Consider the following 57671-nt stretch of genomic DNA (forward strand, 5'->3'; position numbering starts at 1 on the left):
CAGGCTTCGCCAGCGGCTACAGGTCCCGTAACGACAGGGGTAGCGGAGTTTTTATTTCGGACATAATATTGGTCTGGATTACAGCCATAATATCCACTCCAGCCCGAGGACATGCCCATGCAAAGCCCGAACCGCGAAGCCACGCTCGCCCAATGGATCGCCCAGGAACAAGCCATGCGCGATCGCCTCGCCGGCCCGGGCAGTCTGTCCATGGCAGAGGTCAGCGCCCTGTCACCCGCCGAGTTTTTCGAAGGCATCGGCAACGGTGAACTGCCCTCGCCACCCATCGGCACGCTAATGGACTTCATCCCGATCGAATGGTCCGCCGGAATGTTCATCTTTCAGGGCACGCCGGATTCGCGGCATTACAACCCGCTGGGCAGCGTGCATGGCGGCTATGCCGCGACGTTGCTGGATTCGTGCATGGGCTGTGCGATTCATACGCAGCTGAAAAAGGGCCAGGGTTACACGACGCTGGATTTGCGAATCAGCTATGTTCGTGCGCTGAACGGTGCCAGCGGACCGGTGCGGGCCGAGGGCAAGATTGTTCATCTGGGGCGCTCGACGGCGTTGGCCGAGGGGCGGATTTATGACGTGGATGGGCGGTTGTATGCGACGGGGTCGACCACCTGCATGATTCTTGAGAATCGGGGATAAAGTCTGAAACCGAGTCGCGGCCTTCGCGAGCAGGCTCGCTCCTACAGGGGATCTGTGGTGTATGCAAATCCAATGTGGGAGCGAGCCTGCTCGCGAAGGCGCCAGATCAAACACCACAGAGACTTCTGCCGACCCGATTCATGACTTGCGGTAAACATTGCTTTGCCGATCCAGCGGTTTTTCTCATGGGTACAGCCGGGGATACTCCTGCCCATTCCCACTGCAACCCCTGGAGTCATTGATGTCTATTCCCGCATTCGGCCTTGGTACGTTTCGCTTGCAAGGCCAGGTGGTCATCGATTCGGTGAGCACTGGCCTGGAACTGGGCTATCGAGTCATCGATACCGCGCAAATCTACGAGAACGAAGCCGAGGTCGGCGAAGCCATTGCCGCCAGCGGCATTGCACGTGACGAGTTGTTCATCACCAGCAAGATCTGGGTCGCCAACTTCGCCGGGGATCGCCTGATCGACAGCCTCAAGGAAAGCCTGCAAAAGCTGCAAACCGACTACCTGGACCTGACCCTTATCCATTGGCCGTCCCCGGAAGATCAGGTGCCGGTCGAGGAATTCATGGGCGCCCTGCTCCAAGCCAAACAACTGGGCCTGACCCGGCAGATCGGTGTGTCCAACTTCACCGTCGACCTGATGAAACAGGCGATCGACGCGGTCGGTGCCGAGCACATCTCGACCAACCAGATTGAACTGCATCCCTACCTGCAAAACCGCAAGGTCGTCGAATTCGCGCAGAGCCAGGGCATCCAGATCACCTCGTACATGACCCTCGCGTATGGCGAAGTGATGAAAGACCCGGTGATCCAGCAGATCGCCGATCGCCTTCAAGCGACACCGGCACACGTCACCCTGGCCTGGGCCATGCAACTGGGTTATGCCGTGATCCCTTCATCGACCAAACGCGCCAACCTCGCCAGCAACCTGAAAGCTTGCGCCATGACCTTGAGCAACGCCGACATGGCGCTGATCGCGGGTCTGGATCGTGGCCATCGACTGACCAGCCCCAAAGGCATCGCGCCCCACTGGGATTAAGCGTCAGCCTCCTTGAGGCTCCGGTCCAGGCGAGCCATGGCGTGCTGCAATTGATCGACGGCCTCGTCGATCAACGTCGCGCGCCCTTCGGCGCAGGCACGTTCGAGATGTTCGCAGCACTCGATCAAACGTTTTGCACGAACCATCCGCGCACCACCTTTGATGCGGTGCGCCAGGTCTTGCAGCCGGTGACGATTGCCACTGACGTGCGCTGCAAGCAGATCATCGCGATCGTAGAGGTTGGTTACGGCCAGTTCGCGCAACAACTGATTGATCAGCGTCCGGTCTTCACCGACGTAGAGCTCCAGGCCGGTCAAGTCGATCTCGGACGTTGCTTGCTCTTCAACCGGCGCTGGCGGCTCATTCACAAATCGGGACGCCAGCCAGGCACTCAAATCTGCCAGCCGGATCGGTTTGAACAGACAGTCGTCCATGCCCGCTTCAAGGCAACGGATCTTTTCCTCCGGCTGCGCATTGGCGCTAAACCCAAGAATCAGCGTGGGTGGCAAGCCATTAGCGCGCTCTTCATCGCGTATCGCACCCGCCAATTCATAACCATTGACCACCGGCATGTTGCAATCGGTGATGACCAAATCGAGCTCATGCTCGCGCCACTTCACAAGACCACGCTCGCCATCCTCAGCCTCCAGCACCTGATGCCCCAGGTAGCTCAGCTGCCGTGAAAGCAACAATCGATTGGCCGGGTAATCGTCGACCACCAGAATCGTCAGCAATCGAGTGGCCACCTGCAATCCGCTATCGGCCCGCTCGCTGCTGGCCAACGGTTGCAACGCAATCAGATCAAAGCTGATGTCGACCTGCGTACCCACTCCGAGGACGCTGTCGAGCTGCAATCGGCCGCCCATCATTTCACACAGAGTACGGCTGATCACCAGTCCCAGACCGGAGCCATTTTGGCCTGACTGCCGGCTGTTACCGGCCTGCACGAACGGGCTGAACAGTCGTTGCTGATCGGCCACACTGACACCGATGCCGCTGTCCTCGATACGCACACTGACGGCCAGATGCCCCGACACACCGGGCTCTACTCGCAGCGTCAGACTCACTTCACCTTCACGGGTGAACTTGATCGCATTGCTCAGCAGATTGGACAGCACCTGCTTGAAGCGCGTGGGGTCGACTAACACGTCACGATCGCTGTATTCGGCCAATTCGACCCGCCACTGCAAGTTCTTCTGCCGGGCCAGGCCTTCGAAAACCCGGCACACCGACTCCACCAGCGTACGTAGATTGGCCCGCTCAGGGGTCAGCGACAAATGTCCGGACTCGATGCGGGCGATGTCCAGGATGTCGCCGATCAACGCCAGCAATTGCTGCGCGGCATTGGAGGCCACTTCGATGGCGGAGCGATCAGTGAAGCCCTCTTCCGCTCGCTTCTGCGCCAGTTCGAGCATGCCGATCAGGGCATTCATCGGTGTGCGGATTTCATGACTCATGGTCGCCAGAAAGGTGGTTTTGGCACGGTTGGAATCGTCAGCGGCGTTCTTGGCATCCTGCAATTGCCCGAGCAGTTGTTGGCGTTGAGTTATCTGCCGACGCTGCCAGGCGATCCAGGCCAGTGCGAGCAACAGCAAGGCACCCGCAGCGGCAAACGCCTGGAGAATGCCTTGACGATGACGCAGCCAGTAGCTGTCATCGACCACCACATCATTGCTCCAGCGGGCTAACAGCTCATCCATCTCCCGGGGCGAAATGCTCAGCAGTGCCTTGTTCAGAATCGAGTGCAACTCCAGCGCACCACGGCTGGTGGCCAGAGCGATACGCGCCGGCTCATCACCCACGGTGCTGCTGATCCGCAGACGCTCGCGGTATTGCCGAGTGATCAGATACCGAGCCACGATCAATGAACTGACGGCCCCGTCGGCCTGGCCCTTGATCACCCATTCCATACCCTGCGCCGGACTCTGCACTTCGACCAGACGTACAGTTGGCGCCCGTGCGCGGATGAACCCGAGCAACGGATGACCACGATAAATCGCCAGGCGTTTACCGGCCATGTCATCCAGGGTCCTGGGACTTCCCGGGGTAGTCGCACTGACCAGTACAAACGGATTGTTCAAATAGGCCCGAGTGAAACGCAGATCGACTTCGCGTTCGATACCGGGCGTGACCACAGGTAACAGGTCGATCTTGCCGTCCTTGAGTTGTTGGATCTGCTGATCGAGGGAGTTACCCCGCTGCACCTTGAAGGTCAAGCCGCTGCGCTGGCTGATCAGCGTCAGCAATTGCGCGGTCAACCCGCTGAGTTGTCCCTGTGCATCGTAAAAAGTCAGCGGTGCAAAGCTCTCGACGGCCCCCACTTCCACCGTCGGATGTTGATCCAGCCAACGTTGTTCGCTGGCGCTCAAACGTACTCGCTCTTGACCCGCCATGTTGGCCCTTCCGGCACTCCAGCGCTGCTCGATGGCCGTGCGCTGATCCATGGAAATCGCCGCCAGAGTCTTATCGACAATGCTCTTCAGGCGAGGGTTGTCCCGGCTGAAGGCAAAGCCGAACGGATTGGCGTCCAGACCGGAAGGCCCCACCAGGCGTACGTTACTGAGGTAGTTGTTATTGATGAGGTAATTGGCGCTGATGAAGTCCCCGAGGTACACATCATCCTGCCCGAACGCCACCGCCCCGATCGCGTCGAGTGCCGAGGGGTAGCGTTGCAGGTTCGCATCGGGATAGAAGGCTTCGACAGTCTGCGCCTGCAGGTAGTCATCGACCATGGCGATGCGTTTGCCCGCGAGATCGACGGGCATCCAGTCGTCCAGGCGGGTCACCAGCATCGGCTGATCTTCGGCATAGGCACTGGATCGGATCAGCTCGGGGTCAGCCGCCTCGAAGTTGTTGGATGTGCCGAGCAGGTCCAGTTCATCGCGCTTGAGCGCATCCATGGCCGCCTCGCGCGTGCGATAACGAAGCACGTCGATTTTCACGTGCAGCAGTTGCCCCAACAGTGCGGCATAGTCTGCGGTGATGCCTTCTAGCTCATCAACGTTGCGCGTGATCTCGAACGGCGGGTAATCCGGCCCCGACACCCCGAGGCGCAGGACTCGTTTGTCACGCAACCACTGCCAGTCTTTTTCATCCAGCTGGACCTGATAACCCTCCACCGCGGAATGCCCCAGCATATGCAAAAGCTTTGGCTCATCGGCCGCCGTCGCCGGTGCTCCCAGTCCACAGAACAGCAACAGAGCCCACAAACAATCGCGCATGACCGGGCTCACTCAGATCAGATGATTACGCTTGGCAAAATCCCTCAGGTACACCGCCGACTCCACGTTGAGTTTTCCAACCAGACGGGTCTTGTAGGTGCTGACGGTCTTGTGACTCAAGTGCATGATTTCAGCGATCGCCTTGTTACTGATGCCCCGGGCCAGATGCTGAAAGATCGTCAGTTCCCGGTCGGAGAGTTTATCGATCATCTGTTTTTCACTCAGTTGAATCGAGTTCAGCGACACCGACGCCGAGGGTAGCTGGGCGAAATAGGTGTAGCCGGCCATCACGGCGTGAACGGCTCTGTGCAAGTGCTGCAAGTCATTGGTCTTGGCGATATAGCCTGCGGCCCCGGCGTGCATGCAACGATCCTGATAAAACATGGGTTCCTGGGACGTGAAGACCAGCACTCGGCAGGGCACCCCACTGGTCTTGATCCGCGCCAGTACATCCAACCCGTCGAGCGAGGGCATCACCAGATCCAGTACCACCAGATCAGGCTTGTGTTCGCGGATCTTCGGCAAGACCTCATTACCACACGCCGCTTCGTGTATCTGCTTGAAACCCTCCTGCACCAGTACGATTTTGACTGCGGCGCGAACCACCGGATGATCGTCCACAATCAGCACTGACTTCATGGCAACTCCCTGTGCAACAACAACGACGATTGAGCAATCAATGCCCACGAGCCCGGCCCGGTTGAACGCATCGGCTGCGCAAAGACTTTTGCATGGAAAACCGGGCGCAACTACCTGACAGAAATGACAGTGCCGACGAACGGTAGACGAGGGTCGATGATTGCCATCAGCCGCTGAATGGACGCCAGATCAGGCAGCATGGCGTGGCTCACCTCAACCCTCTGTTGAACGCAGGCAGGAATGGGCGGCAGTTGCGCTTGCTGACCGTCATAGATCAAGGCGTGATGAACCTGTCGGTTATCAAGGAAAAAATCGAACAGGTTCAACGCCCCGCTCGCCAGCGAGGCATTGACGACCACCAGATCAAATGGCTCGCAACCGTATTCGATCAGGGTCAACAACTCTTCAAGGCTGTGCACCGGCGCTATCCGGTAGTAGTCGAGTTGATTGAACAGTCGCTCGACCTTCATACGGTGAAAATGCAACTCGTCGGCGATCAGGATACGTAAGGCTTTGTTCGACAACGTGGGCCCCCAGGAGAGTGTCAGATTCGTGAGGGCGCAAGGCTACGGAAGACCCGTCGAGCTTTCTGTAGGACTTTTCCTAAAAACCGCGCCCAACTTCCGGTGACCTGGGAAGTTAAAGTCAAAACAACGTCCGAACACGGTACTTCTGTAGGAGCTGCCGCAGGCTGCGATCTTTTGATCTGGCTTCTCGACAATGTGCGCTAGAAGATCAAAATCGAAATCAAAAGATCGCAGCCTGCGGCAGCTCCTACGTTTGGCAGCATTACTGCCAGCCAAACCGGCGGATATAGAACCCTTTCACCGCCTGAGTCAGCGCCATGTATGCCAGCAAAATCACCGGCAGGAACACGAAGTACAGCGACGGCAGCGCCTGTAATTTGAAGTAGTGCGCCAGCGGTCCCATTGGCAGGAAGATTCCGACGGCCATGATGATTCCAGTCATCACCAACAGCGGCATCGCTGCGCGGCTTTGCAGGAACGGGATTTTCGGTGTGCGGATCATGTGCACGATCAGCGTCTGGGTCAGCAGCCCGACGACGAACCAGCCGGACTGGAACAGGGTTTGATGGTCCGGGGTATTGGCGTCGAAGACGTACCACATCAAGGCAAACGTGGTGATGTCGAAGATCGAGCTGATCGGTCCGAAAAACAGCATGAAACGCCCGACGTCCGCTGGCTGCCAGCGTTGTGGTGTTTTCAGCATGTCCTCGTCGACGTTATCGAACGGGATGGCGATCTGCGAAATGTCATAGAGCAGGTTCTGCACCAGCAGGTGCATCGGCAGCATCGGCAGGAACGGGATGAACGCACTGGCCACCAGCACCGAGAACACGTTGCCGAAGTTCGAGCTGGCGGTCATTTTGATGTACTTGAGCATGTTGGCGAAGGTCCGACGTCCTTCCAGCACGCCCTCCTCCAGCACCATCAGGCTTTTCTCCAGCAGGATGATGTCCGCCGCTTCCTTGGCGATGTCGACGGCGCTGTCCACCGAAATGCCGATATCGGCGGTGCGCAGCGCGGGCGCGTCGTTGATGCCGTCGCCCATGAAGCCGACCACATGACCGTTGCCCTTGAGCAAACGCACGATGCGTTCCTTGTGCGACGGGGTGAGTTTGGCAAAGACGTTGGCGGTCTCCACCGCTACCGCCAGTTCGGCGTCGCTCATGCGCTCGATGTCGTTGCCCATTAGCAGGCCTTGTTGCTCCAGGCCGACTTCACGGCAAATCTTCGCGGTCACCAGTTCGTTGTCGCCGGTCAGCACTTTTACGGCCACGCCGTGAGCGGCCAATGCCTTGAGGGCCGGTGCGGTGCTTTCCTTGGGTGGATCGAGAAACGCCACGTAACCGATCAGCGTCAGCGCCTGTTCATCCGCCAGGCTGTAGGTATCGCGTCCCTCAATCATTGGCCGTGCGGCGACGGCGACGACGCGAAGTCCTTCGGCGTTGAACGTGGCAGTGACCTGACGAATCCGCGCCAGCAACTCATCGCTCAGCGCTTCATCGACCTCGCCATGACGCACCCGCGTGCACACCGCCAGCACTTCTTCCACCGCGCCTTTGCAGATCAGCAGGTGCGAATGATCGCGCTCGGCGACCACCACCGACATCCGCCGGCGAGTGAAGTCGAACGGGATCTCGTCGACCTTGCGAAACGCGGTGCCGACTTTCAGTTCACGGTGGATTTCCACGTGTTCGAGCACCGCCACGTCCAGCAGGTTCTTCAGACCGGTCTGGTAGTAGCTGTTGAGGTAGGCCATTTCCAATACGTCATCGGAATCGTTGCCCCAGACATCGACATTGCGCGCCAGGAAGATCTTGTCCTGAGTCAGGGTGCCGGTCTTGTCGGTGCACAGCACGTCCATGGCGCCGAAGTTCTGGATCGCGTCGAGGCGTTTGACGATGACTTTTTTACGCGACAGGAACACCGCGCCCTTGGCCAGGGTCGAGGTGACAATCATCGGCAACATTTCCGGGGTCAGGCCTACGGCAATCGACAGCGCGAACAGCAGCGCCTGGGTCCAGTCGCCCTTGGTGAAGCCGTTGATGAACAGCACCAACGGCGCCATGACGAACATGAACCGGATAAGCAGCCAGCTGACTTTGTTGACCCCGGTCTGGAACGAAGTCGGTGCGCGATCCGTAGCGCCAACCCGCTGCGCGAGGGCGCCGAAATAGGTGTTATTGCCGGTGGTGAGTATCACCGCCATGGCCGTGCCGGACACCACGTTGGTGCCCATGAACAGAATGTTGTCGAGGTCCAGTGGGTTGCAGGTGTCGCTGTCCTGCTGACGGGGGAATTTTTCCACCGGCATCGATTCGCCGGTCATCGCGGCCTGGCTGACGAACAAATCCTTGGCGCCGATCACCCGGCAATCGGCCGGAATCATGTCGCCGGCCGAGAGCACGATCAGGTCGCCTGGCACCAGTTGCTTGATCGGCAGTTCGGTACGTTGCGCATCCCGACGCAACACCGTGGCGGTGTTGCTGACCATCGCCTTTAGGGCATCGGCGGCCTGGTTGGATTTGGTTTCCTGCCAGAAGCGCAGCAAGGTCGAGAGCACCACCATGGAGAAAATCACGATGGCGGCTTTCATGTCTTCGGTCAGCCAGGAGATGACCGCGAGCAAGGTCAGCAGCAGGTTGAACGGGTTTTTGTAGCAGTGCCACAAGTGGGTCCACCACGGCAGCGGCTGTTCGTGCTCGACTTCGTTGAGGCCGTATTGCACGCGCAGTGCATCGGCTTCGAGTTCGCTCAAGCCATCGGTGTGGCTGCCGAGGTTGTTCAGCAGTGGGCCGGTGTCGCTGTTGGCAGCGCTCACCAGGGTTTGCGCCAGGGTGGGCGGCGCCTCGCGGCTGACCGTGGTGTCGGTGAAGTTTTCCAGCAGCGCCAGGCGCCGGAAGTGACGGGCGATGTGGCGGGTGCGCAGGAATCCGGCGAAGAATTCTTTGAGCAGGGTCAGGTTCATGGCAGTTCCCCCAGGGTCAGCCGGGAAACCGTCGAGCAGGCGTGTCGATACGCCGCGATGACGACACAAAGTCGAACATCACGCACGGTTCAGCGTCGATGAGAGGGACGTCGGGACACGGACCAGGACTGGCCGCGATCGGGATGCCGCTGCTCGCTTTTCGGCGAGACAACGGCACAAAAAGTGGCGCGTTATCTTGCCGGGAAGGTGCCGGTTATCGAAACCGGCCGACTACTGTCACTCGAACAAGTACCCACTGTGGGTCTCCACTATTGATTGAAAACGCGCGAAGCTTACGCCCCGATTTCTGGAGAGTAAACGAAGCGAAGGCGCGTGACGGGGGAATCGCGGGGTTCTTCAGGAAGGGTTCAGGATTCAAGATTTGTGGCGCTAATAAGGGCCCCATCGCGAGCAAGCTCGCTCCCACATTGGTCTCTGTCTTACACAAAATCTGTGTTCACTGAAGATCCACTGTGGGAGCGAGCTTGCTCGCGATGACGGCTTTGCAGGCGCCGAAAATCTCAGCTGGCAGTCGCCAACAGTAAATCCATCACCGACCGACCCTGCCCACGTGCCTTGCCATGGTCATACAGCGAACCGGCAATCTCATCAGCGCGAATCGGCAGGATCGACAGCAAGGTGTCGCTCAAGCCATGGCTGGCCTGGCAGAAGCCCTGCATATAGATGCCAGCCTTGCAGCGCTCGTCAGAGATCAGTTTGTAATTACGGTCTACCTCGAAGTCACCCAGGTACTGCTCCAGCGGCGCCAGCAGTTTGCGGTGCATCTGGCGCTCGTAACCGGTGGCCAACACCACGGCGTCGTAATGACGGACCGTGACTTCGCCGGTGGCGTTGTTGCGCACGGCCAACTCGATGCCGCGCTCGGTGGCGGTGGCTTTTTCAATAGTGGTCAGGGTGCGGAACGCATGGCGCGCGATGCCCGAGACTTTCTGGCGATAGAAGATGCCGTAGATGCGTTCGATCAGGTCGATGTCCACCACCGAATAGTTGGTGTTGTGGTACTCGTTGACCAGACGCTCGCGCTCGCTGCTCGCCTGCTGGAACACCAGATCAGTGAACTCCGGCGAGAACACTTCGTTGACGAACGGGCTGTCGTCCGCCGGCTTCAGGGCCGAGCCACGCAGGATCATGTCCACCTGCACCGACGGGAAGCTGTCGTTCAAATCGATGAACGCTTCCGCCGCGCTCTGCCCGCCGCCGATGATCGCGATGCTCATTGGCTGGTTGTTCACGCACGGCTGCTTGGCCATCTGCGCCAGGTACTGGGAGTGGTGGAACACCCGGCTGTCACCCTTGAGCGCCTTGAACGCTTCGGGAATGCGCGGTGTTCCGCCGGCACTGACCACCACCGAACGGGCGGTGCGAACGTGCTGCTGACCGTGGGTATCGCGCGAGATCACCCGCAGCGCTTCGACCTGCTGGTTGTGCAGCACCGGCTCGATGGTCAGCACTTCTTCGCCGTAGCGGCTCTGCGCTTCGAATTGCCCGGCGACCCAGCGCAGGTAATCGTTGTACTCCATGCGGCACGGATAAAAGGTGCCCAGGTTGATGAAGTCCACCAGACGGCCGTGGTGCTTGAGGTAGTTGACGAAGGAGTACGGGCTGGTCGGGTTGCGCAGGGTCACCAGGTCCTTGAGGAAGGAAATCTGCAACTCGCTCTGGGTCACCAGGGTGTTGCCGTGCCAGCGGTAATCGGCCTGCTTGTCGAGAAACAGAACATCCAGTTCGCCCTGACTCGACCCGCGCTCTTGCAGAGCGATGGCCAGCGCCAGGTTCGAAGGGCCGAAACCGACGCCGATCAGGTCGTGAACGATGGGCGATGCAATTGCCTGTGTCATTTCCAGTGTCCTCTGGATGAACCCCTCAACCGCGGGGAGTAAGCCTAAGTGACCTGACCGGCCTTTTGCAGGACAGCAGATCGTCTGTTGAGTAGGAACGAGGACAATGAAAAAAAATTTAAAGCGAAGAGATCAATGGGCGTCCCACTGCCGCATTCGCACGCGGCAATGTTTCATGGCGTTGACGATGTGCTTCTCCACCAGCGCGCGGGAAATACCGAGGTGTTCGGCAATCTCCGGGTGCGACAGGCCTTCGATCTTGCGCAGCAGGAAACTCTCGCGGCACAGCCGTGGCAATTCCGCCAATGCGCGCTGGAGCATCTCCAGGCGTTGACCATGATCGAGGCTGTGATGGGGGGATGGGGTGAAGTAGCGCTCTTCGTTGTCGAGCACTTCCAGCGATTCGACCTGACGCAGGGCATTGCGCCGATGGTCGTCGATCACCAGGTTGAGCGCGGTGCGATACAGGAACGCCCGAGGCTGTTCGATCGGCGTGTCGCTGGAGCGCTCCAATACCCGCAGATAAGCGTCATGCACCACATCTTCGGCCACCTGACGGTTGCCCAGCCTGGCGTTCAAAAAACACACCAGCTCGCGATAGTAGTTTTCCAACATGACTCCCGGCCGCAGGGGTGCGGTTTCTGTCCTTGAGCCAGACCGGTGACCGCCGAAATAGGCAGTGGCACGATAGTGGCAGTTTGAGGTGCGTAATTTATAGTAATTCTCATATAGATTTAAAGTATTGCTTCACCTTGCCCGAAAAATAGTCCTGCTCTAGCACCTGTACACCCCTCCACCCGTAGGAGCTGTGTAGGAGCTGTCGAGTGAAACGAGGCTGCGATCTTTTGATCTTGCTGTAAAAAACAAAGTCAAAAGATCGCAGCCTCGTTTCACTCGACAGCTCCTACAGGCCTACAGGTGTTACGCCTTGTGTACGCACCTAAATTCCCCGGTCCTTTCATCGTTTACAGGACAGCTCCCCGTCTCTGTCGGCCCTCCGACAGCGCTCTGCTGTTGCCCGATGTTGTGCGCAGGCTGAGCGACGGGCCGATACCCATTGCCGGAACCCTGCATGAAACGTCCCCGACAGACCCGACGCGCCCTGCTTGTAGCACTTTGTCTGATCCCCGTTATCGCCGTCGCCGCCTGGCAGATCATCCCGCCCGGCCGCGACCAGTTCGCCACCGTTCCGGTCACCCGTGCCGACATCGAAAGCAGCGTCACGGCCTTGGGCACCCTGCAACCTCGACGTTATGTCGACGTCGGTGCCCAGGCGTCCGGGCAGATCCACAAGATCCACGTGGAAGTCGGCGATGTGGTGAAGGAAGGCCAGTTGCTGGTGGAGATCGATCCGTCCACGCAACAGGCCAAACTCGACGCCGGGCGTTTCTCCATCGAAAACCTCAAAGCGCAGCTGCAAGAACAACGGGCGCAGCACGACCTCGCCCGGCAGAAATTCCAGCGCCAGCAGAACCTCAAGGCCGGTGGCGCCACCCGCGAAGAAGACGTGCAGACCGCCGAGGCCGAACTGCGCGCCACCCAGGCCCGCATCGACATGTTCCAGGCGCAGATCCGCCAGGCCCAGGCCAGCCTGCGCAGCGATCAGGCGGAATTGGGTTACACCCGCATCTATGCGCCCATGAGCGGAACCGTCGTCGCGCTCGACGCTCGTGAAGGCCAGACCCTCAACGCCCAGCAACAAACACCGCTGATTCTGCGCATCGCCAAGTTGTCGCCGATGACCGTCTGGGCCGAGGTATCGGAAGCCGACATCGGTCACGTCAAACCCGGCATGACGGCCTGGTTCACCACCCTCAGCGGCGGCAACCGTCGCTGGAACAGCACCGTACGGCAGATTCTGCCGGTGCCGCCCAAGCCGCTGGACCAGACCAGCCAGGGCGGTGGCAGCCCCGCCAGTTCGAGCAAAAGCGGCAGCGCTCGCGTGGTGCTGTACACCGTATTGCTCGACGTCGATAACGCCGACAACGCGCTGATGGCGGAAATGACCACGCAAGTCTTCTTCGTCGCCGAGCAGGCGAAAAATGTCCTCACCGCACCCATCGCAGCCCTGCAAGCCGGCACTGGAACGGACAATCAGACCGCGCAGGTCGTCGCCAAAAACGGCCGCATCGAGCAGCGCGACGTGCGCACCGGCATCAGCGATCGCCTGCGGGTGCAGATCCTCGACGGCTTGCAGGAAGGCGATCACCTGCTGATCGGCCCGGCCGACGGGAGTGGCGGCTGAATGCTGACGCCCCTGATCGACCTGCAGGACATCCGCAAAGCCTACGGCGGCGGCGATTCACCGGAAGTTCACGTGCTGCGCGGCATCGACCTGTCGATCCATGCCGGGGAATTCGTGGCGATCGTCGGTGCCTCCGGCTCCGGCAAGTCGACGCTGATGAACATCCTCGGCTGCCTCGACCGTCCGACCTCGGGCGAATACCGTTTCGCCGGGGAAAACGTCGCCGCACTCGACAGCGACGAACTGGCCTGGCTGCGCCGCGAAGCCTTTGGCTTTGTGTTCCAGGGTTATCACCTGATCCCGTCCGGCTCGGCCCAGGAAAACGTCGAGATGCCGGCCATCTACGCAGGCTTACCGGCCGCCGAACGCCACGCCCGCGCAGCCGCCCTGCTCGACCGTCTCGGCCTGGCTTCGCGCACCGGCAACCGTCCGCACCAGCTCTCCGGCGGCCAGCAACAACGAGTGTCCATCGCCCGCGCCTTGATGAACGGCGGCCACATCATCCTCGCCGACGAACCCACCGGCGCCCTCGACAGCCACAGCGGCGCCGAGGTCATGACCCTGCTCGACGAACTGGCGAGCCAGGGCCACGTGGTGATCCTCATCACCCACGACCGCGAAGTCGCGGCCCGGGCCAAACGCATCATCGAAATTCGCGACGGGCTGATCATCAGCGACAGCGCCCGGGACAATCCCGAAGCACAGACCTCGGCCAACCCTGGCGCGCTGCAAGCGGTGGACTTACGCAAGCGCCTGACCGAAGGCGCCGAAGCCACCGGGGCCTGGAAAGGCGAACTGGTCGATGCCGTGCAAGCCGCGTGGCGGGTGATGTGGATCAACCGCTTTCGCACCGCACTAACGTTGCTCGGGATCATCATCGGCGTCGCATCGGTGGTGGTCATGCTGGCCGTCGGTGAAGGCAGCAAACGTCAGGTGATGGCGCAAATGGGCGCGTTCGGCTCCAACATCATTTACCTCAGTGGTTCGTCGCCGAACCCGCGAACGCCGCTGGGCATCGTCACCCTGGATGACGTCGCGGCGGTGGGAAGCCTGCCGCAAGTAACACGGATCATGCCGGTCAACGGCCAGGAGGCCGGGGTGCGTTTCGGCAACCTCGACCATTTGAGTTACGTCGGCGGCAACGACACTAACTTCCCGGCGATCTTCAACTGGCCGGTGGTGGAAGGCAGCTACTTTACCCAGGACGATGAACGCAACGCGGCGGCGGTCGCGGTGATTGGCCACAAGGTGCGGACCAAGTTGCTCAAGGACGTCGCCAACCCGATCGGCCAGTACATCCTGATCGAAAACGTGCCATTCCAGGTGGTCGGCGTACTGGCGGAAAAAGGCGCCAGCTCCGGCGACTCCGACAGCGACGACCGCATCGCCATCCCCTACTCCGCTGCAAGTGTGCGGCTATTTGGCACACACAACCCCGAATACGTGGCCATCGCCGCCGCCGATGCACGCAAGGTCAAAGAGACCGAAAAAGCCATCGAACAGTTGATGCTGCGCCTGCACAACGGCAAGAAGGATTTCGAACTGACCAACAACGCGGCGATGATCCAGGCCGAGGCACGCACGCAAAATACGCTGTCGCTGATGCTCGGCTCGATTGCCGCGATTTCGTTGCTGGTGGGCGGCATCGGCGTGATGAACATCATGCTCATGACCGTGCGCGAACGCACCCGCGAGATCGGTATCCGCATGGCCACCGGTGCCCGTCAACGCGACATCCTGCGCCAGTTCCTCACCGAAGCGGTGATGCTTTCGGTGGTCGGCGGGCTTGCCGGGATCGCCCTGGCACTGATCGTCGGCGGCGTGCTGATCCTCAGCGAAGTCGCTGTCGCGTTCTCCTTGATAGCGGTGCTCGGCGCCTTCGGCTGCGCCTTGGTCACCGGTGTTGTCTTCGGCTTCATGCCGGCCCGCAAAGCTGCCCGACTCGACCCGGTCACGGCCCTTACCAGTGAATGATCTATCCATGAAGCCGCCACTCAGCCTGCTGACCCTCTGCCTGTTGCTCGGCGCCTGCGGCAGTCCCGCCCAGCGCCCGGACAGCGGTCTCCAGCCGCCCGCCGCCTGGCAATCGCCACACACTCAAAGCGCTACTCGCAGCCACCTGCAATGGTGGACGCAGTTCGGCAGCCCGGAGCTTGATCGCCTGATCGAACAGGCGCGGGTCGGCAGTTACGATCTGGCCGCCGCCATCGCCCGGGTGCGCCAGGCTCAGGCCGACACCGTGATTGCCGGCGGCTCGCTGCTGCCGGAGGTCAAGGCCGGCCTGAACGCCAATCGGCAGAAACTATTGCGCGGCAACGGCTATAGCCAGCTTGATGCCGACGGCGATAACAAGGCCGTCGATTACTTTAACGCCAACCTCACCGCCACTTACGAAGTCGACTTCTGGGGCGGCCAACGCGCTTCCCGCGATAGCGCACAATTCGGTTTGCAGGCCAGCGAATTCGATCAGGCGACTGTGGAGTTGACGCTGCTAAGCGGCGTGGCCAATAGCTACGCGCAAAGCTTGTCGTTGCGTGAGCAAAGTCGCATTGCAGAGCTGAATCTGGCGAACGCGCAGAATGTTTTGAAACTGGTGCAGACGCGTTTTGACTCAGGCTCGGCGACGGCTTTGGAACTGGCGCAGCAGAAGAGTCTGGTCGCCGCGCAACAGCGACAATTGCCGCTGGTGCAGCAACAGGCTCAGGACGCACAGATCAGCCTGGCCGCCCTGCTCGGCCGGCCGGTGCAGGAATTGTCTTTGGGTCAGGAACGCTTTGATCAACTGTCATGGCCAACCATTGGCGCTGGCCTGCCCAGCGAGCTGATCAGCCGTCGCCCGGACATCGCCCGCGCCGAAGCGCAATTGGCCGCCGCACAAGCCGACGTCACCGTCGCCCGTGCCGCCATGTTGCCGACTGTGACCCTCAGCGCAGAAATCGGCTCCGGTGCCGACCGCGCCGCCGACGTCCTGCGCAACCCCTTCTACAACCTCACCGCCGGACTGCTCGCGCCGGTCTTCAACAATGGTCGCCTGAGCGCCGAGCGCGACAAGGCCACGGCCCGTCAGGAAGAACTGCTGGAGACGTATCGCGGGGCGATCATCAATGGCTTCGCCGATGTGGAAAAAGCGTTGAACAGTATTCGCGGACTGGACGAACAGCGGCAGTGGCAAGGTGAAGAGCTGGACCAGGCGCAGACCGCGTTCAACATCGCGCAAAGCCGTTATCAGGCCGGGGCCGAGGATTTGCTGACGGTGCTGGAGACACAGCGCACGCTGTATGCGGCGCAGGATCTGAATGTGCAACTGCGGTTGTCGCGGTTGCAGGCGAGTATTGCGCTGTACAAAGCGTTGGGTGGGGGGTGGCAAGCGTTGTAATTTGCGCCGCCAATGAGTACGCCATCGCGAGCAGGCTCACTCCTACAAGGTTATGCGTCATGCCCAAAATATGCGGCACACATAAAACCCTGTGGGAGCGAGCTTGCTCGCGATTGAACGATAACGCGGTGTTCCTGATTAACTGATTACCGGCTTGGCCTTCAAATGCCGCGCATACCAAGGCCGCTGCGGCACCTTGCGGAACAGATCCGCCAGTTTCTTCTCGTCATCACCAAAGGTAATCCGCAACGCCAGCTTCATGGTTTCCGGGTCCATCTCCACCGACTTGCCGGTCCGCAACCCCGGCGTGGTGCTGCAACCGTGGGTACTCGGGCCGAGCCATGGGTCGTCGATCTCGACCCAACGCCCAGGCGCAAACCACGCCACGCCATTGACCTCAAGCCGACTGACCTCCCCCGGATGAAAGCGCTCGTGCGCACGGAACCAGTCTTCCAGGCGATCGTCGATCCAGCCATGGAAATGCCAGAACACCGGATTTACATGAGACGAAAACGGGTCGCCGAGGAAGTCGTTTTCCGGCGCATACCAGCGCGCGGAAAAGTCCGCCGGATCCCGGGCAAACGGCACGGGATGACCGTTGGATGGGTCACGCGGCACCGAGGCCCAACGCATGTGCAGCCAGTCGTGCAGCCCCAATTCCACCTCTGAACCGAACTGCCCCAGAGTCAATTTCGACAGGTAACGCGGATCGCGGTACTGCGATTCCCAGACCTGGAAATTGCTGTGGTAGGTCTCGGCGGTCTTGATGTCGCTGACCCATTGCGAGTACTCGGCATCGTCGTCGGCCAGCCAGGTCGGCGGCAGCGCGGTGCCGTCATGGTTGTCGAAATAATGGGCGAACCCAACGCGATCCCGCGCCAGTTCCGGCTGCGGCAGCGGGAAGTGCTTCCAGGACGGCAAGTCTTGCAGGGAGCGCGCCTTGCCGAGCATGTGCCGGTGCATGAAGAAAAAGTCCACGCCCGAGCCGTTACGATCCTTGCGCGCGCCACGGGCATCACGCTCCTTGTCTCGCGGACCAGGCTGCCAGCCAATGCCACGCAGGGCGCCACGTTTGTCTTCGGACAGGGTGTGCCACTTGTCCCGGGAGGCATGCCAGAGCTGGTGAAACAACCGATGCTCAGGCGAAACCAGCCAGGCCAGCAACGACGGATTGAGACCGGTGCGCTCGCGAGCTTCGGGGAACACGCGCTTGACGGCGATGAAGCGGTTGTCCTGCACCGTCAACATCAGCGGACGGTCCAGATTCACCACCCGACCACTGAGGGTGCCGCTGCCGGCGTTGCCGAAACCGGCCCAGACTTCGTCCAGCGCCATGCTGAATTCATAATCCGCTGTGCCGCTGGCGCTGAGCAGTCTCCAGCTCAATTGCGCCGGTCTGGCGCCGGCCAGATCGCCGAGTAACCGATAGCGCGGCGTTTCGCTCGAACGCAAACGCTCGGCGGTGTCGAGGAACCCGCTCAAGCCGCGCCCTTTGTGGCCGATGTCGAGAAACACCTCCAGTCCATCCCGTGGCAGGCCTTCGATGCCGGCGTCATGACCTTCGAAACGGATCTGCCAGACACCGCGCAAGGTGTTCGCCAAGTGCTGGCCGGCGACATCCGCGACATCGAATGAAGCTTCGCCGGGGGTGATCGTCGGATCCGGTTTCGTCCATTCACGATGCCCATAAAAAGCCGCAGGCACGGCGGCGCCGGTCAGCGCCAGGCCTGCCATGAACCATCGTCGAGAAATCGTCATTGCCCTACCTGTGTCAGCCATGAAGCAGGCTTTATCCAAGCTAGAACGTTTGTTGCCCTCCGAAATTTATGGTGACCCGAAAAGATCGCAGCCTTCGGCAGCTCCTACAGGGTGTACGCCATACCAATGTAGGAGCTGCCGAAGGCTGCGATCTTTTCGAGGCAACCTAAATTCCTTGGCCAGCCACTCGTTCTTCCCAGATAGCAAAGGCCCCTGCGCCTGCCCCCAACGGCGAACCTGACTGAGACGGCAATGACAAAACCACGTTCGAAAAAGGCTCTTTACATCGGCCTGCCGCTGGCCCTGGCGATCAGCGCCGGTGCAGGCTTTGCAGCCTGGGATTACGGGTTCAAGGACAATCCCGGCTACCCGGTCAAGGTGATGAAACAGGCCGATGAGCTGCACGAGCGCATCCTCTCCTTCGACAGCCACGTCACCGTCCCGCTGGACTTCGGCACCGCCGGCAATGAAGCCGACAAGGACGGTACCGGGCAGTTCGACCTGGTCAAGACCGGGCGTGGACGTTTGTCCGGCGCGGCGCTGACCATCTTTGGCTGGCCGGAAATCTGGAACGGCGCCAACGCCCCGCACCGCCCCACCGCCGGCTTCGTCGACGAAGCACGGTTCGAGCAGGAAACCCGCTACAAAATCATCAGCACCCTGGTTCGCGACTTCCCCAATCAGGTTGCCATCGCCTACACCCCCGACGACTTCCGACGCCTGCACGGCGAAGGCAAGTTCGCGATCTTCATGAGCATGCTCAACGCCTATCCGCTTGGCACCGACCTGAACGCCCTGGACAAGTGGGCGGCGCGCGGCATGCGCATGTTCGGCTTCAGCTACGTGGGCAACAACGCCTGGGCTGATTCGTCCCGGCCGTTGCCGTTTTTCAACGATTCCCGCGACGCCCTCGGCGGCCTCTCGGAGATCGGCAAGCAGGCCGTGCACCGCCTCAACGATCTCGGCGTGATCATCGACGTTTCGCAGATGTCGACCAAGGCGCTGGAGCAAGTTGCCCAGTTGAGCCGTGCGCCAATGGTCGCGTCCCACTCGGCGCCGCGAGGGCTGGTGGACATTCCTCGCAACCTCAGCGACCAGGAAATGCAGTTGATCAAGAACAGCGGCGGCGTGGTGCAGATTGTCGGCTTCCCGACCTACATCCGCCCGCTGAGCCAGGCCACCCAGGACAAACTCAACGCCCTGCGCGCACGCTTCGACCTGCAACCGTTGCAAGGTCTGGAGATGGCGTTGATGCCGGGCGATCCGGTGATCACCGTCTGGTCCGAGCAACGTTTCGGCGAGTACGCCAGTCAGCTCTATGCCATCGTCGACGAGGAGCCCAAGGCCACCCTCAAGGATTACGGCGACGCGATCGACTACGCGGTGAAGAAAATCGGCATCGACCACGTCGGCATCAGTTCCGACTTCAACGACGGCGGCGGGCTGGACGGCTGGAAAGACGTCAGCGAGGCACGCAACGTAACGGCCGAGCTGATCAGTCGCGGCTACGACGAAGCCGATATCGCCAAACTCTGGGGCGGCAACTTCCTGCGGGTCTGGGACCAGGTGCAGAAGTCTTCCAAGCCTGTGGCGAAAAACTGATTCTCTCTTTTGCAGAAGCGAACCGAGCTCATGACCAACCGTCGTTCATTCCTCAAGCAGGCCGGTATTCTCGCGGCCGGCCTGCCCTTGGGCGCAGCCGTGAACCTGCCGGCGCTGGCCGCCAATCCGGCGCCGCTGCCGAAGGATAAGTGGGCGCAACTACGCCAGATGTTCAATCAGGACCCGGACTACCTGCACTTCGCCAACTTTCTGGTGACCTCACACCCAAGACCGGTGCGTGAAGCGATCGACATGCACCGCGCCAACCTCGACCGCAACCCCGGTCGGGCCATGGACTGGGACCTGGGGGAAACCGAAAAACGCGAGCAGGAAGTGCGCGTCTGGGCCGGTCGCTACCTCAAGGCCAAGCCTGAGCAGATCGCCCTCACCGGCAGCACCACCGAAGGCCTTTCACTGATCTACGGCGGCATTCATGTGCGCCCCGATCAGGAAATCCTCACCAGCGAACACGAACACTACGCCACTAACTATGCCCTGGCTTACCGCCAACAAAAGGACGGGGTCAAAGTTCGCAAGCTCAAGCTGTTCGAGCACAGTCACAGCATTTCCGTGGACGAAGTGCTGGGCTCGATTGCCAAAGGCATTCGCCCTGAAACCCGAGTGCTCGGCATGACGTGGGTGCAATCGGGCAGCGGCGTCAAACTGCCAATCGGCGAGATCGGCAAACTGGTGGGCGAACAGAACCGTAACCGCGCAGAAAAGGACCGCATCCTGTATGTGGTCGACGGCGTCCATGGCTTCGGCGTCGAGGACCTCGACTTCCCCGACATGCACTGCGATTTCTTCATTGCCGGTACGCACAAATGGATGTTCGGCCCGCGCGGTACCGGGATCATCTGCGCGCGTTCGGCCGAGCTCAAGGACGTGACGCCGACCATCCCGACATTCTCCGAAGCCACCACCTTCTCGACCATCATGACCCCCGGCGGCTATCACAGCTTCGAGCATCGCTGGGCCCTGGACGAAGCCTTCAAGCTGCACCTGGACCTGGGCAAGGCCGAGGTGCAGGCGCGCATCCATGCGCTCAATACCTATGCGAAAAACCGCTTGCTGGAGCACCCGCAGATCGAACTGGTGACGCCAAAGAGCCCGGACCTGTCGGCCGGTTTCACCTTCTTCCGGATCAAGGATCGCGACTGCGAAAAAATCGCCGTCCAGTTGATGGAGAACCGCGTGGTCTGCGACTCGGTGGACCGCGACGTCGGCCCGGTGATCCGCATCGCCCCCGGCCTGCTCAACACCGAAAACGATATCGACCGCTTCATGGTCTTGCTGAGCAAGATCGCCTAATGCAGAACCCTGTAGGAGCGAGCCTGCTCGCGATAGCGGTGTATCAGTCGACATCGACTTCGCCTGATACACCGCTATCGCGAGCAGGCTCACTCCTACATTGGACCTTACAAGACTCCAGTTTTTTCTGAACGAGACACCTCATGAACCGTGATCTGCTGACCCTGCCGCTCAAGGCACTCACACTGACAGCCCTCATGGCCGGCCTGTTGCCGGCTACCGCGCTAGCTGCGGCAACGGCGCAACCGGGCAAAGTGTTCAAGGACTGCCGGGACTGCCCGGAAATGGTCGTGCTGCCCGCCGGCACCTTCACCATGGGCACCCCCGATGATGAAGTCGGTCGCGAACCCGATGAAGGTCCGATGCATGACGTGACTTTCGCCAAACCGTTCGCCATGAGCCGCTTCCAGGTCACCGCCGGTGAATGGGACAGCTACGTGCGCGAGAGTGGCGTGACCATCGCCAACGGCGACACCCGGCCGGGTCGCGAGTGCGTCGCCAGCAAGCCGCGCTATCCGCAGAGCCCGCGCCAGCCGGCGGTGTGCATGAACTTCGACGACGTGAAAAACTACGTCGCCTGGCTGTCGAAAAAAACCGGGCAGACGTACCGCATGGTCAGCGAGGCTCAACGCGAATATGCCTCGCGTGGCGGCAGCAAAGGGCCGTTCCCCTTCCCGTTCGATGAGGGCAAGGAATACAGCATCAGCAAACACGCCAACACCTATGGTCCGGCGGACGGTTACAGCTTCAGCTCGCCAGTGGGCAGCTACCCGCCGAACGCCTTCGGCCTGTACGACATGCACGGCAACGTTTACGAATGGGTCGAAGACTGCGAACACCCTGATTACGTCGGTGCCCCCACCGATGGCAGCGCCTGGGTCGAGCCAAAATGCGAAGCCGTGCGGATTCGTGGCAACGACTGGGGCGAAGCGCCGGTGTTCTCGCGCTCCGGCAACCGCAACAGCCAGTACCCGCAAGAACGCGGCGACTGGATGGGATTCCGCATCGTGCGCGACCTCTAACCCGCAACCCCCAAAGTTTCTGGATGACGGTGTTCTTTGTAGAAGCTGTATAGGAGCTGCGTAGGAGCTGTGTAGGAGCTGTCGAGTGAAACGAGGCTGCGATCTTTTGACTTTGATTTTTTAAGACAAGATCAAAAGATCGCAGCCTCGTTTAACTCGGCAGCTCCTACAGGGTTTTGTGTGGCACGCCCCGCCGCCAGTCGGCACCCCGCTAAATTAAGCCTTCCACCAGACGTTCTACTGGGTATCTGCCTTTACGACCCAAGGAACTGTCTTCCATGACCCAGCCTACCCGTGGTGCCATCGGCGAATTGTTCGCCCTGTTGAAACCCTTTCGGCTCATCGTTGCCGCGTCCATTTTCCTGGGCATGGTTGGCGGCCTGAGCGTCACGGTATTGCTGGCGACCATCAACAACGCCCTGCATTCGGACACCGGCCTGACCCAAGGCGTCGTCGCCCTGTTCGCCGGCCTGTGCCTGCTGGCGCTGGCCAGTTCGATCTGCTCGGACATCGGCACCAACTATGTCGGCCAGCACATCATCGCCAAGCTGCGCAAACAGCTCGGTGAAAAGGTCCTGTCGGCACCGATCGAACAGATCGAGCGCTATCGCAGCCACCGTTTGATCCCGGTACTGACCCACGACGTCGACACCATCAGCGACTTCGCTTTCGCCTTTGCGCCGCTGGCCATTTCCGTCACCGTGACCCTGGGTTGCATGGGTTACCTGGCCATTCTGTCGTGGCCGATGTTCCTGATCATGGTCGCCGCCATTCTGATCGGCACGGCGATTCAGGCCTACGCCCAGAGCAAAGGGGTGCAGGGATTCATGGCCGCCCGAGAGGCCGAAGATGAACTGCAAAAGCACTACAACGCGATTGCCGAAGGTGCCAAGGAACTGCGCATTCATCGCCCACGCCGCCAGCGCATGTTCGTCTCGGGCATCAAGGCCACGGCCGAGTTCATCTGCAACACCCAGGTGCGTTCGATCAACACTTTCGTGATCGCCAAGACGTTCGGCTCGATGCTGTTCTTCGTGGTCATCGGCCTGGCCCTGGCCCTGCAAACCTTCTGGCCGAGCGCCGACAAAACCGTGATGAGCGGCTTCGTGCTGGTGCTGCTGTATATGAAAGGCCCGCTGGAGCATTTGATCAGCACATTGCCGATTGTCAGCCGCGCGCAAATCGCCTTCCGCCGCATCGCCGAACTGTCGGAACAGTTTTCCACCCCGGAACCGCATCTGCTACTGAGCGATAAAGGCAACGTCAAGCAAGCGGTGCACGAACTGAAACTGGCCGATGTACGTTTCAGCTTCCCGGCTGCCGAAGGTGCTGCACCTTTCCAGCTCGGGCCGGTGAACCTGACGATCAAGCAAGGCGACATCACCTTTATTGTCGGCGAGAACGGGTGCGGCAAGACCACGCTGATCAAACTGCTGCTGGGCCTGTACACGCCGCAGCAGGGTGCAATCCACGTTAACGGCGAAGTGATCGACGCCGCCAACCGCGATGACTATCGCCAGTTGTTCACCACGATTTTTGCTGACTATTACCTGTTCGACGACGTGGTTCAGGGCGATACGCACATCCCCGAAGACGCCAACAAATACCTGCAACGGCTGGAGATCGCGCACAAAGTCAGCGTCAAGGACGGCAACTTCACCACCACCGACCTCTCCACCGGCCAGCGCAAACGCCTGGCCCTGGTCAATGCGTGGCTGGAGGAACGTCCGGTGCTGGTGTTCGATGAATGGGCGGCCGACCAGGACCCGACCTTCCGCCGGATTTTCTATACCGAGCTGCTGCCGGACCTTAAGCGTCTGGGCAAAACCATCATTGTGATCTCCCACGATGACCGTTACTTCGACGTGGCGGACCAACTGGTGCGCATGGAAAGCGGACGGGTCGTCACTGAGCTGGCTCCCGCCTGATTACTGATTACCTGTGGGAGCGAGCTTGCTCGCGATGGGGCCATCACATTCAACATTGATGGCGACTGATCCAACGCCATCGCGAGCAAGCTCGCTCCCACAGGTTTCTCGAACTTTCTGCTTCCTCAGAAAAATATTTGACGGGTTTCTTTCCGGTTTCTCGCTCGTGCTGCGTCTAATAATCATTCTTATTAACAAAAACTCTGCACAACATTTTTTCAGGAGCTCAGGTAAGTAATGCGACCTCACACACGCCGCACACCTCTCGCGCTGGCCGTACAGCGCCCGACTTTGCATCGCACCCTGTTCACTAGCGTACTGCTGACCGCCACCTTGCTGGGGAGCTCGATGGCCAATGCTGCACCTGTAAAAGTGAATATTGCAGGTCAATCGCTTTCCAACGCGCTGACCGAACTGGGCATGCAGACCAATCTGCAAATCCTCTATAGCCCGGATCAGGTTGCAGGGATCAAGTCTCGTGCGGTGTCCGGTTCGCTGGAACCGTCCGACGCCCTCGCCGCCCTGCTGAAAGGCACTGGCATTTCGTTCCAGATCAGCGGCAATACCGTCACCTTGGTGTCCGGCGGCGGCTCGAGCCTGCAACTGGGCGCGACCACCATTTCCGGCCAGGCTCTGGGCCTGACCACTGAAGATACCCATTCCTACACCACCGGCGCGACGACCACCGCGACCAAGCTGCCGTTGACCCTGCGTGAAACGCCGCAATCGGTGACCGTGGTGACGCGTCAGCAAATGGATGATCGCGGTGTCACCAGCGTCGCCGACGCGTTGCGCAACACCCCTGGCGTTACGACACAGAAGTACGACAGTGACCGTACCGAGTTTTCCGCCCGTGGATTTGCCATCACCAACTTTCAGTACGACGGCGTCAACATTCCCTACGACGGCGTTTACGGTGAAAACCCTAACAACAGCGACGACGCGGCCAGCCTCGACCGCATCGAAGTCATCAAAGGCGCGACCGGCCTGATGACCGGCGCGGGCGACCCGTCCGCCACCGTCAACCTGGTGCGCAAGAAGCCGACCAAGGAATTCAAGGCGTCGGTCAGTGCCACCGCCGGCTACTGGGACAACTACCGCACCGAAGGCGACATCTCCGGTTCGCTGAACGATTCCGGCAGCGTGCGCGGCCGCTTCGTCGGTGCCCTCCAGGATAAAGATTCGTACATCGATCATTACAGCCAGAAGAAAGACCTGTTCTACGGCATCCTCGAAGCCGACCTGACGGACGATACCCTGCTGACCCTGGGCGTCGACAAGTCCAGTGCTACCCCGCGCGGCAGTTCCTGGACCGGTAACGCGCCGTACTACACCGACGGCGGCCGCACCGACTTCTCTCGCAGTTTCAACCCGGGTGCCGACTGGAGCCGTCGTGATTTCGACAGCACCACTTACTTCGCGTCGCTGGAACAAGCACTCACCAATGACTGGAAATTCAAGGCCAGCTTCGACCAGAAAACCACCGATCACGACACCCAACTGGCCTCGGCCAGCGGCGGCAGCCCGGACCGCGCCACCGGCGAAGGCATGTTCTTTTACTGGGGTCGTTGGGAAGGCCATCGCGTGCAGAACACCGCTGACGTGAACGTCTCGGGCCCGTTCAGCCTGGGCGGTCGCGAGCATGAACTGGTGGCAGGTTTCATGGCCTCCCACTCCCGTCAGACCGGTTCAACTTTCGACAGCAGCGCCTTCGGACAGGTGACGGGCAACATTTTTGACTGGGAAGGCCATCTGGCGAAACAGGACTTCCCGAAAAACGGCAAGTACGAGCGCACCCAGAGCCAGAACGGCGCTTACCTGGCCACGCGCCTGCGTCCGACGGACGACCTGTCGTTCATCCTTGGCGGCCGTGTGAGCACCTACAAGTACAACGAGGATTACTCCTACTATCCAGGCACCGGCCAGACCGACACCCACGCCAGCTACAAGGAACATGGCGTCGTCACGCCCTACGCCGGTGTGGTCTATGACCTGGACGATACCTACTCGGTGTACGGCAGCTACACCAGCATCTACCAGCCACAAATCTACCAGGACGCCAGCGGCAAAACCCTGGAGCCGGTTGAAGGCAAGAGCTACGAGACCGGCCTGAAGGCGGCCTACTTCGAAGGCAGGCTGAACGCCAGCCTGGCCTTGTTCCGCATCGAACAGGACAACGTCGCCCAATACGTCACCACCGACACGAACACCGGCCGGGACGTCTACAAAGCAATCGCCGGCGCCACCACCAACGGTGTGGAACTGGAACTGGCCGGCGAACTGGCTCAGGACTGGAACGTGTCTGCCGGCTACACCTACGCCCGTACCCGTGACAAGGACGAACAACGCATCTTCGGTTTCCCGCTGGCCACCAGCAAACCGGAACACGTGATTCGTACGTTCACCACCTACCGTCTGCCCGGCGCGCTGGACCAGTTCACCGTCGGTGGCGGCATCAGCTGGCAGAGCGCTTTTTACGGCCAGAGCTACAGCCCCAACGTGGGCGGTGGCGTGGGCGGCAGCACCATGCTCAAGCAAGGTGGCTACACCCTCGTGGACCTGATGACCCGTTTTCAATACGACGAGCACCTGAGCTTCACCGCCAATGCCAACAACGTCTTCGACAAGAAGTACCTGACGGGCCTGGGCAACTTCGGCACCACGTTCTACGGCGAGCCACGTAACCTGCAGATCACTGCGAAGTATGATTTCTGAGTGGCTGAACTGAAATGAAAAATGCCCGTATTGCGAGATACGGGCTTTTTTTATGGGCGATGATTTGTGGTGAGTCTCATGCCGCCATCGCGAGCAAGCTCGCTCCCACAGTGGATTTTCGGCGCTCACAAAACCCTTGTGGGAGCGAGCTTGCTCGCGATGGCGGCATGAGCCTCACCCAAACCTCCTGAGCCAGACACAAAAAAACCGCCACCCCTGACCCAGGCATGGCGGTATTTTCATTTCATCTCAAACCCGCGAACGAACCCACTCCGCCACTTCAGCATGAATCCCCTCAACCTCCCCCAACAACCCCGCCATACGCAAAAAGTCATGGGTCATCCCAGGCTGTTCCAGCAACGTCACCTCATTCCCCGCAGCACGCAGCCGCTCGGCATACGCCAACCCTTCGTCATGCAATGGATCATGCCCGGCCAGGTACACCAGCGCCGGCGCCACACCCGAGAGATCCTCTGCCAGCAACGGCGAGCACCGCCAATCCGCCAGATCTTGCGGCGTGCGCCCGTAATGCGCATAGAACCAATCCAGCGTCGGCGTCTCCAGCAAATAACCCTCGGCAAAATCCCGATGCGACGCGCGCTGGGTCGTGGCATCCGTCACCGGGTACACCAACAATTGCGCGTTGGGTTTCAACGCCAGTTCATCAGGTTCACGCACCGCCATGATCGACAACACCGTCGCCAGTGTCGCGCCCACGCTGTCACCGGCCACGGCCACTCGCGTTGCGTCCAAGCCACGCGTCGCGCCCTCACGAACCAGCCAGTTCCCCGCATCGCAGGCATCCTGCACCGGCGTCGGGAACCGCCATTCCGGCGCCAGGCGATAATCCACCGTCAACAAGGCAAAACCCCCTTGGGAGGCCAGCCGCCGGCACAGTGCGTCATGGGAATCGAGACTGCCGACCACATACCCGCCGCCATGGAAATACAACACCACCGGTTGCAGCCCATCGACCGTTTGCCCGTCGCGATACACCCTTGCCGACAAGCTGTGGCCATCTCGCGCGGCGATGGTGAAGTCCTCGCAGGCAACGCTGTCCAGCGGCACATCGAGAAACCCCGACGACGCTTCAAAATCGAGCCGCGCCTGTTGCGGCGACTGTTCGTGCATCGCGCGACTTTTGCCGGTCATCCGGCCGAACTCGGCGAGTTCTAGAAATGCTTCAAGTTCTGGCAAAACAGCCATGGGACGAATCCTTCTACACAAAAAGGTCAATAATCGAGCAATACAAAAACTGGAAACGAGCGGCGCTTGTGTAGGAGCTGCCGAGTGAAACGAGGCTGCGATCTTTTGATCTTGATCTTGAAAACAAGATCAAAAGATCGCAGCCTCGTTTCACTCGACAGCTCCTACAGGGGACCGTGGCACTCCCGTTTAAGCGATTGCCATGCGGTGTTCGAGCAAGTCTTCAAGCTCATCGAGCAACTCATCACCGCGCAGCAGCTCGTAATGCCCGCCCGCCAACAAGCGATCAACGCCATGGCTGCCGACCTGGGCCTCAAACACCCGACGTTCATCGTCGCGCTCGGCCACCCACCAGCGATGCGCCTTAATCTGAATCGCCGGCAGTTGCCGCTGCGCCAGCGCCAGTTGCTTGAGGCGTGAGCCGGTGGCGAAGATCTGCGTGAGTTCCCCTGCACCCAACGCGGCTTGCTCATTGGAACCGTGCATCGCCGCCTCGATCACCGCCGTGGAACCCTCGCGTTCATTCAAATCAGCGGCTTTCAGCGCAATCAGCGCCTGAGCCTCATCGGCCGGCAGACCGAGCACAAACGTCAGGAAGTCGCCCAGGTCCTCGCGCCAGTCCCCCGCCTCTGCAGTGCCCGCCACGTAACTGTCGACCAGCCCGGCAAACGCGACCGTCTCACCCTGGGTTTCCAGTTCGTGGGCGACCAATTGCGTCAACGCCCCACCCAACGACCAGCCCAGCAAGTAATACGGCCCGTTGGCCTGCTGACTGCGAATCCGTTGCGCATAGGCTTGAGCCATGGCCAACAGCGACTCGTCCTGCCAGTGCGGGTCAAGCAGCATCCGGCATTGCAGGCCGTACACCGTGCGCCGGCCTTCCAGTCGGCGAGCCAGCGGTTCGTAGTCGAACACCGTGCCGAAACCGGCGTGCAGGCAGAACAGCGCCGGCACGTTGGGGATCCGCGCATTCAGCGCCAGCAACGGGTCCGGCGCAGACGCCGGTTCGGCAGCCTGATAGCCACTGAGTTCGGCGATGCACGGTTTCTGCATCAGGTCGCGCAGTTTCAATTCGAAGCCCAGTTGTGGCTGGCTGCGTACCCGCGAGATGACTTTAAGCACCTGCAACGAGTCGCCGCCGAGTTCGAAGAAGTTGTCATCGATGCCCACATGCGGCACGCCGAGCACCTCTTGCCAGATCGCGGCCAGCGCCGTTTCCAGTGCGTTGCGCGGTGCGCGATAGCCGCCGAGCGCCCATTCCGGTGTCGGCAGTGCGCGACGGTCGAGCTTGCCGTTGGCCGACAGCGGGAAACGCTCCAGCACCAGGATTCGCGCCGGCACCATGTAATCCGGCAGTTGCGCTTGCAGTTCAGACTTCAAGCGACGGTCCAGCCCGACTGCACCAGCGGCCACCACATAACCGACCAATTGCTTGCCGGTCGGCGTGTCGTGCACCACCACGGCGGCATCCTGCACCCCGGCGCAGTCGCGCAGGCGGGCTTCGATTTCGCCGAGTTCGATGCGGAAACCACGGATCTTCACTTGCTGGTCGAGACGCCCCAGGTAGTCGATCAACCCGCACTCGCGCTGGCGCACCAGGTCGCCGGTGCGGTACATGCGGCCACCGGCCTCGAACGGGTCTGGAATGAAACGCTCGGCGCTCATGCCAGGACGCTGGTGATAACCGCGCGCCAGGCATTCGCCGCCCAGGTACAACTCGCCGCTGACACCGACCGGCAACGGATTGAGGTCGGCATCGAGCACGTACAAGCCACGCCCGGCCACACCACGACCAATCGGCGCATACGCCGCGTCGCAGGTTTCGCTGACCTCGGCACGCCACAACAAAGGCGTGACCACGGTTTCGGTCGGGCCGTAACCGTTGACCAGACGCTGCGGACGCAGCGCCCGTTTGACCTGCTCGAAACTGGCCTCCGGCACCGCATCACCGCCAAAGCAATACACCTCGACCGCCGGCGGATTACCCAGACGCTCGGCCACCTCGGCCATCTGTTGCAGGTACGCCGGCGGGAAGCAGGCCACGGTGACGGCGTGACGCTGCAACACTTCCAGGGTTTGTTCCGGGGTCCACAAACTGTCATCGCGGATCACCAGACTGCCACCGGCCAGCAACACACTCAGCCAACGCTCCTGAGCACCGTCGAAAGCGAACGACATGAAGTGCAACTCGCGGCTGCGCGGTGCCAGTTCGTAGAGCTCGATGATGCCGCGGCAATGCCGGGCAATCGGTCCGCGCGCCACGGCCACGCCTTTCGGTTGGCCAGTGGAGCCGGAGGTGTAGATCAGATACGCGAGATGTCCCGGCAGCGGTCGGGAAACCGGGCACTCAATGTTGTCGGCAACGCTCAACTGATCGAGCAACAGCCGTGGCGGGCTGTCGGCCAGGGTCAGTCGTTCGCCCAGATCACTGTTGCAAAGCAACAGACTGGCCGCTGAATCGCTCAACATGTAAGCCAGTCGCTCGGCCGGGTACGCCAAGTCCAAAGGCAGGTAAGCCGCCCCTGCTTTCAGCACCGCAAGGAACGCAACGATGGTGCGCTCGGAACGCGGCAGCGCCACTGCCACCAGACTTTCCGGCCCGATGCCGCGACCGATCAGTTGCTGTGCCAACCCATTGGCCTGCGCCTCAAGCTGTGCATAACTGACTTCCCGATCCTCGCAGATCAAGGCGACATTCTGCGGTTGTGCTTTTACGTGTTGATTGAATGCGTGCAGCAAATCGGCATTGTCGTCGGACACCTGCGGCAGACTTAAACGTGCCTCAGGCAAGCCAATGTTGCCGAGCAGACAAGCAGCATCCTCAGGCAGCGCACGCAGCAACCCTTCGAGCTGAGCACGAATCCGCTCAACTTCCACTTCACTAAAGCGATCACGCAGGAACAGGTACTCAACTTCCAGGCCTTCTTCGTTGGCGCTGACCATCAAGTCCATCGGGAAGTTGGTGACGCCGCCACTGCCGACTTCGGCAAAGCGCAGCTCACCTTCCTCACCTCCTTTCAAGGCGCGGTCCACCGGATGGTTTTCGAACACGATGATGCTGTCGAACAAGCCCTGGCCACCCTGCCCGGCCCAGCGCTGAATGTCCGACAACGGCGTGTGTTCGTAGTCGCGAACCATCAGGTTGTAATCCTGCAAGTTGCGCAGCCACTCGCCCAACGGTTGTTGCGGGTCGAGGGACTGGATCACCGGCAAGGTGTTGATGAACAGGCCGAGCATGTCCTGCGCACCGACCAACCCGGTCGGACGCCCCGCTACCGTGGCGCCGAACGCGACACTGCGTTGGCCGCTGTGGCGTTGCAACAGCAACAACCACGCGCCTTGCACCAGCGTGTTCAATGTCACGCGCTGACGCTTGGCGAAGCTGTGCAGTTTGCGCGTCGCCTCAGCGTCGAGGTGGCTGTACATCACGCCGTGACCGGAACCCGCCGCACCCGAAGCCTTGGCCAGAATGGTCGGCTCTTCGAGCAACGCCAGGCGCTCGCGCCAGAACCCTTCCGCCTGCGCACCGTCCTGGCGTTGCAGCCAGGCGATGTAATCGGCGTAGCGACCGGTCAGGGTCGGCAGAGTGTCGTTGTGGTACAGGCGCAACATGTCGCCCAACAGGCGCGAGGCGCTCCAGCCGTCCAGCAACAAGTGATGGTAAATCCAGATCATCTGGTAACGGTCATCACCCAGGCGCACCAGGATGAAACGCATCAGCGGCGGACAGTTCAGGTCGAAGCCTTTGGCCTGTTCCGCCGCCGCCAGTTCGTTCAGCGCCTGTTCGGTGTCGGTGCGGTCACGCCAGTCGAGTTCTTCGATCGGCAGCTCGACATCGGCGAACACCGCTTGCAGCGGATCGGCCAGACCATCACGCCAGCGGAACGCCGCGCGCAGCACTTCATGACGTTCAACCAAGGTTTGCCAAGCGGCACGGAAACGCGGCACCTGCAAACCGTCCACCGCCACGCTCAACTGGTTGACGTATGGGTTCAGCTCTGGCGAATCGAGGCAATGGAAGAGCATGCCTTGCTGCATCGGCGACAGCGGATACAGGTCTTGCAGCCCCTCACGGGCCGCGATGTCGATGTGCGGCACCAGCGCAAAAGCAGGGACTTTCGGCGCTTCAACCAACGCTGATTCACGACTGGTCGCCACCGCAGCGAGGGCCCGAATGGTTTGCTGCTCGAACAGTTGCTTCGGACTGAACACCAGCCCGCGCTGCCCGGCACGACTCACCGCTTGCAGCGAGATGATCGAGTCGCCGCCCAGTTCGAAGAAGTTCTCGGTGACGCCCACCGACTCCAGCCCCAGCAGTTCTTGCCAGATGTCCACCAGCAACGCTTCGGCCGGCGACGCGGCGGCCACTTGATCGTGGTTCTGCCGAGTGGCTTCAGGCGCTGGCAAGCCTTGGCGATCAAGCTTGCCGTTCGGCGTCAGCGGCAACGCGGCCAGGCACATCAAATGCGCTGGCAGCATGTGCGCCGGCAATCGACTGCGCAGGTGCAAGGTCAGCGTTTCACGCAACTCGTGCTCGTCGGCGAGCGGATCGCGCGGCACCACATAACCCACCAACTGACGACTCACCGGGCCTTCGCGATCGATCACGAAGGCTTCACGCACGCCTTCGTGTTCCAGCAGGCAGGCTTCGATTTCACCGAGCTCGATACGGAAACCGCGAATCTTCACTTGCTGGTCGATACGGCCGAGGTATTCAACAACGCCGTCGGCGCGGAACCGCGCGAGGTCGCCACTGCGATACAAACGCGCACCCGGCACGAAGGGATCCGGCACGAAGCGTTCAGCGGTCAGGTCGGGACGTTGATGGTAACCACGGGCGACGCCCTCGCCGCCCAGGTACAACTCGCCCGACACGCCAACCGGCAACGGCTGCAAACCGCCGTCCAGAATATAGGCGCTGCGGTTGCCGACTGGCCGGCCAATCGGCATGAACGCCGAGTCGAACTCAGTGTCCGGATACGCCAGCCAGATCAGTGGCGTGATCACCGTTTCGGTCGGGCCATAGCCGTTGATCAGGCGCTTGGGTTGCAGCACTTGCTGCACTTCATCGAACGCATGTTTGGCCATGCCTTCACCGCACGGGGTGTAGGAGCGGATCGGTAGATCACGCCCCGCTTCGCCCATGAAATCGGCGATCTGCGACAGATAGGTCGGGGTGAAGCAGGCGATGGTGATGCCGTGCTTTTCGATCTCGGCGCAAGTGCGCTCCACGCTCCACAACTCGTCGTCACGGGGCATCACCGCCGAACCGAACACCAGCGGCGTCAGCCAGCGCTCGTGAGCACCGTCGAAGCTGATCGAAGCGAATTGCAATTCGCGATCGTCCGGCGTCATGCCGTACAGCTCGCCAATCGACAGACAATGCATGGCCAGCGGACCGTGGGCCACGCTGACGCCTTTCGGCCGCCCGGTGGAGCCCGAGGTGTAAATCAGGTACGCGAGGTTTTCGCCGCAGGTCAGGTTGACCGGGTTGGTGTCGGCCATGAACTCCAGCGGCTCGCGGTCGATTTCAAGCACCGACAGGCCTTCCGGCAAGGGCAGTTTTTCCCGCAGCCATGATTGGCTGATCAGCAGCGAAATGCCGCTGTCTTCCATCAGATAACGCAGGCGTTCGGCCGGGTACGCCGGGTCCAGCGGCACGTAAGCACCGCCGGCCTTGAGGATCGCCAGCAGGCCAATGATCATCTCCGGCGAACGCTGCATCGCCAGGCCGACCCGCACTTCCGGGCCGATACCCAGTGCGCGCAGGCGGTGGGCCAATGGGTTGGCGCGGCGGTTGAGTTGGTCGAAGCTCAATTCCAGATCGTTGAAGATCAGCGCGGTGGCATCCGGTCGGATGACGGCCTGAGCCTCGATCAACTGATGCACGCAGAGCGGGTTTTCTGTCGCGGTAAATGCCGGGTTCCACTCCACTAACTGTTGCGCACGTTCCGGCGCGGTCAGCAGGTCGAGTTCACTCAATGCAGCGTGTGGCGCGGCGACCATCGCTGCCAGCAGCGCGGCCAGGTGCTCGCTCATGCGGGCAATCGCCTCGGCGCTGAACTGGGCGCACTGGTAGCTCCAGTTCAGGCTGAGCCGGCTTTCGGCAGTGGCCGCCAGGGTCAGCGGGAAGTTGGTGCGTTCATGGTTCTGCGGGATCGAGAAGCTCAAACCGGCGGGCGCGCCCTGTTGCAGCGCTTCGGCCACCGGGAAGTTTTCGAATACCAGCAGGCTGTCGAACAGTGGTTCGCCGGCACGCCCGGCCCAGCGCTGAATGTCACTCAATGCGGTGAATTCATGCTCACGCAATTCCAGGTTCTGCGCCTGCAAGCGGGTCAGCCACTGGCCGACGCTTTCAACCGCGTCCGGGCTGCTGATTACCGGCAAGGTGTTGATGAACAGACCGAGCTGACTTTCAGCACCCGGCAAGTCCACCGGACGCCCCGCCACGGTCGCGCCGAACGCGACGCTGCGTTGACCGCTGTAGCGTTGCAGCAACAGTGCCCAGGCACCTTGGACCAAGGTGTTGAGCGTCACCTTTTGCTGACGGGCAAAGTCGCTGAAGCGTTGGCTGGTGGCGACATCGAAGGTCTGTCGGTGGTCGGCAAACTCCGTCGTCGACAGATTTTTACTGTCGCCATGGGCCAGGCTCTGCGCCAACAGGGTCGGGTTGTCGAGGGTCGCCAGTTGCTCGCACCAGAACAGTTCATCAGCCTGCGCATCCTGACGTTGCAGCCAGCCGATGTAGTCAGCGAAACGCCCGGTTGGCGCCTGCACGTCTTGCCCGGCATAACGCTGCAGGACTTCGCTCAACAGCAGTGAGTTACTCCAGCCATCGAGCAACAGGTGATGGTGGGTGTAGATCAGTTGCTGACGCTCATCGTCGAGTCGCACCAGGGTCAAACGCATCAACGGCGCGCGAGTCGAATCGAGTTGCAGACGCTCGCTGTCGATCAGTTGAACCACTGCTTCGGCCTGATCGCTGCGGCCGCGCCAGTCGAGGCAGGTCATCGGCAATTGCAGATGGCGATGCACCAACTGCACCGGCGCTTCGAAGCCGTCGGGGAAATGGAAACTGCTGCGCAGGATCGGATGAGTGTCGAGCACCGCTTGCCACGCGCGGCCGAGCCGTTCGGCATCGAGGCCACGGGCTTCGACGCTGAGCTGATTCACGTAGGCGCCGGAATCGGATTCGTACAAGCTGTGGAACAACAAACCGGCCTGCATCGGCGACAGCGGATACAGGTCCTCGATTTGCGCCGGTGGCACCGGCAGGCCATCGAGTTGCGCCTGGGTCAGGCGTGCCAACGGGAAGTCCGCCGGGGTCACGCCGCCCGCGCCATCGCTCAGGCAATGGGCGATCAACGCCAACAGTTCACTGCGGAAATCCGCTGCCAGCGTTTCGATCTCGCGCAGGTCAAAGCATTCGCGGCTGAAGGTCCAGTCGAGCTTCAGTTCACCGCCATAGACCTGACCGTCCACCGACAACCAGTTCGGCAACGGTGCGTCGGCCGATTGCGCGGCACCGCTGGATTCGCGAGCCGGCGTGAACAGTGCGTCTTCGGCAAAGCTCTGGTCGAACTGGCCGAGGTAGTTGAACGTCACGCGTGCTTGCGGCAATGCGGCCAACGCCGTTTGGGTCGACGCATCGCCCATGTAGCGCAACAGGCCGTAGCCCATGCCTTTGCCGGGGATTTCGCGCAGTTGCTGCTTGATTGCCTTGATCGAACCCGGGAGGTCGACGGTCGGCGTCAGGCTCACCGGGAACAGGCTGGAGAACCAGCCGACGGTGCGGGTCAGGTCGATATCGTCGAACAGCTCTTCGCGGCCATGGCCTTCAAGCTGAATCAGCGCTGAGGCGTGGCCGGTCCAGCGGCTGAGGGTGCGGGCCAGTGAGGTCAGCAGCAGGTCGTTGACCTGAGTGCGATAGATCGCTGGCGCCTGTTGCAGCAACTGACGGGTCTGTTCGCGGTCGAGGCCAATGCTGACGCCTTGGCGCAGATGCCCGGCCTGACTGGCCTGAGCATTGGCCACTGGCAGCGAATCATTCGCCTCGCTCAGTTGCGCCTGCCACCAGTTCAGTTCGCTGGCGACAGTTTCGGAGCGTGCATAGTTGTCGAGTTTGTCTGCCCAGGCCTGAAAGGCGCTGGTCTTCGGCGGCAGGTCTTGCCCAAGGTAGGCGGCCTGCAAATCTTCCAGCAACACCCGCCAGGACACACCGTCCACCGCCAAGTGGTGGATCACCAACAGCAACCGCTGCGAGCCATCGGCCTGAGCGATCAACGCCACGCGCAGCAGCGGTCCGTCTTGCAGACTGAGGCTGCGCTGGGCTTCATCGCACACCGATTCCAGTGAGGCATCGCTGGCCACACGAGCGGTCCATAGCATGTCGATCACATCGCAGCTGTCGGCCCCGACGTAACGCGCCGACCACCCTGTGGGAGCGAGCTTGCTCGCGATGAGGCCAGCACAGGCACCATCGATGTTGCCTGCCCCAACGCCATCGCGAGCAAGCTCGCTCCCACAGGGATCCTGCAGGGATTGCGGCTGACTGAAGCGCAAACGCAGGGCATCGTGTTGCTTGAGCAGGCGTTGCAGCGCGGCTTGCAGACGCGGCAATTCGAGGGTTTCGCGCGGCACCAGCAGCACCGCCTGGTTCCAGTGCGCGCGTTGCGGGATCGGCTCATCGAAGAACCAGCGCTGGATTGGCGTGAGTTTCTGTACACCGTCCACCGGCCCTTGTTGCGCCAGCGGTGCGGCCTGTTCTTTGACCACGGCGGCCAGCGCTTGCAAGGTTTGTTGCTGGAACAGGTCGCGCGGTTGCAGGCTCAGACCGGCACGGCGTGCACGGCTGACCACTTGAATCGAAATAATCGAGTCGCCGCCCAGTTCAAAGAAGTTGTCCTGACGCCCGACCTGCTCCACGCCCAACACGTCCTGCCAGATCTGCGCCAGCACCTGTTCGTGTTCGCTGCGTGGCGCTTCGAAGGCGCGTTGGCTGACGTGTGCGGTCGGTGCCGGCAGGTGTTTACGGTCGAGTTTGCCGTTCGGGCTCAGCGGCATTTGTTCGATCAGCACGGTCTGCGCCGGCACCATGTAGTCCGGCAGGCTCGCCAGCAGATGGCTTTTCAGGGTTTCGCGCCATGCGCCTTGCTGCTCGGCATCGGCGCCGACCAAGGCTCGATCTTGCGGCACGATGTACGCAACCAGTTGCTTGCCGCTCGGGCCATCGAGGGCCAGCACCACGGCTTCCTGTACATCGGCATGTTCTTGCAGACGCGCTTCGATTTCACCGAGTTCGATGCGCAAACCGCGAATCTTCACTTGATGGTCAATACGCCCGCAGTAGTCGATGGCGCCGTCAGCGCGATAGCGCGCCAGGTCGCCGGTGCGGTACAGGCGCTCGCCGCTGCCCAACGGATCGACCACGAAACGCTCGGCGGTCAGCGCACCACGGCGGTGATACCCACGCGCCAGACCGACACCGCCCAGGTACAACTCGCCCACCGCGCCCAACGGCAACAGTTGCAGTTCGCTGTCGAGAATGCAGGTGCGCAGGTTGGCGATCGGCCGACCGATCGGCACGCTGTCGCGCCCTTCTTCCACGCAGGTCCAATGGGTCACGTCGATGGCCGCTTCGGTCGGGCCGTAGAGGTTGTAGAGATTGGCTTGCGGCAGGCTACGCAGGGTCTGACGTTGCAGTTCCATCGGCAGCGCTTCACCGCTGCAAATGATCCGTTGCAGCGAGGTGCAGGCCAGCGCCTCGTCGGCAGCGATAAACGCCGAAAGCATCGATGGCACAAAGTGCAGCGTGGTGATCGCCTGTTCGACGACCAGCGCGGCCAGGCGTTGCGGATCGCGGTGCTCGCCGGGGGCGGCGATCACCAGCGTGGCGCCCTTCATCAGCGGCCAGAAAAACTCCCACACCGACACGTCGAAACTGAACGGCGTTTTTTGCAGCACGCGGTCAGTCGGCAGCAGGTTGTAGGCTTGCTGCATCCACTCCAGACGGTTATGCAGCGCCACATGGCGGTTGCCCGCGCCCTTGGGTTTGCCGGTGGAACCCGAGGTGTAAATCACATAGGCGAGGTTTTCGGCGACAGCCAGGTTTGGCAGATCGGAGCCCGGCAAGTCGCTCAGCCAATCGGCCTCGGCGTGCAGGTACAAGGTGCGCACGTTGTCCGGCGTCGGTAATTGCGCCAGCAGATGTTCCTGGGTCAGCAACAGCGAAATACCGCTGTCTTCGATCATGTAGCTCAGGCGATCGAGCGGGTATTCAGGGTCCAGCGGCACATAAGCGCCGCCGGCCTTGAGAATGGCCAACAGGCCGACGACCATTTCAAACGAGCGGTCGCAGGCAATCCCCACCAGCACTTCCGGGCCAACGCCCTGGGCGCGCAAGTGATGGGCCAAACGGTTGGCGCGCACATTCAGCTCGGCGTAACTCAGGCGCTGGCCCTGGAACACCAGCGCTGTCGCCTCGCCGTTTTCAGCTGCACGTGCTTCAAAATGGCGCTGCACGCAGACTTCGCCCGGGTAGGCCTGAGCGGTGTCGTTGAGGTCATCGAGGATGCGCAGGCGCTCATCGGCATCCAGCAATGGCAACTCGGCGAGTGGGCATTGCGGGTTCGCCAGCACACCGGCCAACAAATTCCGCCAATGACGCGCTAAATGCTCGATGCGCTCGGCGTCGAACAGATCGGTGGCATACGTCAGGCTGGCGAACAGCTTGTCGCCCTCCTCCTGCGTGTCCAGTTGCAGGTCGAATTGCGTGGTGTGCGCCGTGGCGTTCAGCGCTTCGACGCGCAGACCAGCGAGCAAACCGCTGACCGCCGCCGGTTTGGCTTGCTGGTGGTTGAACATCACCTGGAACAACGGGCTGTGGCTCAGGCTGCGTTCACCTTGCAGCGCCTGCACCAGACGCTCGAACGGCAAGTCCTGATAATCCTGGGCATTGAGCGACGCAGTGCGGGTCTGGTCGAGCAACTGACTGAACGGCAGGCGCCCGTCCAGCTCGGCACGCATCACCTGGGTGTTGACGAAGAAGCCGATCAGGCCACGGGTTTCCGCACGATTGCGGTTGGCAATCGGCACGCCGACTCGCAAGTCGGACTGCCCGCTGTAGCGATAGAGCAACGCCTGGAAGCTCGCCAGCAACAGCATGAACGGCGTGACGCCACGCTGTTTGGACAGGCTCATCAGACCGCTGGCCAAGGTCGCATCGAGGGCGAAATCCAGACGCGCACCGCGCTGGCTCGGTTGCGCCGGGCGTGGGCGATCAGTCGGCAATTCCAGCAGCGGTTGTTCGCTGCCCAGTGTTTCACGCCACCAATTAAGCTGACGTTCCAGCTCGCCCGCTTCCATCCAGCGGCGTTGCCACAGGGCGTAATCGGAATACTGAATCGGCAGCGCTTCCAGTACAGCATTCTGCCCTTGACAATGCGCAGCGTAGAGCCGGGAAAACTCCTCCACCAACACACCCATCGACCAGCCATCGGTGACGATGTGGTGCAAGGTCAGCAACAGCACATGGTCTTCGGCGTCGAGTTGCAACAGGCTGACCCGCAGCAGCGGACCGTGCTGGAGATCGAATGGCCGGGCGATGTCCTGCTCGACCGCTTTCATGGCCAGATCGAGACGCTGTTCCTGAGGCTCATCGCACAGGTCGATCCGTTCGATCGGCAGCGAGGTGAACCCGGCCAGTGTCTGCACCACCTGACCGTCATCCTCGACGAACCGGCTGCGCAGGCTCTGATGACGCTCCAGCAGCACGTCGAAACTCTGCTGCAACGCCGCGACATTCAGCGGCCCGTGCAAGCGCAGGGCGGCCGGAATGTTGTACGCCGAGCTCTGCGGATCAAGCTGCCAGAGGAACCATTGGCGCTGCTGCGCGTACGACAGTTCGAACGTCGTTTGCGGCTCGGCAGCGGGCGGTATCGGCAGTTGGCCGAAGCTCACGCCCTGCTCTTGCATGCGTTGCAGAAACTCGCGGCGCTTGTCAGTCGGCAGGCCGGCGAAGCGAGTGGCGATACGCTGGGCAGTGGTGTGTTCCATCAGTTGATCTCCATCTCGTCGAGAAGCGACTCAAGCGCATCAAGACGTGCATCGTTGTCAGCCGGGGCGTGTTGCCCGGCCATGGCGGCATAAGCCTGAAGGTCGGTGGACTCGAACAGCGCTCGCAGCGGCAGCTCGATGCCCAGCTCCAGTTCCACACGGGCACTGGCCTGGGCGGCGAGCAACGAATGCCCGCCCAATTCAAAGAAGTTGTCGCGTCGGCCGATCTGCGCCACGCCCAACACGTCGGCCCAAATGGCCGCCAGTTGCCGTTCGAGGTCGCCCTCGGGGGCTTCGAACGGGCGCTGCCATTCCTGAGCGTCGGGCACCGGCAGGGCCTTGCGGTCGAGCTTGCCGTTACCGGTCAGCGGCAAGGCATCCAGCAGCAACCAGTGGCTCGGCACCATGTAATCCGGCAGATCGACCTTGAGCGCGGCGCACAGGTTGTCGCGCCAGGCGATCGTGTCTTGCGGGGTTTGCTCGGCCACCACGTAGGCGCACAGTTGTGGGCAGCCGTCGCCGGCATGCACGCTCAACACCGCTTGGCGCACGCCCGGTTGAGCCAGCAGTGCGGCTTCGATTTCACCCAGTTCGATGCGGAAGCCGCGGATCTTCACTTGCTGGTCGATCCGGCCGAGGTAATCGATGCTGCCGTCGGCACGCTGGCGGGCCAGGTCACCACTGCGATAAAGACGTTGCGACGCCTCGAATGGGCTCGGCACGAAGCGCTCGGCAGTCAGGCCGAAACGCCCGTGATAACCACGGGCCAAACCGGCGCCGGCGATGTACAACTCGCCCGCCACACCCACCGGCACCGGCTGCAACTGGCTGTCGAGCAAGTACCAGCGCAGGTCGCGGATCGGCAGGCCAATCGGGCTCTGGGCCTTGCCGTCGAGATCGGCGAGGCGGATGGCGCGGTAGGTCACGTGCACCGTGGTTTCGGTGATGCCATACATGTTGACCAGGATTGGCTGTTGGTCGCCGAAGCGCTCGAACCATGGACGCAGGCTGGCGACTTCCAACGCTTCGCCACCGAAAATCACCTGACGCAGGGCCATGTTTCGTGGGCTGGCACAGGCAATCGGCAACAACTGGCGAAACGCGGTCGGGGTCTGGTTCAACACCGTCACGCCTTCATCACAGAGCAAGCGATGGAACTCTTGCGGCTCGCGGCTGATGTAATACGGCACGATCACCAGACGCCCACCGGTGCACAGCGCGCCGAACAGCTCCCACACCGAGAAGTCGAAGGCGTAGGAATGGAACAGCGTCCAGACATCGTCTGGGCCGAAGTTGAATTCGGCAGCGGTGGCGGTGAGCAGACGCCCGACGTTGCCATGGCTGAGCAACGCGCCCTTCGGCCGACCGGTGGAACCGGAGGTGTAGATGACGTAGGCGAGGTTGTCCGGGGTCGCCAGCGCCGGCAAGTTGTCGGCGCTGAAGGCATCCAGTTGCAACGACTCCAGGCTCAGCACTTGCACGCCGTCGCGGGCCGGCAAACCGTCGATCAGGTGTTGTTGGGTCAGCAGCAACGTGATGCCGCTGTCTTCGATCATGTAGCTCAGGCGCTCGGCCGGGTATTGCGGATCGAGTGGCACATAGGCGCCGCCGGCCTTGAGAATCGCCAGCAACCCTACCACCAGCGGCATCGCCCGTTCGGTGGCGATGCCGACGCGCACCTCTGGGCCGACGCCCTGTTTACGCAGTTTGCGCGCCAGTCGGTTGGCCTGAGCATTGAGCGCGGCGTAGGTCAGGTGCTCGCCTTCGTAAGTCAGTGCAATGGCGTCCGGCCGTTGTGCGGCTTGAACTTCGAACACATGGTGCAAGGTTGGCGACGGCGGTTGCGCCTGGAACGCGGGATTCCAATGCTGCACCAAGGCATCGCGCTGCGACTCGTCAATGAGCGGCAGTTCGGCAACCCGTTGCAGTGGATCGCTGACTACCGCTTGCAGCAGATTCAGCCACTGCTCGGCCAGGCGATTCATCGACGCCTCGTCGTACAAATCAGTGGCGTAGGTCAGGCTGGCGTCCAGCGTTTCGCCCTGCTCCTGAGTGTCGAGCACCAGATCGAATTGCGTGGTGTGTTGCTGCCAGTGCAGACGCTCGATCTGCAAATCGGCGACGCTGCGCTCAACGCTCGCACCCAGCTTTTGCTGGTGGTTGTAGAGCACCTGGAACAATGGGCTGTGATTGAGGCTGCGGTCCGGTTGCAAAGCGTCGACCAGTTGCTCGAACGGCAAGTCCTGATTGGCCTGCGCGCCCAAGGCAACCTGTTTGACCTGTTGCAGCAAGGTGCTGAAGGACTGCTGACCATCGATCTCGGCACGCAGCACCTGGGTGTTGATGAAGAAGCCGATCAGGCCTTCGGTTTCCAGACGCGAACGTCCGGCGCTCGGCACGCCGACGCTGATGCTCGACTGCCCGCTCTGGCGATGTAGCAAAGTCTGGAAACTCGCCAGCAACAGCATGAACAACGTCACCTGTTGTTCCTGGGCACGCTGACGCAAACCGGCCAGCAACTCGCGATCAACATTCAGCATCAGGCTGGCGCCGCGCTCGGTGCGACGGGACGGACGGGTCAGTTCGCTCGGCAATTCAAGCGGTGCCTGCCTGCCATCCAGTTGCTCGCGCCACCATGTCAGTTGGCGTGCGCCCTCGCCTGCTTCCAGCCAGTCACGCTGCCAACGGGCGTAGTCGCTGTAGTTCACCGGCAGGCTATTCAGGTTCGCGGCATTGCCTTCGACAGCAGCCTGATACAGCGCGCTGAACTCATCGACCATGACCTGCATCGACCAGCCATCGGCAGCGATGTGATGCACGGTGAGCACCAGCACGTGTTCGTCGGTGTTCACTTGCAGCAGCAACACGCGCCACAGCGGGCCGTTGCGCAAGTCGAACGGACGGGCGATTTCTTCGGCTACGGCATTGTCGATCGACGACTGATCGAGTGTGCGTTCATCCAGTTGCAGCGCCAGGTTGTCGTGCAGCACCGGACGCGCCTGCTGGCCGTCCTGCTCAAAGGTTGTGCGCAAGGTTTGGTGACGGGCCTGCAATTGCGCAAAGGCTTCGCGCAGGGCTTTGCGGTTCAGCGAGCCCTTGAGGCGTAGCGCGGCGGGAATGTTGTAGGCCGGGCTTTGCGGGTCCAGCTGCCAGAGAATCCATTGGCGCTGTTGGGCGTAAGACAGAATTGCTGGCTTATCGAACGCTGCTTGTTGCAGCAAGGGTTGTCCGCCGACGTTCGCCCGTGCCGCACGCCCGGCAAATTCCGCCAGATTCGTCGCGGAGAACAGACTGCTTACAGACAGTTCGAGTTGCAACTGCTGACGCACCCGAGAGATCACCTGAAGCACCAGCAACGAGTGCCCGCCCAGCTCGAAGAAGTTGTCGTCACGGCCCACGCGTTCGACCTGCAACACGTCCTGCCAGATCAGCGCGAGTTGCGTTTCCAGCCCTGCGGCCGGGGTCACGAATTGGCGTTGCGCATCGACCGCCTCAGCACGCGGCAGGGCTTTGCGGTCGAGTTTGCCGTTGTTGTTGAGCGGCAGTTTCGGCAGCAGGACCAGGTGATTCGGCACCATGTATTCCGGCAACGACTGACGCAGAACGGCTTTGAGTCCTTCCAGATATTCGGCCTGAGAAACCGTCGCGCCGTTGGCCACGACATACGCCACCAGTTGCGTGCCGTCCTGAGCGATGACCGCCGCTTCGCGCACGTCCTCCCGGGCTTGCAGGCAGGCTTCGATCTCACCCATTTCAATGCGGAAACCGCGAATCTTCACTTGATGATCGATGCGGCCGACGTACTCCAGATTTCCTTCCGCGTTGTAGCGCGCGAGATCGCCGCTGCGGTACAGCCGCGCGCCCGGTTCACGGGCGAACGGGTCCGGCAGGAAGCGTTCGGCGGTCAGCGCCGGGCGGTCGAAGTAGCTTTGAGCCAAACTGGCCGAGGCACCGATACACAATTCGCCAACGCCACCGTTGGGCAACAACTGACCGGCAGCGTCCAGCACATACAGGGCCCGACCGGCGATGGCTCGACCGATCGGGATGCCGAACGCGTCGCTGGCATCGATCAGACGGCATTCATGAACGCTGGACACCACGGTCGCCTCGGTCGGGCCGTAGGTGTTGAGCAATCGCACATGGCTCAAACCTGCTTGATGCCACAGGCGCAGACCTTCAACCGACATCGCTTCGCCGCCGACGTGAACCTGGCGCAACTCACCGAGATTGCGTACCACACCGCTCGCACATTCCCGAGCCAGCAAGTACCAGTAAGCCGCTGGCAAATCCGCGACGGTTACTCCCTTCTGGACGATTTCCGCAGCGAGGCGGCCGGCATCCCACACATCGTCGCCGCGCATGATCAACGCCGCGCCGACGCACAACGCCGGGAAGCACTGCTCTACAAAGCCGTCGAAACTGAAGGTCGCGAACTGCAACACGCGGTCCGACGCCGACAGCAGCGAATAGTCGGCGGCGGTCTGGCAAAACTCGCGCAACGCAGAATGGGCGATGGCCACGCCTTTGGGTTGGCCGGTGGAGCCAGAGGTGTAGATGATGTAGGCCAGGTCGTCGGCGAGCGCTTGGTTTTGCGGATCGCTGTCGGAGTAGTCGGCGTTGTCTTCGAGGCTCAGACGTAGCACGCCTGGCACGTCTTCCAGCAGACCGGACTCGCACAGCAGCACGTCGAGGCGGCTGTCGTCGATCATGTAGGCCAGGCGTTCAGCCGGGTATTTCGGATCGAGTGGCACATAAGCCGCGCCGGTTTTGAGCACCGCCAACAGGCTGACGATCAGTTGCGAGCCGCGACGCAGCGCCAGACCGACACGCGAGCCTGGACCGGCGCCGTTGTCGATCAGGCGATGGGCCAGTCGGTTGGCCTGCGCGTTCAATTGGCCGTAGCTCAGGGACTGACCGTCGACCTGCAATGCCATCGCATCTGGGGTAGCGGCGGCCTGAGCCGCGACTTGTTCGTGCACCAAAAGTGCTGTGGATAACTCAACTGCTGCCGGTTGGCTGACAGCGAGCACAGCATTTTTTCCGGTCTCATCGAGTAACTCCAGCGTGCCCAATGCCGCGTCCGGCAGCGCCACCAATTGCGCCAACAGGTGCTGCAAATTGGCCGACAATTCAGTGACCTGAGCGGCACTGAACCGCGCCGCGTCGTAGCTGAAGTCCAGGCTCAAGCCTTCGCCGAGTTCGATGCCCAAGGTCAGCGGATAGTGCGTGCGCTCGTGGTTGTACAGATTGCCGAACGACAATCCGGCCGGCGCGCCCTGTTTCAGCGCCTCGGCCACCGGGAAGTTTTCGAACACCAGCAGGCTGTCGAACAGCACCGAACCCTGCTGCCCCGCCCAACCCTGAATGTCGTAAAGCGGCACATGCTCGAACTCGCGCATGGCCAGGTTCAGCCCTTGCAACTCGCCCAGCCATTGGCTGACGGTTTGATCCGGCTTCATCGCGCACACCAGCGGCAGCGTGTTGATGAACAGCCCGAGCTGCTCTTCGATCCCTGGCAGCGGCGCCGAACGCCCGGCCACGGTGGCACCGAACACCACGCAATCCTGGCCGGTGTAGCGCTGCAGCAACAGACTCCAGGCCGCTTGCAGCAAGGTGTTGAGGGTGACTTTCTGCTGACGGGCGAACTCGGCCATGCGCTGGGTCGCGCGGCTGTCGAGGGTGACGCGGTATTCCTCGCTGCCTTCGGCACCCACCGGCGGCCGCAAGGCTTCGGCCAGCAACGTCGGTGCTTCGAGCGGTGCCAATGCCGCTTTCCAGAACTGCTCGCCCGCGGCAGCCGATTGCAGCTGCAACCAGCCCAGGTAATCGCGGTATTGCCCGGTCGGTGCCGGCAGCGATGGTCCGGCGGCGTAGTGCTGGATCACTTCGGCCAGCAACTGTGCGTTGCTCCAGCCGTCCATCAAAATGTGGTGGCTGGTGTAGATCAGGTGCCAGTCATCAGCGCCCATGCGAACCAGCTTCAAACGGAACAGCGGCGCGCTGCCCAGTGCAAAACCCTGGGCGCGTTCGGCGTCGGCCAACGCATCGGTGTCGGTCGCTTCAAGCACTTCAAGCGGCAACGCGACCTGACGAACAATCGCCTGATGCGCGGTGTCGAGACGTTGCCAATGGAAGCTGCTGCGCAGAATGTCGTGACGCTCCAGCGCGGTTTGCCAGGCCTGAGAAAAACGCTGCGGATCGAGGCCTTGAATGTCCAGGCGCAGCTGACTGATGTAGGCGCCGACTTCGGGTTCGTAGAGGGTGTGGAACAGCATGCCCTGCTGCATCGGCGACAGTGGATAAAGGTCTTCGAGGGTCGCGACCGCCAGCGGCAATCCGTCAAGTTGCGACTGACTGATGCGCGCCAGCGGGAAGTCTGACGGTGTGGCTTGCGGCGCTTCAACGGCACAGCAGTGATCGATCAACGCGTTGAGTTCCAGCGCGTAATCGGCGGCCAAACGCTGGATGGTCGCGGTGTCGAACATCTCGCGGCTGAAGCCCCAGCTCAGCGACAACTCACCGCCGTAGACCTGGCCTTCGACCGTCAACCAGTTGCCCAACGGTGCCGATGGATCCTGCGCGATGCCGTTGCCTTCGGTGGACGGCACAAACATCGCCGCATCGTCGAACTGACGGTCGAACTGACCCAGATAGTTGAAGGTGATGCGCGGTTGCGGCAACGCCGCCAGTTCGGCGCGAATCGTTGGTGTGCCAAGGTAGCGCAGCGCGCCGTAGCCCAGGCCTTTGTCCGGCACGGCGCGCAGTTGTTCTTTGATGGTTTTGATCGAAGCCGAGAGATCGGCGCACGGCATCAGATTGACCGGGAACAGGCTGGTAAACCAACCGACGGTGCGGGTCAGGTCGATGTCGTCGAACAGGTCTTCGCGACCATGGCCTTCGAGCTGAATCAGCGTGCTGCCCTGCCCGCTCCAGCGGCAAACCGCACGAGCCAGCGCGGTCAGCAGCAGGTCGTTGACCTGGGTGCGATAGGCCGCCGGGGCCTGTTGCAGCAGCTTGCGGGTTTGTTCGGTGTCGAGTTTGAGTTCGAGTTTCTGTTCGAAGCAGTTTTCCAGTACGCCGTTCGGGTGGTCGCACGGCAGATCGTTCGGTGCGTCGCGCAGTTGGGTTTGCCAGTGACCGAGGCTGTTTTCAAAGGCTGGAAGATGAGCTTGCAGACGGGCGACCCAGCGTTGATAGCTGCTGGTTTTCGCCAGCGATGCATGGCTGCCGCTGTAGAACTGCTGAAGGTCTTCCAGCAACACGCGCCAGGACACACCGTCCACCGCCAGGTGGTGAATGACCAGCAGCAAACGCTCGGTACCGTCGGCCATCGAGACCAACAGCGCGCGCATCAGCGGGCCGTTTTGCAAATCGAGACTGCGTTGAGCCTCGTCGCACAACGCATTGAGTTGTTCGAGCGATTGCGCGTGACGCCGCCACAACACCGACTCCGTGGTCGGAGCGGCGTAGGTTTGTTGCCAACCTTCGACGGTCAGTTCATAACGCAGGCGCAAGCTGTCGTGATGGGTCAGCAATTGTTCTAAAGCGCGATCCAATGCCTCAACGTTCAACGCTTCACGCGGCACCAGCAGCAGCGACTGGTTCCAGTGCTGACGCTCGGGGATGGCTTGTTCGAAGAACCACTGTTGCACCGGCGCCAACGCCACTGCGCCCACCGCCGGGCCTTGATCGATCAACGATTGCTCACCGCAATGGGCCGCTTGGGCCAGGCTGCGGATGGTCTGGTGCTGGAACAGGTCTTTGGGGCTCAACACGATCCCGGCCTGACGCGCACGGCTGACCACTTGCATGGACACAATGGAGTCGCCGCCGAGTTCGAAGAAGTTGTCTTCAAGACCCACATTTTCGATGGCCAACACGTCCTGCCAAATCGCCGCGAGGGATTTTTCCATCGCTGTGCGCGGTGCGACGTGTTCGCGCTGTTGCTCAGTGCCGTCAATCGCCGGCAAGGCCTTGCGGTCGAGTTTGCCGTTGGGGGTCAGTGGCAGGCCTTCGAGGAACAGTAGAAACGCCGGGACCATGTAGTCCGGCAGGTGTTGGCGTAGCGCAGCTTTCAAGGTTTCACGCTGGGTCGCTTGAGCGTCGATGTCGTCCAGTAACGCTGGATCGGCCGGCACGATGTAGGCGACCAGTTGCTGACCGTTGAGGCCGTCCTGCGCCAGCACCGCCAATTCACCCACGGCGTCCTGTTGCAACAGCCGCGCTTCGATTTCACCGAGTTCGATGCGGAAGCCACGGACCTTGACCTGATGGTCGATGCGACCAACGTATTGCAACGTGCCGTCGGCCTGATAACGGGTCAGATCGCCAGTGCGATACAGGCGTTCGCCGTTGCTGGAGAACGGGTTCGGCACGTATTTTTCGGCGGTCATGCCCGGACGTGCCAGGTAACCGCGCGTGATGCCCGCGCCTGACAGGAACAGCTCGGCGGACACGCCTTGCGGCACCGGTTGCAGGTCAGCATCGAGCAAATAGCTGGCAGTGTGTTTCAACGGTCGGCCGATGCTTGCTCGGCCACCGGCCTCGCGACGGGTGCAGGTTGAGTAAGTGGTGTCTTCCGATGGACCGTACAAATCGTAGACATGCTCGACCGTCGACTGCTGATACAACGCGTCCACCAGGCTCTGCTTCAACGGTTCGCCGGCAAGGTTGATGATGCGCACGCTCGGCGGAATCTGCCCGTCGCGCTGCAATGCATTGATCGCCGATGGCACGGTGTTGATCAGGCGCACCTGATCCCGGGCCGGCAGCTGCGGTAATTCCAGGGCATTGCGAGCGATGATCACCGAGCCGCCGTTGGCCAGGGTGACAAACAGCTCCCACACCGACAAGTCGAAGCACACCGACGTCGAGGCCAATACGCCTTGAATGTCTTCACGGCTGTAGACCGATTTCGACCAGTCGATCAGCGCCAGCACGTTGCGGTGCGCGATGGCCACGCCTTTGGGTTTGCCGGTGGAGCCGGAGGTGTAGATCACGTAGGCGAGGTTGTCCGGCGTGACGCGAGTCACCGGCGTGCTACGTGGGTAAGCGGCCCACACCCTATCGTCCACCAGCAACACTTGGGTGTCGACGGTGACGGTCAATGTTGCGGCGACAGCTTGCTCGGTCAGCAGCACCAGGGCGCGGCTGTCTTCAAGCATGTAGGCAACGCGTTCGGCCGGGTAATCCGGGTCCAGTGGCACGTAGGCGCCCCCGGCCTTGAGCACCGCGAGCAACGCGACCAACAAGCTGTCGGAACGCTGCATCGCCACGCCGACCCGGACTTCCGGGCCAACGCCCAGTTCGATCAGTTTGTGGGCCAGGCGATTGGCTTGAGTGTCGAGTTCGCTGTAAGTCAGCTGTTTGGTCGCGAAGGTCACTGCCAGTGCATCCGGGCTGGCCGCTGCTTGCTGGCTGATCAGCTCATGAATGCACAGGTCCTGCGGGACGCTTTCGTCAGCACGGTTCCAGTCATGCACGATGCGCTGGTATTCGGCGCTCGCCAGCAATGGCAAATCACTGATGCGCTGCCGCGAATCACTGACCATGCCCTGCAACAAATGCGTCCAGTGCTGCGCCATGCGCGCGATGGTCGCCGCGTCGAACAGGTCGTTAGCGTAGGTCAGCGCGGCGTGCAGCTTGCCGCCCTTTTCGTAGGTATCGAGGGTCAGGTCGAACTGGGTGGTGCGCCCTTCCCACTCGATCACGCCCAGCGCCAGACCGGACGCGGTGCTGACCGTGGAAATGTCCGCAACCTGCGGCTGGTGGTTGTACATCACCTGGAACAGCGGCGTGTGGCTAAGGCTGCGCTCCAGTTTCAGCGCCTCGACCAGGCGTTCGAACGGCAAGTCCTGATGGGCCTGGGCACCGAGGGCGGTTTCCTTGATGGCACGCAGCAAGTCGTCGACGCGGGTCTGGCCGTCGAGCTGGGTGCGCAGCACTTGAGTGTTGACGAAGAAGCCGATCAGACCTTCGATCTCGGCGCGGTTGCGGTTGGCGATTGGCACGCCGACGCGGATGTCGGTCTGTCCGGTGTAACGGTGCAGCAGCGCGTTGAAGGCGCCGAGCAACAGCATGAACAGGGTGATGTTGTGTTTCTGCGCCGTGGCCCGCAGTTGTTCGGCCAACTGACCGTCGACCGCGAACTCGTAACGGGTGCCGCGATAGCTCGGCATCGCCGGGCGCGGATGATCAGCGGGCAGTTCCAGCACCGGGTGCTCGTCGCCCAGTTGCGCCTGCCAGTAGTCGAGTTGACGCGCCTGCTCGCCGGCCTCCAGCCAGCGGCGTTGCCACAACGCATAGTCGCTGTACTGGATCGGCAATGGCGCGAGTTGTGGCTGTGCGCCCGCCTCAAAAGCGTCGTAGCAGCGGATGAACTCGTCGATCAGCACGTTCATCGACCAACCGTCGGAAACGATGTGGTGCAGGGTCAGCAGGAGGACGTGTTGCTGCTCGGCGAGTTTGAGCAAGGTGACGCGCAACAGCGGGCCGACAGATAGATCGAACGGCAGCACGGATTGCTGCTCGGCCGCGTGGGCGACTGCTTGCTCGCGCTCAATGGCCGGCAACGCGCTGAAATCCACCTGATCAATCACCAGCGGCGCGCTGGCCGGCACTTGCAGCAGGGTGTCGTCGGCCTGGCGCTGGAACACCGTGCGCAGGGTTTCATGGCGCGCGACGAGACTGGAAAAGGCTTGCTCCAGTGCTGACAAGTTCAAATGCCCGGTCAGACGCACGGCGCCCGGCAGGTTGTACGCGCCGCTTTGCGGGTCCAGTTGCCAGAGAAACCACATGCGCTGCTGGGCGTACGACAACGCCTGGCGATCTTCAGCTTCGACGCCGGCAGGAATGGGGAACCGGGCGAAATCAACGCCTTCCTTTTGCAAGGCCGCGAGGAACATCTGGCGCTTTTCCAGGGGCAACCCGATAAACCGGCGAGCAAGTTTCAAGGAGTCTTCAGCATTCATTTCTTAGCATCCGGATCAGTGGCGGGAAGCACAAAGGCACGTCGTCCCTATAAAACGAATGCAGACCGGAAAAATTAGCGAATGAGAACAAGTATCAGGAAGGAGGTAGAGCGAGGAGTGTAAGGGAGTCAAAAATCATTGTAGGAGTGAGCCTGCTCGCGATAGCGGTCTGTCAGTCACATCCATATCGAATGTGCCGCCGCTATCGTCGGAACGCCGCCCGGAGCAAGCTCGCTCCCACAGGTTTTGGGTGATGCTCCAGAATGGTTTAGCTGACAGCCATCAACCCATGCCGCCGATGGTGAACTTCCAGCTGATCCTTGATCACCCGCAACACCTTGGCTTCTTGCTCGTGGATAAAGAAGTGTCCGCCAGCGAGCATGTCCACCGAAAAGCTGCCGTGGGTTTCCTTGCTCCAGCCGATCAACTGTTCGGTGGTGGCGCGGTCAGCCTTGCCGCCAAGCACATGAATCGGGCACTTGAGCAACGGACGCTGCTGCGGTTCGAAACGTCCGCACAACAGAAAATCCGCGCGCAGCACCGGCAGCGCCAGGCTCATCAGTTCTTCGTTGGCCAGCACCTCTTCACGGGTGCCGTTGAGGGTGCGCAATTGCTCGATCAATTCCGCATCGGTTTTGGGCTCGGCGAAACCTCGGTCGTAGTCGGCACGCAGGGTCGGTGCGGCGGTGCCCGAAGCGAACAGCGCTACCGGTTCCGGACAGCCCAGCGAGCGAAACGCATGAGCCATCTCACAAGCGAGTAACGCGCCAAGGCTATGACCGAACAGCGCGTACGGCGTCTTGAGCGTGGCTTTTTGTTCTTGCGCCAGTTGCAGCGCCAGGCGCCGCATGTCGGTGTGCAACGGTTCGCCAAACCGGGCGCCACGCCCCGGCAGTTCCACGGGTTGCAGCTTGAGCCACTCCGGCAGTTTTCGCCGCCAGCGGCTGTAGACCATGGCACTCGCGCCCGAATAGGGTAGGCAGAGCAATGTCAGCTGGGTCACCGGGCTTACCTCGAAAAGTTGTCTGTAAAGAGAACGGATGAGGCGGAGTCTGAATTAGTCAAAGATCAACTGTGGGAGCGAGCTTGCTCGCGATAGAGGCGTATCAGTCAACATGAATGTGGCTGCCACACCGCTATCGCGAGCAAGCTCGCTCCCACAGTTGATCTTCATTTCAAGTGGCGAAAACTTTGGACCGCCGAACCGAGCACCACCGCGCCAGCCGCAATCGCCACCCAGAACCCGCTGCGCGCGCCGAACGCATCCACCAGCCACCCGGAACTGGCCGCGCCAATCGCCACGCCGATGCTCAATCCCGTCACCAGCCAGGTCAGTCCTTCTGTGAGTTTGGCCGGCGGCACGATGCGCTCCACCAACGCCATCGCAACAATCAGCGTCGGCGCAAAAAACAGCCCGGCGACGAACACCGCCAGCGACAGCCCGAGAATGTTCGTCGCCAGCAGCAACGGCAACGTGGTCACCGCCGTCGCCACCCCGCCGTACAGGAACAATCGCGGCAACGGCAGCTTCGAGCGCAACGCGCCGAACGCCAGTCCGGCCATGCACGAGCCGATGGCATACACCGACAACACAATGCTCGCCGCCGCCGGCTGGCCCTGCTGCTGGGCGAACGCCACGCTGACCACATCCACCACGCCGACGATGGTGCCCATGGCGACCATCAACAGCATCAGCAACTGAATCTCGCTGGAACGAATGATCGAGCCTTGATGATGGTCTTCATGGGGATGAATCGCCGGCTCGGTGTCACGTTGCAGCACAAATGCCGTCACCCCGATCGCCAGCATCAGCAACGCCGCCAACGGCCCCGCTTCGGGGAACGCCACCACGCACAACCCCACCGACAGTGGCGGCCCGACAATAAAGCAGACCTCGTCCAGCACCGACTCCAGCGCATAAGCGGTTTGCAGCTCAGGCTGGCCGCGATACACCTCGGTCCAGCGCGCCCGCACCATCGCCGACATGCTCGGCATGCAACCGGCCAGCGCGGCAAACACAAACAACGTCCACTGCGGCGCCTGCAAGCGAGTGCAAAGCAACACCAGCAACAACGCCCCGCCACCGATCAGCGCCGACACCGGCAAAATCCGACGTTGCCCGAAACGGTCCACCAGCCGCGAGACCAGCGGCGCACAAAATGCCGTGGCCAGGGCAAACGTCGCCGCCACGGCGCCAGCCAGTCCGTAGCCACCCTGCAATTGCGAGAGCATGGTGATCAGACCGATGCCGGTCATGGAAATCGGCATGCGCGCGATCATCCCGGCCAGCACAAAAGCGCTGCTGCCTGGGGCTTTGAACAGCTCGCGGTAAGGGTTTGCCATGGGTTGCATTCTCAACAAGGGCCTGCAAGTTGCCATAAGCTTGATTGAGGGGAAAGCAGGCAATTGTTGGTTGAATGTGAAGGCCTTGAAGATCAAAAGATCGCAGCCTTCGGCAGCTCCTACATTTGGAACGCGGTCTCCGTAGGAGCTGCCGAAGGCTGCGATCTTTGATCTGGGCGCTGAACTCTAGCCCCACCAAACCAGTCAGCTGATTAGGCCCTCAACTCAAGGCGCTGACGTCGGCACTACCCTGTTCATCGTCGGCGGACTGAGCCTTTTATCCGGAGTTTCGCGGCAATGGCTGATTATCCCGAACGACAAAGCGCTATCGATGCCCATGGCATCATCGGCGACATGCGCAGCGCGGCGCTGGTCAACGACAAAGGCAGTGTGGACTTTTTCTGCTGGCCGGAATTCGACAGCCCGTCGATCTTCTGCTCGCTGCTGGACACGCCTGAGGCCGGGATTTTCCAACTGTCCCCGGATTTACCCGACGCTCGCCGCGAGCAGATTTACCTGCCCGACACCAATGTGCTGCAAACCCGTTGGCTCAGCGACCGCGCAGTCGTCGAAGTCACCGATCTGCTGCCCATCGGCGACAGCGAAGATGACACGCCGGTGCTGATGCGCCGGGTTCGTGTGGTCAGCGGCCAGGCAACGTTTCATATGCGTTGCGCCGTGCGTCATGACTACGCTCGCGCCAAGACCCGCGCGCGTATGGATGAAGAAGACGTCACCTTCGAGGCCGCCAATCAGCCGTCCCTGCGCCTGTCTTCGGATCAGGTTTTGCGTATAGACGGCCATGCGGCAGTCGCCGAATTCACCCTCGAACAGGACCAGACCGCCGAGTTCATGCTGGGTGGTATCGATGACCCACGGTTCAAGGAAGGCGCCGCCGCGATCTGTCTGGCACGGACCCTGAAGTTCTGGCGTGACTGGATCGGCCAATCCAACTATCGCGGCCGCTGGCGGGAAATGGTCAATCGCTCGGCCCTGGCACTGAAGCTGCTGACCTCGCGCAAGCATGGCGCAATCCTCGCCGCCGCGACCTTCGGCCTGCCCGAAACGCCTGGCGGCGAGCGCAATTGGGACTACCGCTACACGTGGATCCGCGACGCCTCGTTCACCGTCTATGCGTTCATGCGCCTGGGCTTCGTTCAGGAAGCCAATGAATACATGCGCTGGCTGCGCGGGCGGGTCAGCGATTGCCACGGCAAGTCCATGAAACTCAACATCCTCTACGCCATCGATGGCCGCCAGGAACTGCCGGAAACCGAACTCTCGCACCTCTGCGGCCATGGCGGCGCAACACCAGTGCGCATTGGCAATCAGGCTTACGACCAGGTCCAGCTCGACATCTTCGGCGAGCTGATGGACGCGGTGTATCTGGTCAACAAATACGGCGACGCCATCTCCCATGAAGGCTGGAAACACACGGTGGAAGTGGTCGATCAGGTCTGCGAAACCTGGGAGCAAAAGGACGTTGGCATCTGGGAAATGCGCGGCGAGCAGCATCACTTCCTGCACTCGCGACTGATGTGCTGGGTGGCACTGGACCGGGCCATTCGCCTCGCCTCTAAACGCTCACTGCCCGCCCCGTTCGCCCGCTGGGACCAGACCCGACAGGCGATCTACGCGGACATCTGGGAAAATTTCTGGAACGAAGAGCGCGGGCATTTCGTCCAGTACATCGGCGGCACCGCGCTTGATGGTTCGATGCTGCTGATGCCGCTGGTGCGCTTCGTCAGCGCCAAAGACCCGCGCTGGCTCGCAACCCTCGATGCCATCGAAAAAAACCTGGTGCGCGACGGCATGGTTTACCGCTATCGCAATGACGACACCCGAATCGACGGCCTCGACGGCACCGAAGGCGCCTTCGCCGCGTGCTCATTCTGGTACGTCGAATGCCTGGCCCGCGCTGGCCGGGTTGAAAAGGCGCACCTGGAATTTGAACAGTTGCTGAGGTACGCCAACCCGTTGGGGTTGTACGCCGAAGAGTTCGACAGCCACGCGCGGCATCTGGGCAATACGCCGCAAGCGCTGACGCATTTGGCACTGATCAGTGCGGCGTGTTTTCTGGATCGGAAATTGAGTGGGGAGAAGAGTTTCTGGCAGCCTTGAGACCGAGTTGCCCCTTTCGCGAGCAGGCTCGCTCCCACATTTGATCTCGGTCGTACACAAACTTGGTGTCCATTAAAGATTAAATGTGGGAGCGAGCCTGCTCGCGAAGAGGCCATCAGCCCTAACACGAGGCTGGCTGAATACCGGCGAAAAAAAATAAGGAAGACGTACGCCAAGGTCCTACAACAATTAAACAAACCCCGCCCAATCACCACGAAGCCACTCATTTCTACAGCCCAAAATCCTTTGTTGCCAGCCGTTACATCCCCCCCTACCATCGACCGTCAACGGGTACAGCGGAGCTGTCCAACAAAACCCGAATTCAAGGAACCAGAATGACCCAGCGCATCCACCGCAGCATCGACGCCCCTCTCAGGTCCGGACTGAACCGCGACGAATTGTGGGAAGCCCAAGACAAAGGCCTGATCAAATGCTGGGAAATCGGCCGCCAACGCGCCGCCCGTTTCCCCGAACTCGCGCAACGCTGCCTTGCCAGCGAACTCCCGGTGCTGGGCTGGAAAGGTGGCGTCAGCCGCAGCCTGAAAAAACTCGAAAAGTACGGATCCCTCAAATACCTCGCTCAGTGGCAGGGGTTACGCGGGGAAGATCTGGATGTTGATTTGGGTGAAGAACGGGCATTGACCTGTTCGCGGACCAGCATGGTGGTGACGTTTACGCCGGATCGGTCGAAGTATTTTAATCAGGTGGCGGAAATGGATGCTTGAGGCTCATACCTGTGAGCGATGCAGCAAGTTGAACACAGACGAGCCACGTCAATACTTTCCATCTAGCAGATGATGGCAGCAGCACAAAAATCAAAGACCATATTGCAGTACAACGCTGCGTCGACAACGATCACATTATTCGAAGAACTAGACCATGACCGCTATTGCCTTACTAAATGCCGACAACGAACCCTATATTGTTTCAGATAGTTTAATCACCGCAGAAGGGCCAGACCCTGACAAAAACAAAAGCGTATGGCTACCCGCTCAAGGACAAATAAAATCTGAATGGATTGAAGTTGACCAACCAGATGCAAACACTATAAAAATATTCCACATTACTCGATTAGGGCGAAAATGCTTCACCTTGCCCGACAACACGGGAATACTTGCCTTTGCAGACTCTTGCGAGGCAGCATATTCCTTTTGGGATAAGCTCTCCGACAAAATCAATACAAACAAATCATATGACAACTTATCCCGACCTAGCTTAAATACTTTGCACGACACAATCTCCGGACTAGGAAACGACGCACATAAATTTTCACTTCTTGGCATACTGATAGATGAAAACTCTCGTAGAGTACCGTTCATACACAACCCTACGATACAATTGACAACCAAGAACTTTGGCACTTGCTATATCTGCGGCACTGGAGCAAGCCAACTTGCAGAAATTATTAAAGCCAAGGATCAAGCAATTACCGCGGAACTTCGCTCAAAAAAAATATCAATCACGGAAGACCTAGCGGAACATATATCGGCCGAAATGCTGTATCAAGAAAGCGATATTAGTAACGGCTACGATAAAGAAACGCCTTTGGCAGCATTCTGTGGAGGTTTTTACGAGTGGCACAAAATCGACCCCGTCGGTGTAAGAACCATGCCTAGCAGGGTTGACTTACATTTTTTGATTCTAGAGGGAAAACTTATACTTTCAAGAATCTATCTAATTGAACAAATGCAAACGCTCGGGAAAACCGCCCTTGAACGTTATGCCACTAGCGTAATAACCTTAGGGTGTAAATTTTTCGAGGTACCTAAAGACGTTCCTTACAACGAATACTCGAAATTCGTATCTGACGAGCATGAAAATATTGGCGTATTTATTAAATCAACGTTCTCTCTTTATGATGAAGACAAGAAAAACAAAACACCAAAACGCCTATCCGGCAAAACCAACTCGGACACCTTGCGGCACTTGTTCCCTACTCCACTTCAAATAGATCGCACAAGGATAATAATCGGAAACAACGAAGACACCAGTATCTCGTCCCGATGGCACGCTGAGGAATGCGGATTTATTCCGATCACTATCAAACTAATCGACGACCAGCTTGTAGTTCATATCAGCAACAACTTAATCAACTACGCATGGA

General features: G+C 60.9%; 24 protein-coding genes and 2 pseudogenes (1 of these 26 running past the window's edge). 13 read left to right on the plus strand and 13 right to left on the minus strand.

All coding sequences use genetic code 11. From position 1 onward, the window contains the following. Positions 1–117 precede the first annotated feature (117 nt). Both VD17_RS21855 and dkgB read left to right on the plus strand, forming a co-directional pair. Positions 118–657, plus strand: a complete 540-nt coding sequence (locus tag VD17_RS21855; protein WP_046055617.1) for a PaaI family thioesterase — start codon at positions 118–120, stop codon at positions 655–657. Between the two features lie 241 nt (positions 658–898). Next, positions 899–1702 carry a 2,5-didehydrogluconate reductase DkgB gene (gene dkgB, locus VD17_RS21860; protein ID WP_046055618.1) on the plus strand — a complete coding sequence of 268 codons (804 nt, stop codon included), beginning with the start codon at positions 899–901 and terminating at the stop codon, positions 1700–1702. On the opposite strand, the gene VD17_RS21865 is transcribed toward dkgB, so the two are convergent. The 6 genes from VD17_RS21865 to VD17_RS21890 all read right to left on the minus strand — a co-directional run bounded on the left by VD17_RS21865 (position 1699) and on the right by VD17_RS21890 (position 11528). Continuing rightward, positions 1699–4923, minus strand: coding sequence for a transporter substrate-binding domain-containing protein (locus tag VD17_RS21865; protein ID WP_046055619.1), 3225 nt, complete (start codon positions 4921–4923; stop codon positions 1699–1701). The two genes, dkgB and VD17_RS21865, sit on opposite strands and share 4 nt — an antisense overlap. Positions 4924–4935: 12 nt before the next feature. Continuing rightward, positions 4936–5562, minus strand: a complete 627-nt coding sequence (locus VD17_RS21870; RefSeq protein WP_046055620.1) for a response regulator transcription factor — start codon at positions 5560–5562, stop codon at positions 4936–4938. Between the two features lie 110 nt (positions 5563–5672). After that, entirely contained in the window at positions 5673–6086 is a 414-nt protein-coding gene (locus VD17_RS21875; RefSeq protein WP_046055621.1) for a hypothetical protein, read from the minus strand. Positions 6087–6351: 265 nt separating this feature from the next. After that, positions 6352–9054 (minus strand): magnesium-translocating P-type ATPase, encoded by a 2703-nt coding sequence (gene mgtA, locus VD17_RS21880; protein WP_046055622.1) that lies wholly within the window; start codon positions 9052–9054, stop codon positions 6352–6354. A gap of 521 nt (positions 9055–9575) precedes the next feature. Further along, a complete protein-coding gene (locus VD17_RS21885) occupies positions 9576–10913 on the minus strand; it encodes a lysine N(6)-hydroxylase/L-ornithine N(5)-oxygenase family protein (RefSeq protein WP_046055623.1) in 1338 nt (445 codons plus the stop codon). A 132-nt stretch (positions 10914–11045) separates the two neighbouring features. Next, positions 11046–11528, minus strand: coding sequence for a sigma-70 family RNA polymerase sigma factor (locus VD17_RS21890; protein WP_046055624.1), 483 nt, complete (start codon positions 11526–11528; stop codon positions 11046–11048). Positions 11529–11985: 457 nt separating this feature from the next. On the opposite strand from VD17_RS21890, the gene VD17_RS21895 reads away from it, so the two are divergent. The 3 genes from VD17_RS21895 to VD17_RS21905 are packed head-to-tail and all read left to right on the plus strand — an operon-like array spanning position 11986 to position 16534. Further along, positions 11986–13158, plus strand: a complete 1173-nt coding sequence (locus VD17_RS21895; protein ID WP_046055625.1) for an efflux RND transporter periplasmic adaptor subunit — start codon at positions 11986–11988, stop codon at positions 13156–13158. Beyond that, complete coding sequence (locus VD17_RS21900; protein WP_046055626.1) at positions 13159–15132, plus strand: MacB family efflux pump subunit; 1974 nt, start codon at positions 13159–13161, stop codon at positions 15130–15132. A gap of 7 nt (positions 15133–15139) precedes the next feature. After that, positions 15140–16534, plus strand: coding sequence for an efflux transporter outer membrane subunit (locus VD17_RS21905; RefSeq protein ID WP_046055627.1), 1395 nt, complete (start codon positions 15140–15142; stop codon positions 16532–16534). Positions 16535–16672: 138 nt separating this feature from the next. Here VD17_RS21905 and pvdP read toward each other — a convergent pair whose 3' ends face one another. Further along, positions 16673–18292: a pyoverdine maturation tyrosinase PvdP gene (gene pvdP, locus VD17_RS21910; RefSeq protein WP_046055628.1), complete on the minus strand. Its 1620-nt coding sequence runs from the start codon at positions 18290–18292 to the stop codon at positions 16673–16675. Between the two features lie 252 nt (positions 18293–18544). Here pvdP and pvdM point away from each other — a divergent pair, with 252 nt between their 5' ends. The 5 genes from pvdM to VD17_RS21935 all read left to right on the plus strand — a co-directional run bounded on the left by pvdM (position 18545) and on the right by VD17_RS21935 (position 26870). Next, on the plus strand, positions 18545–19894 hold the full coding sequence (pvdM, locus tag VD17_RS21915) for a pyoverdine-tailoring dipeptidase-like protein PvdM (RefSeq protein WP_046055629.1): 1350 nt from the start codon (positions 18545–18547) through the stop codon (positions 19892–19894). Positions 19895–19924: 30 nt separating this feature from the next. Beyond that, complete coding sequence (pvdN, locus tag VD17_RS21920; protein WP_046055630.1) at positions 19925–21205, plus strand: pyoverdine-tailoring periplasmic protein PvdN; 1281 nt, start codon at positions 19925–19927, stop codon at positions 21203–21205. Positions 21206–21348: 143 nt separating this feature from the next. Next, positions 21349–22227, plus strand: a complete 879-nt coding sequence (gene pvdO / locus VD17_RS21925) for a dihydropyoverdine dehydrogenase (RefSeq protein WP_046055631.1) — start codon at positions 21349–21351, stop codon at positions 22225–22227. 278 nt (positions 22228–22505) lie between these two features. Next, positions 22506–24155, plus strand: a complete 1650-nt coding sequence (locus tag VD17_RS21930; RefSeq protein ID WP_008152240.1) for a cyclic peptide export ABC transporter — start codon at positions 22506–22508, stop codon at positions 24153–24155. A 237-nt stretch (positions 24156–24392) separates the two neighbouring features. After that, entirely contained in the window at positions 24393–26870 is a 2478-nt protein-coding gene (locus tag VD17_RS21935) for a TonB-dependent siderophore receptor (RefSeq protein WP_046055632.1), read from the plus strand. Between the two features lie 249 nt (positions 26871–27119). Here VD17_RS21935 and VD17_RS21940 read toward each other — a convergent pair whose 3' ends face one another. The 6 genes and pseudogenes from VD17_RS21940 to VD17_RS21960 form a co-directional block, all read right to left on the minus strand. Further along, entirely contained in the window at positions 27120–28076 is a 957-nt protein-coding gene (locus tag VD17_RS21940; protein WP_046055633.1) for an alpha/beta hydrolase, read from the minus strand. Between the two features lie 189 nt (positions 28077–28265). Then, positions 28266–40130 (minus strand): non-ribosomal peptide synthetase, encoded by an 11865-nt coding sequence (locus VD17_RS21945; RefSeq protein ID WP_046055634.1) that lies wholly within the window; start codon positions 40128–40130, stop codon positions 28266–28268. An 86-nt stretch (positions 40131–40216) separates the two neighbouring features. Further along, a pseudogene (locus VD17_RS33160) lies at positions 40217–43471 on the minus strand (amino acid adenylation domain-containing protein); the annotation flags it as partial. Continuing rightward, a pseudogene (locus VD17_RS21950) lies at positions 43445–51103 on the minus strand (amino acid adenylation domain-containing protein); the annotation flags it as partial. The pseudogenes VD17_RS33160 and VD17_RS21950, both read right to left, overlap by 27 nt. Before the next feature lie 268 nt (positions 51104–51371). Beyond that, entirely contained in the window at positions 51372–52106 is a 735-nt protein-coding gene (locus tag VD17_RS21955; protein ID WP_046055636.1) for a thioesterase II family protein, read from the minus strand. A 167-nt stretch (positions 52107–52273) separates the two neighbouring features. Next, positions 52274–53446 carry an MFS transporter gene (locus VD17_RS21960; RefSeq protein ID WP_046055637.1) on the minus strand — a complete coding sequence of 391 codons (1173 nt, stop codon included), beginning with the start codon at positions 53444–53446 and terminating at the stop codon, positions 52274–52276. A gap of 297 nt (positions 53447–53743) precedes the next feature. Between VD17_RS21960 and VD17_RS21965 the strand changes: the two genes are divergently transcribed. The 3 genes from VD17_RS21965 to VD17_RS21975 form a co-directional block, all read left to right on the plus strand. Then, the gene (locus VD17_RS21965; RefSeq protein WP_046055638.1) at positions 53744–55567 is read left to right on the plus strand and encodes a glycoside hydrolase family 15 protein; all 1824 of its coding nucleotides are present in this window, start codon (positions 53744–53746) and stop codon (positions 55565–55567) included. Positions 55568–55902: 335 nt separating this feature from the next. Beyond that, positions 55903–56292 (plus strand): hypothetical protein, encoded by a 390-nt coding sequence (locus VD17_RS21970; protein WP_046055639.1) that lies wholly within the window; start codon positions 55903–55905, stop codon positions 56290–56292. Between the two features lie 154 nt (positions 56293–56446). Continuing rightward, positions 56447–57671 carry the 5' portion of a hypothetical protein gene (locus tag VD17_RS21975; protein ID WP_046055640.1) on the plus strand. The gene runs 26 nt beyond the window's last position, so the window shows 1225 of its 1251 coding nt (coding positions 1–1225); the start codon lies at positions 56447–56449; its stop codon lies off the right edge, out of view.

The sequence above is a fragment of the Pseudomonas fluorescens genome (assembly GCF_000968015.1).
Taxonomy (GTDB): domain Bacteria; phylum Pseudomonadota; class Gammaproteobacteria; order Pseudomonadales; family Pseudomonadaceae; genus Aquipseudomonas; species Aquipseudomonas fluorescens_W.

Bases quoted from the DNA above. Each gene is read 5' to 3' on its own strand.
- pvdO (WP_046055631.1), top strand. From the start codon at position 21,349: ATGAACCGTGATCTGCTGACCCTGCCGCTCAAGGCACTCACACTGACA.
- VD17_RS21905 (WP_046055627.1), top strand. From the start codon at position 15,140: ATGAAGCCGCCACTCAGCCTGCTGACCCTCTGCCTGTTGCTCGGCGCC.
- VD17_RS21965 (WP_046055638.1), top strand. From the start codon at position 53,744: ATGGCTGATTATCCCGAACGACAAAGCGCTATCGATGCCCATGGCATC.
- pvdN (WP_046055630.1), top strand. From the start codon at position 19,925: ATGACCAACCGTCGTTCATTCCTCAAGCAGGCCGGTATTCTCGCGGCC.
- VD17_RS21885 (WP_046055623.1), bottom strand. From the start codon at position 10,913: ATGACACAGGCAATTGCATCGCCCATCGTTCACGACCTGATCGGCGTC.
- pvdP (WP_046055628.1), bottom strand. From the start codon at position 18,292: ATGACGATTTCTCGACGATGGTTCATGGCAGGCCTGGCGCTGACCGGC.
- VD17_RS21900 (WP_046055626.1), top strand. From the start codon at position 13,159: ATGCTGACGCCCCTGATCGACCTGCAGGACATCCGCAAAGCCTACGGC.
- VD17_RS21970 (WP_046055639.1), top strand. From the start codon at position 55,903: ATGACCCAGCGCATCCACCGCAGCATCGACGCCCCTCTCAGGTCCGGA.
- VD17_RS21960 (WP_046055637.1), bottom strand. From the start codon at position 53,446: ATGGCAAACCCTTACCGCGAGCTGTTCAAAGCCCCAGGCAGCAGCGCT.
- VD17_RS21895 (WP_046055625.1), top strand. From the start codon at position 11,986: ATGAAACGTCCCCGACAGACCCGACGCGCCCTGCTTGTAGCACTTTGT.
- VD17_RS21945 (WP_046055634.1), bottom strand. From the start codon at position 40,130: ATGGAACACACCACTGCCCAGCGTATCGCCACTCGCTTCGCCGGCCTG.
- VD17_RS21870 (WP_046055620.1), bottom strand. From the start codon at position 5,562: ATGAAGTCAGTGCTGATTGTGGACGATCATCCGGTGGTTCGCGCCGCA.
- VD17_RS21855 (WP_046055617.1), top strand. From the start codon at position 118: ATGCAAAGCCCGAACCGCGAAGCCACGCTCGCCCAATGGATCGCCCAG.
- VD17_RS21890 (WP_046055624.1), bottom strand. From the start codon at position 11,528: ATGTTGGAAAACTACTATCGCGAGCTGGTGTGTTTTTTGAACGCCAGG.
- pvdM (WP_046055629.1), top strand. From the start codon at position 18,545: ATGACAAAACCACGTTCGAAAAAGGCTCTTTACATCGGCCTGCCGCTG.
- VD17_RS21865 (WP_046055619.1), bottom strand. From the start codon at position 4,923: ATGCGCGATTGTTTGTGGGCTCTGTTGCTGTTCTGTGGACTGGGAGCA.
- VD17_RS21935 (WP_046055632.1), top strand. From the start codon at position 24,393: ATGCGACCTCACACACGCCGCACACCTCTCGCGCTGGCCGTACAGCGC.
- VD17_RS21940 (WP_046055633.1), bottom strand. From the start codon at position 28,076: ATGGCTGTTTTGCCAGAACTTGAAGCATTTCTAGAACTCGCCGAGTTC.
- mgtA (WP_046055622.1), bottom strand. From the start codon at position 9,054: ATGAACCTGACCCTGCTCAAAGAATTCTTCGCCGGATTCCTGCGCACC.
- VD17_RS21930 (WP_008152240.1), top strand. From the start codon at position 22,506: ATGACCCAGCCTACCCGTGGTGCCATCGGCGAATTGTTCGCCCTGTTG.
- dkgB (WP_046055618.1), top strand. From the start codon at position 899: ATGTCTATTCCCGCATTCGGCCTTGGTACGTTTCGCTTGCAAGGCCAG.